Origin of the sequence: Pedobacter cryotolerans, from assembly GCF_005116475.1 — a bacterium.
Classification (GTDB): domain Bacteria; phylum Bacteroidota; class Bacteroidia; order Sphingobacteriales; family Sphingobacteriaceae; genus Pedobacter; species Pedobacter cryotolerans.
In genome coordinates this window covers 173,014-230,684 of record NZ_SWBO01000001.1, presented here as the reverse complement: position 1 = coordinate 230,684, position 57,671 = coordinate 173,014, and the positions used below count along the sequence as shown (strand labels likewise).

Here is a 57,671-nt window from a genome sequence, read left to right as displayed (position 1 = left end):
GATTAATTGCGTCATCGCAATAGTATACATAGTTAGAATTGTCGTAAACAATACCAAGCTCAGTTAATGTTTTCTGCACAGAAATACTCACACTCTCATGATCTTCTGCAATTAATACTTTTTTAAACATAATAAAAGGTAGTTAGGCAACAGGAAAAGAGATTGAAATTCGTAATCCTTTTTCTAATTGTGTATCAAAGGTAATTTCCCCATTCAAATGTTTTATACGGTTTCCCGTATTTGTAAGTCCATTTTGATATTTAGGCTCTCCTTGTATGCCTATTCCGTTATCTAAATAACTGATAGTTATAACATTATCCACACTTTTAAATGAAACATCAACTTGCGTTGCTTTACTATGCTTTTTCATATTTACCATTAACTCCTGTAAAATATGTTCTATTTCATACGTGGTTTTAGGAGAAATCATAGACCAAAAATCGGTTGAATTTCCTTTAATAATTATGCTTGTATGTTGGGTTATAAATGAATTTAATAAAGACTTTATATGCTCACTAAAATTTAATTTTTTAGGGATTAAATCTTCCACTTCGTAAGATATATCTCTTGATTTTTGATACATATCATCCAATCGATCTACAATAGCTTCTCTGTCTATTTGATCCTGATTATCTATTTCTGTCATTACCCGATATAATCCATTTGCTACTACATCGTGTACCTTTTTCGACGTTTTCAGTTGATTTTCTCGAATGGCATTTTTGGTTTCTAATGCTACTTTTTGTTGCCTTTTTTTATACCAAATTTTTGCGATTATGGCGCCAGCAACCAATATAAAAATTACAAAAATTAGCATGATTTCTCTTTTAACTATCTGATATTTTTTGTCTGTATTTTCTTTTTGGAGTAACAAATTTTCTGCTTTACTTTTTTCTGCCTCAAAGCGGATAATTGCAAATTGATATTTTGATGCATTATTAGCAATTTGCACACTATCCACTAAATCTTGATACCTTAAAAAGTATGCTTTTGCTTGAATAGCTGTACTTGATTTAATTAATTTTTGTAGTGCTTGGATCTGACTATATGGGTTTTGAGTACCTATAGCGATTTGATACATTTTTGAAGCAAAATATACTGATGAATCGGGGTTTTTATTAGCGTAATAATCTGAAAGGTGCGAATAACTGGCATTTAACCCTACTATGTCACTTTTATTTTTTCTAATTTTTAGGGCGTTTAATAAATCTGGCGTAGCCCGATAATTAGAATTTTGTAACCATTTTGTATAAGCGAGGTTTGATAAAACTCTTGCGTATTCAATGGTATCAATGTTTTGCTTTAAAATTTCATTATAAATTGATAGTGATTTATTGTAATCATTTTTCCTTCTATAAGCATTTGCTATACCATTTTTTAAGATGTATAGATTTTGACTATCCTTTACATATTTTTGTGCTTTTATGTAAAACGAAATCGCACCATCATAATTGGCCAAATGCTCTGAGGCAATACCAAGATTATAAAAATTGAAATGAAGATTTTTATGATGATCTATTTTTTTGCTATCTAAATATGTAATTGCTGTTAGAGACAGCTCTTGGGTTCCTAAATAATCGTTATTATTAAGTAGAATATATGCCATATTACCATATGATTTTCCTACTCCTAAACTATCATTTCCTTGCAAATAAAAATCTTTTGCTTTACTGAAATATGAAAAGGCACTATCGTATTGATTTGCATTGCGAAATTTGATCGCTTGATCAAATAGTACATTGTTTATTTTTACATCTTTAGTGTCTGTGGTAGTACAGGAAGCTAACCATAAAACGCAAGAGAGTAGTACAAAACTTAAATTTTTCACAATATGGGATTTGACCCAAAAATAGAAAAATAAAACAAACGAATTATTTGTTTAAAAAATGATACAAAATAAGGTTTAAGTTAAAATAGGTGATTGGATCACCTATTTTATACAATATATTATTATGGATTTGGAGGAGGAACATGTCCATTTTCTCCTGCTGTACTACCACCACCAACGCCACCACCAGTGCTTCCGCCACCTGTTCCGCCTCCAGTATCCCCTGTACCATCATCATCACCTGGAATAGTTTCGCCAGGGTCATTGTTGCTTGTACTAACCATTTCAGTATTAGTTTGATAATTTGAGGTTTCGCTTGGAGACACCAAGCCTAAAAAAAGTGCTATAAAATATGGTAAAAACATGATTCAAAAATTTTAGATAATGAAATACTGCGTAGCTCCACACGACCGCCGTGAGGTTCACTACATTTGTAAATCAGAAGGCCTTCTGAAATTTTTGGGAAGTTTTTTGAGCTTCAATCGTGGTAAGCAAATCACTGCTTCCCGTTCGGTAATCAGTTACCACGATATTCACTCTTAGCAATCAATTCCTGCATTTTAATTGAATGCATTTGCTGTTTGCTGATACAAAGGTGGGGGCTGAAAGAGCTTTAAAGTAAGGAATTCCGATGATTCCGATAGCGTTCTGATAATTCTGATAGAATTCTAAAAATGAACTAACAATCCAGAAATTTGGCTTAGTTTTGCAGCATTAATTCTCTCGAAATGTTTAAAAATTATAAAAAAGAGGTAATTCTTGATTACCAAAAAAAAGCAGTAGGCAGTGGTTTTTCGCCTAATTTATCAAATCCTAAACCCGCTAAGCTAAGAGACGAATGCTTGAAGGTTTATTTTGAAAGACCAATAAAAGAAGATGAAGCAATTTTAAGAGCTTTTTTTGATCTGCCAAGTAAGGGAGACGATTATAGTCAAAGTATCCGATCCGTTGACATAGATAAATTTAAACCTCTCATAAACTTTTTGCAAGAAAAAACGAATGATACTGACGATAGAAACATTGAGCTATTAGCTTGGCTAATTGATTTTGAATTACGTCCTTTTAGCGCATGGAAAAATATTAAAAGAGAAAATCCAAAAAGCTCAGATAAGTTAAATAAAACAGCCCAATTCTTCTCAACAAAGAAAACGAGAAATATTACTATTGCAACAATTTTAGTAGCGGGAGCTACGTTAGCAGGAATTACTACTCAACCTCCTAAACAATGTATGTATTGGACAGGCGAACGTTATCAAGCTATTTATTGCGATCAGAAAATTGGGAACACCCCAATTATTGCCTTAGACACTTTCAAAGTAACAAACCAAAAAAGAATAACTCGCCCAGATACACTTACAAAATTTTCACTTGGTAAAGTTTGGCACATAAAAATAGATAGAGATAGTGCAGAGTTTTATACCTCTGGCGGAAATTACCCTTTAAATTATAAAAGAGAATTGCAGTTATCTAGCTATTATATACTAAATAAGTATGCTTTATCTAAGTATAAAACAATTAAATAAATTGTTCAGCTAAAAAAAAGGTGATTTTCATATCGAAAATCACCTTTTTAGTTTAAACCGTGTATATTTCTTTTATGCTTTTAAAGAAGTAATTTTTAAAACATAAGCTTTACCCAAACTAAATTTAAAATGATTGTCTTGCAACAATTCTTTTATTTTCGGACTGGTTAATAATACATCGTATAAATCTCTGGCTACAGCAGATCCCGAAATATTATTTTTTACTTTACCATTTTCTAGCTCTAAGCTAAAGGAATAATCAGCCTTATTTCTATTACCTAAATTGTGCAAATCTGATTTTGTAAAATTAATTTCTTGCTCTTCAGTAATTGCTTTTTTCATTTGGATAGCCAATACAGGTAAGTATCTCTTCCAAAGTGGATAATATAGATTAATTTGTGTCATCATATTTTTTTGTTGTTGTAACAGTTTTTTTGTAGAGTTTAGTTTACATGCTTACATCGTTACAATCATGTTGCATAAAACATTTAAATAATTTTAATCCCTTTTTTATATGTTATCTAAAAACAATCACTTAATAGATAATCTATAAAGGTAAATTACAAATCCTGATAATTATTTGATTAAAACTGCAAGGTAGGTTTATCTTACCACACTTCCATTCTCAAATTTTATAGCAGGTTGTACAAAAGTTAATTTACCTTCCGAATCTTCTGCCATTAAAATCATGCCTTGCGAAACAATGCCCTTAATTTCTCTTGGTGCCAAATTAACCAATAAACTAACTTGCTGGCCAATAATATCTTCTGGTTTGTAAAATTCGGCAATGCCAGAAACCACCGTTCTTTCATCTAAACCTGTGTTTACGGTAAGCTTTAATAGTTTTTTAGTTTTTTCTACTTTTTCTGCTGCAATAATAGTAGCTACGCGAATATCCATTGCGCCAAAATCATCAAATTGAATATTTTCTTTGGCCGGAACAGCTTTTGCATTTGCCTGAATATTTTCAGCTTTGCTATTATTTAGTTTATCAATTTGTGCCTGTACTTGCTCATCTTCAATTTTTGCAAATAAAAGTGTTGGTTCATTTAATTGATGGCCACGAGCTAATAAATTTAATGTACCTGCATCTTCCCATTTATGACCACCATAATTTAGCATTCTCATTAATTTATCTGCCGTGAATGGTAAAAATGGCTCTATCAAAATCTCTAAATTGGCAGCAATTTGTAAGGAGATATGCAAAATAGTTCTTACCCTATCTTCATCAGTTTTAATTACTTTCCAAGGTTCGGTATCTGCTAAATATTTGTTACCTAAACGAGCAACATTCATCACTTCGCCTAATGCTTCTCTAAACCTGTAATTTTCTATCGAAGCGCTAATTTTAGCAGGGTAGCTCGCCAACTCATCAATTACGGCTTGGTCTTGCTCGGTAATTTCCATTAACATTGGCACTTTACCATCAAAATATTTGTGGGTAAGTACGGTTACGCGATTAATGAAATTACCAAAAACAGCTACCAACTCATTGTTATTACGTGCTTGAAAATCTTTCCAAGTAAAATCATTATCCTTAGTTTCTGGAGCTGTAGCGGTTAAAACATAACGCAACACATCCTGCTGATCAGGAAACTCTAACAAATATTCATTTAACCAAACTGCCCAATTTTTTGAGGTTGATATTTTTTGCCCTTCGAGGTTCAAAAATTCGTTTGCTGGCACATTATCGGCTAAAATATAATCGCCGTGCGCCATCAGCATTGCTGGAAAAATAATACAATGAAAAACAATATTGTCTTTACCAATAAAGTGAACTAGCTTGGTACTGTCGTCTTTCCAATATTCTTCAAAGCTACATTTGTCATCTTCTGCCGGATCGATATAGTATTCTTCTGCCTTAGGATTCCAAACATCTAAAGTTGCGTAATTGCAAAGTTCTTTGGTAGCAGAAATATAGCCAATTGGCGCATCAAACCAAACATACAAAACTTTTCCATCAGCACCTTTAATTGGCACTTTAACGCCCCAATCTAAATCTCTTGTCATCGCCCTTGGCTGCAAACCAGCATTTAACCAACTTTGGCATTGGCCGTAAACATTTGGTCGCCATTCTTTATGACCTTCGATGTATGCACGTAACTTATCTTCGTATTTATCTAATGGCAAAAACCAGTTTTTAGTTTCTTTTCTAATTGGCGGCTCGCCAGATAAGGTAGATTTCGGATTGATTAAATCTGTTGCATTTAACGTACTTCCGCAGCTTTCGCATTGGTCCCCATAAGCATTTTCATTTCCACATTTCGGACAAGTACCCGTTATGTACCTGTCTGCTAAAAAAGTTTGCGCTTTTTCATCGTAATATTGTTCAGTAATTTCTTCCGTAAAAACACCATTGTCATACAATTTTTTAAAAAAAGCTGATGCGGTTTGATGATGTGTTAACGATGAAGTGCGGTGGTAGATATCGAAAGAAACACCAAATTCTTTAAAAGAATCGCCAATAATTTTATGATATTTATCCACTACTTCTTGCGGAGTAATGCCTTCTTTTTTTGCTTTTAAGGTTATTGGAACACCGTTTTCATCAGATCCACAAATAAATTTAACATCTCTTTTATTAGAGCGAAGGTAACGCACATAGGTATCTGCAGGCAAATAAACCCCTGCCAAATGACCAATATGCACCGGACCATTGGTGTAAGGCAATGCTGCCGTTACGGTATATCTTTTTATTTTACTGTTATCCAAAACTATTTTTTTATTTTGGCAAAGATAAGTTTTTTAAAAATGATTAAACAGCCAGCGCATTTAAAAAAAGGCGACAAAATTGCAATTGTTTGTCCGGCCAAAAAATTACCAAAAAGCATTGATGTTGGAATTGCGATTTTACAAAGTTGGGGCTTAGAAGTGGTAATTGGGAAAACTGTTAAAGGTTCTTACCATCAATTTGCTGGTTTAGACAGAGAACGAGCGGATGATTTACAACAATTTTTGGACGATAAAAGCATTAAAGCCATTATTGCTGGCAGAGGTGGATATGGAACCATTAGAATTATAGATGAACTGGATTTTACTGCATTTAACAAAAATCCAAAATGGCTCATTGGATTTAGTGATATAACGATTTTATTATCGCACACCTTTGCAGCTTTACAAACCCAGAGTATCCATGGGCAAATGCCTTATACTTTTGATGAAAGTACGCCAGAAGCATTAGAAAGTTTGAGAAAAATTCTATTTGGCGAACAAGTTGAATATACTTACAAGAGCGAATTTACCAACCGTATTGGCAAAGCCGAAGGAATTTTAATTGGTGGAAATTTGAGCTTGTTAATTGCTGTAGAAGGTTCTAAATCGGAAATGGATTATACCGATAAAATCTTATTTTTAGAAGATGTTGGCGAGCATGAATATTCGATAGATCGGATGATTCGCTTGCTTAAAAGAGCTGGAAAATTAGCTAACTTAAAGGGATTGATTATTGGCGCTTTTAATGAAATATCAGAAGAAAAAATCCCATTTGGGCAAACGCCTGAAGAAATTATTTGGGATTTGGTAAAAGAATATGATTACCCAGTATGTTTTAACTTCCCAACAGGACATATTGATGATAACCGTGCTATGGTTTTAGGAAAAACCGTAAATTTAACTGTTGATACAAAAAAAGTTGATTTTAAATATTTATAACAATGGCAGTTTTTGAAAGTTTAGGCAAATACCGTAATACGGGATTATTAATTTTAAGAGTTGGTTTAGGTATCATGATGATGGTGCATGGTCTGCCTAAAATTATGGGTGGCCCAAGCGGATGGGAAGGATTAGGTGGCAGTATGAAAGTTGTGGGCATAGATTTTTTGCCAACGATTTGGGGGTTTTTAGCCGCCATAAGCGAAGGTTTAGGTGGCTTTTTACTGATCTTAGGTTTATTTTTTAGACCTGTTAACATGATGTTAGTTTGCACCATGATTATTGCTGCATTAGTTCACTTTGCCAAAGGCGATGGTATTAATGGCGCCTCTCATGCAATTGAATTAGGTATTGTGTTTTTAGGGTTGATTTTTATTGGGCCTGGTAAATATAGTGTGGATAGGAAGTAGGGCATCAGGTCAGCATTAAATAGTACAATAAGCTTTATTCTAATGACTTTATTAGATTGATATAATCATTCTCTTCAGTGCCTTGTGATATCGTATATTCATCAATCTGCGATTTATAGTTAGGCAAAAGCTTTGCGAGTGCTTTTTTATTCAATTTTACCTCAGATTGTTTATCGTTAACTAAAATAAAATATTTGATGTTTTCATCTATAACTTTTTCAACCGTAGCCGAATTATAGCCTTTACGCTCTAAAACAACTTTTTTTGTTTTCTTTAATAACTTAATGTCACCATCCGTTAAAAGTTCAAAATACTGATCGTTCTTATCATTTATTAAAAATGTTCTTGTTTGATTTGGAGCAAACAATTTAAATACAGCTACCCTGGGAAAGAACTCAAATATTTTACCATCTTGTTGAAACAATAATTTGTCTGTAACAGCATCATATTTAATTGCTTTTGGCTTAACTATACTTCCATTTGCCAACTTAACTTCTCCATTTAGCCAAGCATCAACTAAATAGGGAGTTCCGGTCACATTTTCATACCGTGCAGTGGTAAGAGGCTTGCCAGTAGTTTGATCAGGTATAAATTCATATTGAGCCTTACTTAAATTTATAGATATAGCGTTTATTGCTAAAAAAAGCAAGAAGCTGTTTAATAATTTGTTTTTCATAATCCTTTTAAAAGTAAATAGAGGAAGTGCATTACACACTTCCTCTATTAATTAATCTATTGTTACCAACCTGGATTTTGTTGGTCTTTTAATGTTGGGTTTGTATTTGTTTCAGTAACTGGAAAAGGCCAAACAAATTTAAAATCACTATAAGGCACTGCCGTTATCGCTCTTGGCCCTGTAAAAGGTACAGAGGCGTTCCACGCTGAAGCAGTAATTCCTGCCCAATCAATTTTAGCTGGCACACCACCCGTAGAGAAATTAACGTCATTCGCTAACCGATGAATATCACTCCATCTGTGTCCTTCTGCTAGAAACTCTATTCTTCTCTCGTTTAAAATTGCTAGTGTTAAACTATTAGCAGTAGTAAAATTTGTAATTGTATAACGATCTGCTACGTTAGTTACAGCTCTATTTCTAACCGCATTTAATAAGGCTAAAGCCTGTGGGCTTAACGCTGTTTGTCTAGCATTTGCCTCTGCAACATTTAGTAAAACTTCTGCATAGCGAATAATAGGGTTTGCATCAGTCCATGTTGTAAAGTCAGGATATTTAGTTGAAAAAACTCCTTTAGTTGAGTTAACTACTGTTAAAGAAGATCTACGTAAATCTGCAGGCAACCAAAAAGATGCATTATAAATAATTGGAGAAACTGCCATTAAAGCTCTACCTGGAGTATTAGTATACATAGTAGAGATAGCCCCATTGGTACCTGAATTTCTAGTTGTAGAATTCTCAATAGAAAAAATAGATTCTGTATTAGAGAAATTGCTTGCAGTAACAAAAGGACCTGCAGGAGTTGCAGTTAATGCATATCCACCTATCGGACTTGTATATGGAGCTGCTGCAGAAATGATTTTAGCACCTTCTGCAATTACAGCTGGCCAATCTCCTTTATGCAAGTTAATTCTTGTCTTTAAAGCTATGGCCGCACCTTTAGTAGCTCTTGATACTTTTAAGGTACTACCAGTGTAAGTAGCCGGAAGATTAGCCTCAGCAAAATTTAAATCTTCTAACATTTTATCATAACAATCCTTTACCGTATTTCTCGCTTGACTAAGATTTGCATCTACTCCAGCAGGAGAGCTTGCAGCTACTGTTCTATATGGAACTCCTAAGTGAGTTGCTCCAGCACTGTGCGAATATGGCCTAGCAAAATGAACCAACAATTCATGATGAGCCATGGCTCTTAAAAATCTAATCTCACCTTCATATTGCAAAGCCAATGGCCCTGGTATTGTTCCATCAGTAGCGGCTTTTTTCACTCCTTCAATTACTACATTGCCTCTATTAATCATGTTATAAAGTGTTTCCCACATACCTTGATTGTTTGCTGTGGTAATACCATAAGTGTTACCATAAGTGATCCCAAAAAATGATGGAACAGCAATCATGTCTTCACCTCTTGCATCCTGCTGTAGCGTGTTTGCAGCACCAAAAGGATACCCTCTATTTGATCCATCTGTATAGGGCCCAGCTTGTGCCGCACTATAAACACCCGTTATTGCCAAAGCTACCCTTGCTGGGGAACTAAATGCGCTTTCTTCAGAGAAACTGTTATTTGGCTGTAAATCAGTAACATCTTTACAAGACGAAGCTGTAAGCATAGCTCCTATAATTGCAGTGGTTACTGATAATTTACCTATATTTAATATTTTTTTCATTCTATTCTTTTTTTAATAATGAACACTAAAACCCTAAGTTAAGACCGAAAGTAAAAGTTCTTAACTGCGGATTACCATTAAAATCTACCCCAGCACCACTTGTATTTGTTTCTGGGTCTAATCCAGAATAACCAGTAACTACAAATACATTTTGAACTGAAGCATAAACTCTTAATTTACTAATTCCTACCTTAGATAATACATTAGAAGGCAATTTATAACCTAATGCCAAGTTATCTAATCTTAAGAAATCTCCCTTTTCTACAAATCTTGTTGACGCTTGATCTTGTAAATTAACAAAAGTCCCTCTTGCAGCCCATAGTTTTGGCGTTTGACCATCTCCTGGCTCTGAAGGGCTTTTCCATCTACCTAAAACTTCAGTAGAGTTGTTTACAAAGTTCATGTTCAACAAATCTTGTCTTGTGCGGTTCATTATATAGTTACCGCCTTGAAAGCGAAAGAACACATTTAAATCAAAATTATCATAGGTTAAAGTGTTGTTAAATCCACCGAACCATTTAGGCAAACTGTTACCCAAAATCTTTCTATCTGCTGCAGCTAATGTAGCTGCTGCACCTAAAACAGATGGATTAGCAGGATCGTAACCCACATAAGATTGAGTAGTAATATTACCTTGAATTAAAGCTCCATTAGCTTTTTGATAAATTGGATTACCATTAGCCATATTTACGCCCATATATTGATAACCATAAATTGCATTTATAGACTCGCCAACTCTAATGATATTAAATGCTCCAGCTATATCCTGATTATTTACAAGAGCTAAAACTTTATTATTTTGAGTAGAGAAATTTAATGACGTATTCCATTGCAATTTATTTGAAGAAAGCACATCAGCATTAATTGCAAACTCTAAACCATTATTGGTTATACTTCCAATATTTCTGCTAATTGAGTTACCCGGAATACCAACCGAAGGAGGTGTTGGCGCACTTAATATAGCATCTATATTATCTTTTTTCCAATAAGCAGCTACAACGTTAACTCTATTATTGAACATTGACATATCTATACCAATATCATACGATTTTTGCGATTCCCACTTCAAATCTGGATTACCCGTTTGGTTAAATCCAATACCACTTTGGTTACCATAAGCTGCTGCTGCATAAGTACCTAAATAAGGGAATGAACCAATACTTGTGTTACCAACTTCAGCAAATGATCCTCTTAGCTTTAATTCATTAATGAATTTTAATGAACTTGAATTTTTAAAGAAATCTTCTTCAGAAATTCTCCATGCTGCAGATACACCAGGGAAATAACCAATACGATTTGCTTCAGGTAATGCAGATAAAGCATCACGTCTAATTGACGCTCCTAAATAATATTTGCTTTTGTAGTTATAACTCGCTCTAGCTAAATACGATTCGATACCACCATAAGTTAAACCACCAGATACGTTAGGTGTAACAAATGTATTTGAAGTGATGTTCTGATTAAAGAAAATATCTGAAATATTTGATATTGACGCTTGATAAAATGAACTTTTATCTTTTTGAAATTCAGACACCAGAGTTACATCAATATTATGTGTAGAATTAAAAGACTTAGTATAAGTCAAAATATTTTGCCAGTTCCATCTCATAAACGGTGAATACGCTTGAGACATATTTCCATTTGCACTTAGACCATCACCAGCACGTGGATCTGTATAAGAGAAATCATCAACAAAAGAAGCGTCTAATCCCAATTGTGTTTTAAATTTAAGCCCAGAAATAATATTAGCCTCTAAGTATGTATTTCCTAAAACTCTATAAGTTTGAGATTTTCTAGGGTTTTGTTCTAGTACAAATAAAATATTTGGAATATTATCTGAAATCGTAATTAGATTTGAACCTGAACCTAATGACCTTCTATCTGGAGCAATATTATAACCTGTTGGATCTGCAGGGTTGTAAACAGGAACGTTTGGCAGCATTCTAGTTGCAGCAAAAATATTTCCTGATAGGGCATTTGAAGCAGACGTTGGCCCTAAGTTATTCTGATAAGTAAAACCTGATGTAATACCAAAAGTAAACGTTTTATTAATTTTTTGATCCAGATTTGCTCGAAGAGAATAACGCTCTAATGAGTTTGCAACAATTGCACCTTTTTGATCTGAGTAACCCAAAGAAAAATAATACTTAGTTTTGTCTGTACCTCCAGAAGCTGATAGTGCATGATTTTGTTGCAATGCCTGTCTAAATACTACATCTTGCCAGTCTGTATCTACAAAACCACCACTTCCATTTGGAGTTGGCACAGCATTAACTACAGTTACACCTGCATTACGATATCTCTCGTTAGCAATTTCTATAAATTGATCTGCATTTAACAAATCAAATCTTTTAGAAACATTTGCAACTGCTGCATAACCATCATAACTAAATTGAGCACCATTTTTACCTCTTTTGGTGGTAATTAAAACCACGCCATTTGCAGCTCTAGAGCCATAAACCGCTGTTGCAGCTCCGTCTTTTAAAATATCTATAGACTCGATGTCATTTGGGTTAATATCTGCTAGAGCATTAGCGCTTGTAAAACCTCCAACGTTTCCGCTTAATGAAGGAACACCATCAATAACAAATAAAGGAGATGTACCAGAGCTAATTGAATTGATACCACGAATTCTGATTTGAGGAGCTTGCCCTAATAAACCAGAGGGAGTAATTACCTGTACACCAGTAGCTTTACCAGCTAAAGCTCTATCAAAAGAAGGGATAGCGACATCCGTAACAGAACTGCCAGAAATCCGAGATACAGAAGCGGTATTGTCTTTTTTACTTACAGTACCATATCCTGTTACTACAATTTCACCTAATGCTTTTGAGTCAGATACCAATGCAGCATTAACTACATTACTGGATCCTACGGACACAGTTAACGAGATAAACCCAATAGAGCTAAATTCAATTGAATTTAAATTACCAGGCCCAATAAATGAGAACTTACCATTTGCACCTGTAGAAGTACCAATGTTTGTTCCTTTAACCCTTACACTAACTCCGGGTATTGGTAAGCCATCATCCTTTGATGTTACAGTACCAGTAATTGTTCTGTTTTGCGCCATTGCCGCAGAAGCCACAAATAGCAAAATGAACAAACTTTGTAGAAGTTTTTTCATAAATTTTAGAATTTTAGTTTAGTTTTTAGTTAATTAAATATTAAATATATGGTTATTGAAACACAACCGCAAATTATTTTAACATATAATTAACAAAAATATTACAAATATTGGCATTGCAATAGCAGTTTCTATTATTAGTTAAAAGTTTTAACTCTTGGTTTTAAATCTGCTTTATTTTTAAGATTATTTGTTTGTTATTGAAGATTATTTTGTCATAGAGTTATAACCATTAATAGATTGAAAGAACTTCTTATCTCTCTCTATAAGCTGAACCGCTTATTAACCAAAAAGGAACGAGTCATGTTATCAATTCTGATAACATAAGTATTAATTATTGCAAAAAACTTAAGTTTAGGCGTTTTAATTAAAAGTCTTCACTATTTCGATTAAAGTATCTTGATCTCTAAAATTGACTTTTTTATCATTTAGGATAGTCAAGGTAGCTTCTGTGATTTTTGGTCGTGACAAAAAGAATTTTTTATCGCGTTTTATAGCAATTAGTTGATTGTTTTCGTGTAGATAATAACTTACATCATCTATAATACTTTTAACTGTAGTTGCAGAATTGTAGGCTCTAGCCTCAGTTATTCGTTTACCTTGTTTTTTAAGTAGTTTTATCTTCCCATCTACCAACACTTCAAAAAAGGTTGAAGTTGTAAATTGATTATAGCTTGGAAAACCTGCTCTAAAAATCCTTTTCTTGGCCCCAACTTTATCTTCAATCACAAATTCTTTAATTGGAGATGAAAAAATCATCGTTACATCCCCTTTACCTAAGAAATAAGGCACATCTTCTAACAAATTATATTTAACCATAACATTTGTATATTCTTTACCATTTGAAGATTTTATTGTAGCAGGCAGCCAATTTTCATAAAGCAGTTCAGTTCCTTCAACATCAGTTTTTTTTATTAAAGTGGCAGGTGAGCCGTCTGCATAAGATTGAAAACCTTGTTGAGCATTTAAATAGAAGAAACATATTAGCAGCGTGAGTGTTAGGATTATCCTTTTCATAATAAAATTTTATACAATATAAAAAAAGGGGAGCAAACTTTGCTCCCCTTTAATTGATTATTTTAATTCCAACTTGGATTTTGTACCAAGTTAGAATTTGCATTCCTTAATGTTTCTGTAATTGGGAATGTCCATTCTCTAGCTGTTGGTGCTAATGAACATTTCGTAATTGGACTTTGAGATGCAATTCCACAAGTACTTCCTCTTGTTAAAGTTCTCGTAGTACGTTTCAAATCGAAAAAACGATGGCCTTCACCAACAAATTCTCTTCTTCTTTCATTCGCAATTGCATCAATTAAAGTAGCACCAGTTAAACTTTCGTTAACATAGCCTGCAATCCTAGCTGTTCTAACTGCATTTAAATCAGTCATTGCTAATCCTTCTTGAGCTGGAGATCCTTTAGCATAAGCTTCTGCACGAATTAAATATAGCTCTGCTGTTTTCATGGCAACAAAACTGGCATTACCATTAGAAACTCCACCTTTTCCTCTGTATTTTGTTAAAGCTAAGGCTTGTGGCACTTCGGTAGTAGGTGAAACGTTTGCAAAATAAGCACTATATCTAATATCTGTATTACGAATTAAACCAGCAGTACCAGAAACTGTAGCAATTTCTAAAGCCGGCCTGAAATAACTTCTATTATTTGTTGCAAAAAAGGCAAGAAAAGTTGGTCCACTTTGTCCAGCATCGAACTGTACATTCCAGATTATTTCTCCTGTAGCTGCCTCGGTATACATACCAGTAAAGGTAGCCTGATTAGTAACTAAAGCTGGTGCTAAAGCAATACCTGCTGTTGCTGCTGTTATTGCATCAGCATATAGGCCTGCATATAAAGAAACTCTAGCTTTTAATAAATGTACTGCCGATAAACCAATTTTTGGTTTTGTTAATGCAAACCCTTGATTAACGTTTCTATCTACATCCGCTAAAAGTGTCTGAGCCGCACTGATATCTGCAAACAATTCATCGTAATATACTTTGTTAGAAACTCTAGCTGGTTTAGCAGCGGTAGTAACTTCGAAAGATTTACTATAAAACAATGCTAATGCTGTAGTGCTATTTCTATCGTAACTTTCAGCAAAATATTTAAATAGATCGAAATGAGCAAGAGCTCTAATGGCATGAGCTTGACCTTTGATTCTATTTGCTCTTTTTTGATTTGCTGGCGTTGTAAACTTATCGATATCTCTTAAAACAATGTTTGCTACAGAAACCACTTTATACATTGCATTATAGATGTTAGTGATCTGCGCAGTATTTTGTTGAAACTGTAAGTTAGCCATGTCTCTCGAGTTAGCTAAAGTTTGAATTGTTTCGTATAGGTTGTCACTTAATACGTCTGGCATAATTGCCGCTCCGCCTCCAGTTCCACTATTTGAACCATAATAATCACCTGCTCTAAAATTTGCATAGGCTCCGTCAAGTACCTGCTCAACTTGTTCAATGCTTGATGGATTGTTAACTGCATCAAGGGCAAATTCTGGCTCAAGATTTACAAAGTCATCTTGACAACTTTGTAACGTAAATACAGCCACTAAAATTAACGCTGATGTACGTTTAAATATTTTATTTATCATAATTTTCTTCGTGTTAAATATTAAAACCCAATGTTTAAACCAAATGTAGCTTGCACTAAAGATGGATATTGTGCACCTGTTAAAGAAGTACCTGTTGCTTCTGGGTCAAACCCTCTGAAATCTGTTGATGTCCAAAGGTTCTGTCCTTGAACAAAAACTCTAGCAGATCTAATTTTTATACTTTTTAACAATGCTGGCCTAAAGTTATATCCCAAAGTAACGTTACGTAACCTCCAAAAACTAGCATCATCTATTAATCTTGATGTTTGTGGTTGATAAGCATTTCCAGGTCTTGGAACATCCGTATTTCTATTTGTAGTAGTCCATTCGTTTAACATAGAAATATGCATATTATCGAAATAATACGTTGGATTTAAAATGTTATTCAAATCATTATTATACATTTCTCTATTTAAGAAAAAGTTAACTTGAGCACTTAAATCAAATCCTTTATATTCAACTCTTGTTGATAATCCACCAAACCAAGGCGCATCAGAAGTACCATATTTAATTTTATCCGCAACACTAAAAGCCTGAGTTATTGTTCCGTCTAATTTTCTGTATTGTGCGTTTCCTGTTACAGGATCAACACCAGCATAAGGAACTAAGAAAAGCGTATTTACAGGACTTCCCTCAGAAAGAATTGTTACTCCACTAATCACATCGTTTTGTGGCAATGAAGTAATTTCATTTCTATTATAAGATATATTTGCTCCCAAATTCCAAGTTACTGAAGAAGATCTTACCAGATCACCATTTAAGGCAACTTCAACACCTCTGTTTCTAAGAGTACCAAAATTACTTTGGATAGATGTAAAACCACCTGCAGATGGATCTACTGGCAGGTTATAAAACTGATCTGAAGTATTTCTGTTATACCATTCGATTGTACCATTTAATCTGTTTTTAAGCACTGCGAAATCTAATCCAATATTTGTAGTGGTATTAACCTCCCAAGATAAAAGTGGATTTCCTGGAACATTTGGAGACCAAGCGCCAGCACCAGCATAAGCTGTACGAGCAAATTGTGGTATTGGATAAAGAGCAGCTCCGTTATTACCAGTAGAACCGTAACTAGCTCTAAACTTAAGGTTATTAATAAAAGTGAATTTTTTGATAAAATCCTCTTCGCTAGCTAACCAAACTAAACCTACTGAACCAAAGTTAGCCCACTTATTGTTCAATCCAAATCTTGATGAACCATCTCTTCTACCAACTAAGTTGATGAAATATTTACCATCATAACCGTAGTTAGCGGTTGCAAATAACGACAATAGGCCATATTGGTTACCATTACCAGTAACAGCTGGAATATAGTTTGGAGTGGTAGCAGTACCAGGTGTAATACCAGCTTCATTAGTAAAACCGTTAGTAAAACCATATCCAGTAAAGCCAAATGATCTAAAATCATTTTTAATTAACTCACCGAAAATACCACCGTTAACTTCATGTTTGCCGAAAACATTTCTATAATTAGCAGATGTTGTTCCAGTATAACGGAAGTTTCTATCCATCGCTCTATTTAAGATCCCTTGTCTAGCGATACCTGTTGATGTTTTAGGATCGGTAAATGTTGCATTTTCATTTTGAGTATAATCAATTCCCCAGTTAGTTCTTAAAAACAAACCTTTAACAGTTGGGAAGTGATACTCTAAATAAGTTGTTGCTATACCTTTTAATTGTTTGTTATAGTTATAATTTAAAAACAACTCCATTGCGCCATTTGGTTGTCCTGAACCCAATTGACCTGTACCTACACCACCCGACTCGTTAAAACTACCATCAGCTAAATAATCCACTTCGTAAGGGTTACTCCAACGTATTGCATTTAACGGAGAACTTAAAAATGTATTTGCTTCACCAGTATTTCTTCTGTCTGAGAAACCACCTTGTACACCTAAACCAAATCTAAAATTCTTAACTGTATTATCCACGTTAGCTCTAGCGATATAACGTTTTAAACCTGTAGTTTGAACAATACCTTCTTGATCCATATATGATAATGAAGCATAAAATCTACTTCCTTCACTACCACCATTGGCTGAAATTTGGTGCTGTTGAGTTTGCGCTGTTTGAAATAAAGCATCTTTCCAACTGAAGTTTATTCTCTTTAAAGAATCCTGTTGCGCAGGAGTCCATCCATAAGGATTTCCTCTTTGTACTTCATAATTGATTTTCTGCTCACTATTCATTACAATTAAACGGTCTTCTGGCATAGTGCTTTGTCCTACTTGCAAATCATAATTGATCTGAACTTGTCCAACTTTACCTCTTTTAGAAGTAATTACGAATACACCATTTGCACCCCTTGAGCCATAAATACCTGTAGAAACAGCATCTTTTAATACTTCAATGCTTTCAAAATCAGCTTGGTTCATTGTTTGGAAATCAGCTGCTGAAATTTCAATACCATCTAAGATGAACAATGGTGTGTTTACACCATTAATTGAGCCATTACCCCTAATTCTTACAACAGCTTGCTGACCTGGCTGACCACCATTTGCTACAACAGTTACACCAGTTGCAGCACCTTGTAGCGCTTGGTCAAATGATCCATAAGTTTGTTTTGCAACATCTCCTGTAGATATACTTGCTGTAGCACCAGCAAATGATCTCTTGCTTACAGCACCATAACCAGTTACTACAACCTCCCCCAATGATTGAGAGTCGGTTACTAAAGCAGTATTTATAACACTGTTTGAGCCAATTGAGATTGTTTGAGCAGCAAACCCTATTGAGCTGATTTCTAACTCTGTTGCACTCGCTGGAATTGAAATGGTATATTTACCATCCGCTCCTGTAGAGACACCTATTTTGGTGCCTTTAACTTTTACACTTACTCCAGGCATCGGAAGTCCGTCATCTTTAGAGGTAACTGTACCAGTAATTGTTCTTTCTTGTGCCATTGCAGAAGTTGCAACGAACAACAAGATGAACAAACTTCGTAGAAGTTTTTTCATAAAATTTAAAATTTAGGTTAGTTAATTAGTTTTGTAAAGTATAAATGTAGTTACAATAGATGTGTAACACAAATTTTATTTAACATTTTTTAACAATAACCTAACACAGCAAATTGAATAATTTTAAAATAAACGCTTAAAAACAAGAGAAATCAGCGTTTTCTAAATTAAATACCACCCTTTTTATGCAAGAAAATATTTTTTAAAGCCTAATCAGCCTTCATTGACAATGGAATCGGAAAATAAACCTAATATAAACTCAATAATCATGTAAAATAATTTAATTATTACTGCAATAATCAATTTAGTTTATAAAGCTTATCTTTTATTTCATAAAAATCGAAATAAAAACGCCTATTTTTATTAAACCCAATAAAATTTTGATTTTTACACTTCTAACTTAACACTATAAAATTTATAGCATTAATTATTCATGTTTGCAAAATAAAAATTTAATTATTATCTAACCAAAAACAATGCATTTGCAAACATTTGCTTTCCGTTTTCCCAAAATGAACGGAATAAAACATCAGTACCCAAGTAAATAATCGTACCCCTGCCCGATTGTTGTACACCAAACAATAAACCTGTACTCAATTTCTTTTTCACTTTTGTTCCAGCAACACCTGCAACATAACTATCGGCTTTTAAAGTTCCTACATTGTATCCATTTTCTAAGGGTTCGTAAATTTTGTCGTCTGTTTTTAAAGTATAATAGAATTTGCCTAAACCAGCCACTAGAGGATGAGTTTGATCTAATGACACTTTATAAATAGCACCAGGAATTGAATTTTGCAAATCATCCTTGTCTTTTTCTGAGTATTTACGCTCTTCTGTTTCTTTGTCTTCTCCTTTAGGATAGATTTTTTTCTTGATCTCAAATGGCTTTTTACCAATCATTGCACCAATAGCATCTTCTATTAATATTAGTTTTCCACCCAAATTAATCCAACTAACAAGTTGCTCTGCTACTTTATCATTGTATGATCCATCTGGTAAAATAAGCGTGTTGACTTTATTGATATCTAAATAAGCCAAATTTTGAGTAGTTAACATATTAACTGGGTAATTCAATTCTTGTTCAAAAAAGTGCCATATTTCACCTACACTTTGCGATGAAGTTTCTTGACCAGTGACTAAACCAATTTTAGGTGTACTCAATATAGTGTAAACAGAAGAGCCGAAATCCTTTCCTTTATCAACAAAACCGCTTGCAACAGGGTAAAATGTAGTATTGTAATCTTTAGCTATGCTTATTAAAAGTTGATTGAAATCTTTTACTAAACGTTCATTTTCAGCTCTATAAACTAACAATGATCCGGCAGGAAAAGCCTTTGCACCAATCGTGAAACCTTCTTCCGCTATGCGAACCTTAACCTTTTGATTTTGCAAAGCAACCAATGTTTTAGCATCAGCAACAGCATTCCATGGTAAAACCCAAGCATAAGGCTTATCAATTACTGGTACGGCTTCTTTTTTCTCTTCAAGGGCATTAAAACTACCATTAATAGTTTCCTTAACGGCATAAGCATTTAAACCATAAGCATAAGGTAATGCCCAAGCGGTAATATCATAGGTATTTGAATCGGTTACAACCGTTTGCGGCTCAAATAATACACTTGCCAAAACTGCTTTTGGTTGCTGTAAATTCAGCACCAAATCATTTCGTTCAATTTTAAAGCTTTCTGTTTTTTGTGTCTCAAAATTATATCCGCTTACAGTTTTATCAGCACCAAAACTAAAAGCGATGTTATTCTTCTTTAAAAGTTCTTCCAATTTGCGCAAACGAGAAATATTTTGTGCTTTTACCACATAAGTTTTATAATTACCTGGCGGATTACTCACGCTTTGTTCAAAATATTTTTTAAACTCTACTACCAATTTATCGGCGTGTGTGGCAACTGTTTCTATAGTTGCCATAGAAGTTGTAAAATGATGATCAATTCTATCCTTTAAAGTAAGTGTATCGCCATCATTGGTAACTACCGCTAAACCTGCACGTATACCACCTTGCTCATAAGTCATTCCAATTGCTCCGTTGTAAAGTGGATAAGTATCTCCATAAGAAGGATAAAGCAAATCAAAGCGCTCTTTTGTAAAATATTGCCATCCATTTTGATCAAAATATTTTGCATTATTTTTGCCTACAGTAACCTGAAATTCTCTTTGCCAAGCGGTAATGTCTTGATGTACAGGTTCTGCTGCAGGAGCAAAATAATAAGGCTCGTTATAACTTTGCTCATGAAAATCTACATGCACTTGTGGCATCCATTTGTGGTAAGCAATAATTCTCTGTTGTGTTTCTACTTGAGTTTGCCATGCCCAATCTCTGTTTAAATCGTAATAATAATGGTTTGGTCTACCACTTGGCCAAGGCTCAGTATGTTCGCGAGCGCTTGGATCTGGGTTTGGAACTTTTCCACTTACTTGATTGTAATTTACCACATATCTATCTCTTCCATCCGGATTTAAACACGGGTCGATGATAACAATTGTATTTTTTAACCAGGCTTTTGTATTGCTATCATCGGCCTTTGCTAAAGTATATAAAACCTTCATAGAGGTTTCGGTAGAATTTGCTTCGTTGCCATGCACATTATAACTTAACCACAATATAGCTGGCTGATTAGCCATCTTCGGAGCGCTTTTATCGGCTTTTGCTAAAGCTAAATTGCTATTTCTTATTTGCTCCAACTTATTCATGTTGGCCTCATCAGAAATTACAGCTAATAAAAGCTCTCTTCCCTCATAAGTTTTGCCATAAGTTTGTAGTTGAATATTTTTTGCGTTAGCGGTAACTTTTTTAAAATATTCTACCACTTTATAATGTGGCGTAAATTTACTGCCTAAAGAATATCCTAAAAACTCATCTGGAGACGGAATTTGTGCATAAACAGTAGTTGTTAAAAAGCCAACAATAAATAGGGAAAGTATGTATTTTTTCATTTCACTTGAATATTTTTCAATGATACTAAAAAGGATTTTGTATTTATCTTTGCATTCGTAATTTTACGATTCAATTTATCCGCTTTGCGCAATGGTAACCACCGAACAACTTTACGAAATATATAAAAAACAGCCTATAATTTGCACTGACACAAGAGCAATTACTACTGGTTGTTTGTTTTTTGCCCTAAAAGGAGAAAATTTTGATGCCAATACTTTTGCAGCGCAAGCTTTAGCAGATGGAGCAGCCTTTGCCATTGTAGATAATCCTAAAATTGCAAAAAGCGACCGCTATTTATTAGTTGATGATGTTTTAACCGCATTACAAAATTTAGCCAAGCATCATAGAAAGCAATTAAATATTCCTGTAATTGGCCTTACGGGAAGTAATGGAAAAACCACTACCAAAGAGTTGATTAGAGCAGTACTTGCTGAACAATTTAAAACTTTCGCTACTAAAGGAAATTTAAACAACCATATTGGCGTACCATTGTCTATTCTTTCTATGCAGAGCGATGTTGAAATTGCGGTAATAGAAATGGGGGCCAATCACCAAAAAGAGATTGAGCTTTTGTGCGAAATTGCACAACCCACGCATGGATTAATTACCAACGTAGGCATGGCGCATTTAGATGGCTTTGGCGGTTTTGAAGGGGTTAAAAAAGGCAAGGCCGAGTTGTTTGCCTACCTTAAAACGAATCATGGATTTGCTTTTATCAATAGAAATAATCCCTATTTGTTAGAAATGAGCAGCAAAGCTGATTTAAACAAAGTGATTTATTACGGTACAGAAAAAGAAAATACGATAAGTGGTAAACTTAAACACAGTGATCCATTAATAGAATTTGAATGGGCAAATCAATCGACAACTTACGAGGCTAAGGCCAACTTAACTGGAACATATAATTTTGAGAATATTTTAGCTGCCATTTGCATCGGCGATTTCTTTAAAATTAGTGCCGAAAAAATCAATAATGGTTTGGCAAACTATTTTCCAACTAACAATAGATCGCAACTCACAAAAACAGAAAACAATACCGTAATCTGCGATTTTTATAACGCCAATCCGAGTAGTATGGCTGCCGCTTTAAATAACTTAAAGGCTTTAAATTCAACTCATAAAACGGTAATTATTGGCGACATGTTTGAGTTAGGTCCAGAAGCTGCCGAACAACATTTGCTGGTTGCTCAATTAGCTCAACAAAATCAGATAGACCAAGTCATCTTTATCGGAAAAAACTTTTACGAGTTTAAAGATCAATTTAATGGTGATTTTTTTGCAACTCCCGAAGCTGCAAAAGAATATTTAATTAATAACCCAATTAAAAATAGTTTAGTATTGCTAAAAGGCAGCAGAGGCATGGCTTTAGAACAGCTTTTGCCTTTAATTTAAGCAAACAATAAATTGTTATTTGCCAACTCTTTCTAAAGCCATTTTTAAATCAGATTTAACATTATCAGGCACGTTTTTATCTGCAATCATTTGATTTGCTTTAGTTTTGAACTTATCAAAATCCTTGATTTTGATATAAATTATCGCTTTCACAAAATCTTTCATAAATGCTTTAGATTCGTCTTCGGCAGTTAATTTAACAGCATCTAGTTTTACTAATAAAGGTTCTAATTTGCCTTGTTCAGCAAACTTTGGACCCATATTCATAAAAGCATTACACAACTGGTCGAAACTTATTTTTGTGGGTGTACTTTCTATTAACACATTAAACTCTGCCAAAGCTTCCTCAGTTTTGGTATTATCTAGAGCAAATTGTGCTTTAAAATAGTGTGTAATAAAAAAAGCTTTTTCAGGAATGAATTCTTTTAAAACCACATTCATTTTATCATAATCAATTTGGTCTGCTTCTGGATCTTGAACTTCTTCTGATAATGCATAGGCCATTGTTAAATTCACCAAACGTTCTTCAAAGTCAGCTGCTGTAAATTTACCCGATTTAAGGATCAGCTCTTTATTCGCTTTAAAATACCTCACATCTCTTAGGTTTTGCAAACCAGAAACATGTACCATTACCAGTTCAATTAAATCATCATTGGCTAAAATATTTGTTTGTTTGGCTAAATAATCGCTAATGATTTGATCGGCCTCTTCATCTTCAAAATCGGCTGCCATTGCTGCAAATTTTAAAAACTGAGCGCTATTTAAACTTAATGCGTCTTTCTTTAAAGTATAGTATTGAGACGTTGCTTCTTTTGCAGTTTGCCCTAATTTGACAAAATCTGATACCGGTTTATAACCAATGCCTTTATGCAACAGTGCACCATCGGCATTAATAAAAAGCAAATATGGATAGGCAGTTACAGCATATTTTGCTGCTAACATTGGCCCTTCGCCTTTCTCCATATCGTATTTTACGTTGATGAAATTGGCATTGTAATAATCCGCTGATGCTTTATCGGTATAAACTTCGCTATCCATTTGTTTACACGGACCACACCAAGTAGCATACGCATCCAAAAAAATAATCTTATTTTCTTTTTTTGCTTTTGCTAATACGGTACTCCAAACCGGATTATCTAAAAAATTAATTTCGGCATTTGCTGTAAAACCTATAAAAAATAGGATGATGATGCAGGCAACTTTCTTCATATTGTAATTTTATAATCTTAGCTTTTCCTTCTAGGATTTAAAAACTAAGGTTTATTTTCTTCTGCTTTTTCTACTTTTATTCCTATATCGCTAATGCCAACCAATGGGTTATCTCGCATATTTTGCTCAATTTCAATTTCATATTTGCCTGGTTTAGCAAAGCGATAATTAGTTAATAACGAAAAATTGTTGGTGTAAATATCTCCTGAGCCTTTCCCTAACCATTCTCCATCAGCTTTTGCTAATTTAAACTGATAACGAGTGCTTTTTTTTAAGCCATTACCTTTAACATTTGCTAAAACAAACAAATTGGCATACCGATAATCTGCCGTATGGCGCAACTTGAAATAGATGTTATATGATTGATTTATGTCTTTAATTTCGACAACTGCTTTGGCGCTTTTGGCATAAGTCCAGTTGTTATCGGCTACAGCCACATTGGTGTCAACAAGGTTATTGCTTTCACAACTTGCCAACATCAATAGCATCGCCACAAATGGCAAAAAACACTTCAATTTATTCATTTGGTTTAGGCGCTGAAGAATCTGCGTTTTTATTTTTATTGCGATTTTTATTTCTGTTCCTATTGTTACGATTAGCTTGTTTTGGAGCTTCACCTGATGGTTTTTCTCCACCTTCTACCGCCGGGTTTTGAGCAATAGGATTTGGCTTTGGTTGCTGATTTGGGTTTGGCTTAGGTTTAGGCGTTGCAGCATTTGGCTGGTTAGGTTTTTGACCTTGTGGCCTTGGCGTATTTGGCTTGGCAGGATTATTCGGCTTAGCTTGTTGTGGCTGCTGATTTGGATTTGCAGACTTTGGACCGCGATTTTGGTTACGATCGTTCCTTTGGTTCGGATTAGCAGATTTATTATTCGGATTGTTACTTTTATTACGGTTATTGTTGTTGCGGTTTCTCGCTCTTTCATCTAACCTTGTTAAACTATCCTGACCAACAACGTTTTCGTAATCATGTACTTTTTCAACAATAGCTGTAGTTTTTAGCTCAACCGCTTCGTCTTTAAGATTTACAGGTTTTTCGCCTTTTTTATTCATCGCCATAATTTCTTTTACGCGATCAACCTTTAGCGGGATCCAATCTTCTTGATTGGCGTAGCTAAACCACATCAGTTTTTTAAAAATATCTGTTTTTTGATGACGAGCAACGCCAACTTCTGTTTGTAACGATTCAATTCGATCTGGAATATCTTTTAAAGCATCTAAATACGTATCCAGCTCATAATTTAAACAACATTTTAACTTGCCACACTGGCCGGCAAGTTTTAAAGTATTTAAAGAAAGGTTTTGGTAACGAGCCGCAGCCGTAGAAACCGTTTTAAAATTAGTTAACCATGTTGAACAACATAACTCGCGACCACAAGAGCCGATACCGCCTAAACGACCTGCTTCTTGGCGCATCCCGATTTGGCGCATCTCAATTCTGATACGGAAAGTTTCGGCCATTTTTTTAATGAGCTCTCTAAAATCTACCCTACCTTCTGCAGTATAAAAAAACGTTGCTTTTGTTTTGTCACCTTGGTAATCTACATCGCTAATTTTCATCGATAAACGTAAATCTAACGCCAAAGTACGGGCTTTATGCATGGTTTCCCATTCCATATCTTTGGCTAATTTCCATTTATCAACATCAGCTTCTGTAGCCTTGCGGTATATTTTACGCGTAACTTGATCTAGTGGAGTTTTGCGACGCTTCATTTGCATACGCACCAATTCGCCAGTTAAAGAAACGTGGCCAATATCATAACCACCCGTAGCGCCTTCAACAGCAACCAATTCACCTATTTCGAGGTAAATGTTATCGTTATTTAAAAAGAATTCTTTTCTAGCTCCTTTAAATTTAACTTCAACAACCTGAAAAGGTATATAATTAGATGGCATATCTAAATTCGATAGCCAATCGTGAACTTCCATTTTTTGGCATCCGCCAGTAAGACATGAGCCATTACTTTTGCAGCCAGAGGGGGCACAACCGCCTCCTGTTGAACAACTTCCACATCCCATATTAATTGTATATATATTGAGTCCCCTTAGGGAGCGTTTTAAACTTAATTATTTTAACTAATTGTAAAGATACATCTAAAAACAGAATTTTCGGATTCGCATTCCTTTCAATATGATAATGCGCTTGTTCTAATTCGTTAATTAATGCTTCAACCATGGCTAAATTTAACACATGAGTGGATAATTTTTTAGCAACATCTAAGGTTTGATGTGGCAATTTTACCAAATCATCAGCTCCGCTTAACAGCAAACTGCACTCACGTAAAAAGTTGATGCCGTATTTGATAAAATTTTTCTGATTTTCTCTGCCCCATTTGGCAACATCGTCTGTAAAATCAATCATTGCAGGCACTTTATTACCGAAACCCATCCGCAGCCATTCTGCAAAATGAGCGGCATTATTGTTTGGTATATCTTGTAAAAGTGCTTTGGCTGTAATCAAATTTCCATCGGCCAAAAAGCTGTATTCTGTTGCTTGATTTTGTGATAATTGCGATTTATCAATTAAATAATTTACAATATCAGCATCAGTTAACTTTGGTATTTTAACAATTTGCGTACGCGATAAAATGGTATTTAAAATCTGTTCTTGATTTTGAGCCACTAAAATAAAAAGCGTATTTGCAGGTGGTTCTTCAATAATTTTTAGCAAAGCATTTCCTTCTTTATCTAAAAATTCTGGCAGCCACATAATCAACACCTTTGTTTCGGCTTCGAAAGCTTTATAACTTAATTTTTTAATAATGTCATGCGCTTCTGCAATTGGAATATTTGCCTGCTTATTTTCTGCACTCAATTTCGATCGCCAAATATCCAAATCAAAATAAGGATCTTCTAACAACAAACTTCGCCATTCTTCTAAAACATCAACCGCAATTTTAGCGTCTTTTGAAGCAAAAAATGGGTAAGAGAAGTGCAAATCTGGGTGAATATATCTTTCATATTTACGGCACGATGAACACTCGCCACAACTATCTATGGTGGTTTTATTTTGGCAATTGATGTATTGGGCGTAAGCAATAGCTAAAGATAAAGCACCGCTGCCTTCTGCAGATAAAAACAATTGTGCATGACTAACCCTGTTTTCTACAACGGTTTGTATCAAGTGTTTTTTTAAATTCTCCTGTCCGATAATCTCTTTAAACTGCATTGGTGCAAAATAAGAAATAGATGCGAGATGTTAGATAGGAGTTCCAATATTTATCAGCATGAGAAAATAGATCTTGTTTAAACGAAAAAGCTACACCAATTAAATAGTGTAGCTTTTTACAAATTTTATCTAAACCTAAAATCTATATCCGATACCAATATTTGCACGAATACCAGCCCAAGGACCATTAACCTTTACAGTTGCACCATTTGCTGTAACTGTTGATTCTATTTTTCCTACTGGTAAATCAATGCCTTCTAATTCGTCTCTTAAACTTTGCTGTTCATCAGCATTTAAGGTTTTTACCCCAACTAATTCTCCTGAAGAGAAGCCATACTGAGGGCCAAAAATAGACCAATCGAAGTATACCTTGTTAGCAATACGCCATTGAGCACCTAATAAAACACCACCTGTAAATGTGTTTAACTTACCATTCAAAGGAATGGTTTCTGTCATATTATTCGATTCAAATTCATAGTTGATAGATGCATTATAGTTAGCATATCTTAAAAATGGCGCTACATAAAAGCCTTTAAATACACCTTTACCCATGTAAAATCTAATTTCGGGTGTAATTGCTACGTTTCCTAATTCTAAACTTCCCAATTGCTCATCAATGCTATCAAAAGATGAACTAAAAGGCAAAGATCCTTTTGGCATTACTCTAAAACCCATACCCACACTAATTTTTTTGTGGATGGCTCTTTCATACTGAACCGAAAATGTTTTTAATGCTAGCGAAGCTAAATTTAATTTGATTAAGTTTTTACCCTCATCTGGACTTTCAGTTTTTTGGGTTTGTGAGAAAGCCTGGATTGAACAAAGTCCAATCACAATGGCTAATGTAAGCGTTTTTTTCATGATGAATTTTTATTTATTTAGTTAAAAAGTAATTCCAAATTTTATTCCAAAAACAAAAATATCCTCAATGATATAAAAACCGATTTCTTGAGCAGAAATCGAGTAATATTTTCTCGTTTTGAGGTTATTTCACCTAAACTAAATTTAAATATACATCCAATTATGCTTATTTCAAAAACCTTATATTTGACAATTATTTTTAATATGGCTCGTATCCTTGCTTTTGATTATGGCACCAAACGTATCGGCATTGCCGTAACCGATCCTTTGCAGATTATTGCAACCGGTTTAGATACTATTCACCCAAAAGATGCCTTAGACTTTTTGAAAAAATACTTGGCTGCCGAACAAGTGGAGGCCTTTGTTATAGGCGATCCAATACAAATGGATGGTACGCCATCAGAATCAAAACAACATGCGAAAGGTTTTGCTACAACTTTGAAAAAGAGTTTTCCGGGTATTCCTATTTATTGGATTGACGAAAGATACACTTCGAAACTAGCCGAAAGAACCATAATGCAAAGCGGATTAAAAAAAAGCGATAGGAGAGATAAAGAAAGAGTTGACACCATTGCAGCCACTATAATTTTGCAATATTTTATGGAACAACACCGTTTATAAGCACAATGATTAGCGAAGAATTACAAGAATTACTATTACAATACTGCGAACCAGAAGATGATTTGCTAAAACATATTGATAGAGAAACTAACCTTAAAGTATTATTGCCGCGTATGCTAAGTGGCCATTACCAAGGTAGAGTTTTAAGTATGCTTAGTAAAATGAATAATCCTAAAAGGATATTAGAAATTGGCACTTTTACAGGTTATGCAACCTTATGTTTAGCCGAAGGTTTAACGGCAGATGGCATAATTTATACTTTGGATATTAATGTAGAACTACAAGAGATGGTTCGCAGAAATTTTGCTAAATCTCAATTAAATCATAAAATACAATATCTTATCGGCGATGCTCAACAAAGTATCAGATCATTAAAAAATGAAGTTTTTGATCTGGTTTTTATTGATGCTGATAAAAAGAACAATGGCACCTATTTCGATTTAATTTTTGATCAAGTTAAACCAGGAGGAATAATTATTGTAGATAATGTATTGTGGAGTGGGAAAATTTTAAATAAAGCGCAAGACAAAGACACGAAAAACATAAGTTCTTTTAATGATCAAATTGCTGCAGATAACAGGGTTGAAAAATTGATTTTGCCTGTTAGAGATGGACTGTTTGTGATTAGGAAAAAATAACTCAGTTGGCAATTGTCGGTTGACAGTTTTATCTGGCTTATGGTTAACAATTGGACAATAAAACAATTTAACAATGAAAAAAATATTTACTTTTTGTTTATTGATATTAGCCCTCTCGAAAGTTAAAGCACAAAGTACAGCAGATTATATTGCTGAACATGCCGAACATGCTCAAAAATTAATGCGTGAACATGAGTTGCCTGCAAGCATCATTTTAGCAGTTGCCATACACGAATCTGCTGCTGGTAAAAGTAAAATTGCACAACATTTAAATAATCATTTTGGCATTAAAGGGCCAAACAGCAATACCGAAATTCGTTCTGCCTATCGGGATTACCCTGATGCAGATTCTTCTTACAATCATTTTGTTGCCTTTTTACACAGTAGAACTTATTTTGATGTTTTGTTCGATAAATTTGATCAGTACGATTATAAAAACTGGGCAAGGGGAATTCAGCGTGGTGGCTATGCCGCTAGCAGAACTTGGGCAGCACAAGTAATTGCCTTAATTAATAAGTACGAACTTTACGAATACGACGAAAGGCCTGATGATTATTTGGAAGAAGTACTTCCTGCAGTTGAGGTTGTAACTAAAAGTAGCCCATCGGTAAAGAAAAAATCATCCGCCAGTAAAAAAACTTATTTTGTAAAAAAGGGCGATAACTTAAATAGAATTGCCGAAAGAAACGGAACTACATCAGCATTGCTAATGAAAAAGAATAACTTAAAATCAGCTTTGCTACAACCCGGACAAAAATTGAACTTGTGAAATCATCAATACAATTGATAAGCAATATAATCGGATTGATAATTGAAACTATAATGAAGAAAACGATATTTATTACTGCCATAGCTTTACTTTTTTTAAACGCTTGTAAATCGAGGCAATACACTCGTAACAATAAACAAATTGAGAAAACAGCTACCAAAGAAAATCCCAATTTCAATACGTATACAACTTTAAGCTACATTGATGCTTTTAAAGCTGTTGCAATTGAAGAAATGAATAAATACGGCATCCCAGCCAGCATAACTTTAGCCCAAGGAATTTTAGAATCTGACAAGGGAAATAGTAGTTTAGCTAAATACGCCAACAATCATTTTGGTATAAAATGCACATCAGATTGGAAAGGGAAAGCTTATTATAAAGATGATGACAAGAACAATGATTGCTTTAGGGTTTACAAAGACGCTAGGGAATCATACAAAGATCATTCGGAATTTTTGAAACGTAAGCGATACAGTTTCTTATTTGAACTAGATAAAAACGATTACAAAAACTGGGCAATTGGCTTAAAAACGGCGGGTTATGCAACCAATCCAAAATATCCTGATTTACTAATTGGGATAATAGAAAGATATCAACTTAATCAGTATGATATGCCAGAATCTGAAAATGAAAAAATAGCGAGAGAAGACCGTGTTTTTACAGAAATTAATGCCAATATACCAGTAGAAAAAAAGAAGTTTACACCTGTTGCCGTTGCTCCAAAAGATCCGCCAGGAAATGTGGCTACGGCGATACCAACAGACAAATATTACACCGTTAGGCAAGGTGATACACTATTTAAAATCTCACAATTGTACAAAATTACGGTTGATGAACTGAAAGAACTCAATAAGATGACCGACAATAACATCAAAATTGGTCAAAAACTATTGGTAGTTAAATAATGTTAAGATAGCTAACGTTTAATTTCTTAAATTGTAGTTTTGCTTCTCAAATGAAATTTTTGTTGACCTTACTTTTATCCACTTGTTGTGTTGCGCCGCTTTTTGCACAAAATAAAGCCGTGCAAGGTTTTGTTATTGATAAGGATAGTAAGTTAAGGTTGGCTAAAGTTTATATCTATAACCCATCAATCGATGAAGGTTTATACAACAATACCAAAGGTGAGTTTACCACAAATGCCAAAGTTGGCGATACTTTATTTGCTGCATTAAGCGGTTACGGCATGGATACCGTGGTTTATAAAGGGCAAAGCGCTCTTATTTTTCAGTTAAAATCGATAGCAATAAAACTTAAAGAAGTTAAGATTTTTGGCAAGCAACCAACCCCAGCAGAACAATATTCACAAAAATTGCAAGAGTATAAATATGCGCTTGATAAAGGCAGTTCTAAAAACTTATTGTCTTTAGGGCCAACTGGTGCCGGCTTAGGGATTGATGCAATCTATAACTTGTTAAGTAGATCGGGCAAAAATGCTCGCCACTTACAAGCAATTTTAGAAAAAGATTACCGCGAAGATATTATTGATTTTCGGTTTAGACCAGATTATGTAAAAGGTATTATTGGCGCAGAAGAGCCAGAATTGAATGATTTTATGTTGCAATATCGTCCAACCTATCAGTTTGTTCTTACCGCTTCAGACTATGCTTTTGTACAGTTTGTAAGAAATAGTTATGCAACCTACAAAAGAAATCCATCCATGTTTAGATTGCCTAAATTACCTAAGGTTAATGTGCCTAATTTAAGCTACGAGAATTGATGCGTTTTTGGATAATCATACATCCTAAATTATCGCCTAATGCAATGGCAATTTTTCCGTTTATTTTACTGAGAAATAAAGCTCAAAAAAGAGACTTTGTGCTAATAAACCACGAAAAAATACACCTTAGGCAACAACTCGAATTGCTCCTAATTCCTTTTTATTTTTTATACGGAATTAACTATTTATTAAACCTTTTAAAATATAAAAATCATTACCAAGCCTACCTAAATATTGTGTTTGAAAAAGAGGCTTATAAATTTGAAAAAGACCCCAATTATTTATCTAAACGCAAATGGTATAATTGGATAAATTTTTATTCCGCCTAATTTTTGTTTTTATTTGTAATACAAATGAAAAACCTACTGTTCCCTTTTTTAGTGTCAATTATTTTTTCGGCAAATCTTTTTGCGCAAGAAGTTGATACCATCCCCATACCAACCAAAGATTTAGATATTAAATTAAAACGTAGCCCACTACCATCTAGAATGGGTGTTTTACAATTTAAACCTGTGCCTTTACAACCAGCTTTAGTAGATGCCAAAATTAATTATTGGAAAACAAAAACATCTGTTGGTATTAACGTAAACCAAGCTGCATTTAGTGATAATTGGAATGGTGGAGGTGTAAACTCATTAGCTATTGGAGGTTTGGTAAACTACAAAACAGAGTATAGTAAAGAGAGTTATAGCTATGCAAGTGAGGTTATTTTGCAATATGGAAAAGTTAAAAATAAAAGTCAGTTGCAAAAGAAAACTACCGACCGTATTTATTGGGATAATAAAGCAGCTATACAACTCTCAAAAAATTGGTACTTCTTTGGATCGATTAACTTTGAATCGCAATTTGACAATGGATTTTCTTACAGTAGAGATGCGCAAGGAAATGAGAAAGAAAACTTATTATCAAAATTTATGTCTCCAGGATATTTAACAGAATCATTTGGTTTTGAATATAAGCCTTCTAAATTCTTTTCTACTCGTATTGGTACGGGTACCGCTCGCCAAACATTTGTTTTAGATACCGCATTATACAGAACTAATCCGAAGAATTTTGGGGTTGAAGTTGGTAAAAAAGTTAGAAACGAGCTGGCTTTTCAGATTGTTACAAATTTTGAAAAGGAAATTTTTAAAAATGTTACTTTAAAAACCAAATACAATATGTTTATTCCTTATGATAATTTTGGGCATATTGATCATAGATTAGATGTGGGTGTGATTGCAAAAATTAACCGTTACATGAACGTTTCGGCAACTGGCGTAGGCTTATATGATAGAGATACTGATTTAAAAATACAAGGTTCGCAAACGCTGGCTTTAGGGTTGGTATTTGCATTTCCGAGGTAGTTTGGTTCATGGGTTCAATAGTTCATTAGGGTAATATTGATGAGTAGAACTTTAGGATGTTCGTTTTTGGAAATGAACTTCAGTAATTTTATGGCGGCCAGCAGTCCCGTTGTTCGCTATATCCCCGATAATTCGGGGGATGCCGCTGCCACCGGGTTTATAAACAATGTTTGGTAGTCCGATAGCAAATTGCCCCATGAGCAGTGCCTTAAATTTTAGCCCCGTATTGCAGCGTTTACCCTGCAGCAAGGAGGCACGACGAAGCGAAGCGTAATAGCGAAAAGCGGGAAGACATTTTGTTTCTTACTCTGCAAATGCGCTTCACATTTTAGCTTATCTTTTTATAAATTATTCATTTACAAAATCATTATCTGCTTTCGCTCAAATTTGATAACTTTGTAGCCTACAAAAAATTACGTAAAAAGCAGTAAAGAGATGTTTGAAAATTTACAGGATAAGCTAGACAGGGCATTTAAAGTTTTAAAAGGACAAGGAAGTATTTCTGAAATTAACGTGGCTGAGACCATGAAAGAGATTAGAAAAGCTTTGTTAGATGCCGACGTAAATTACAAAACAGCTAAAACTTTTACAGATGATGTAAAAGAAAAGGCAATTGGTTTAAATGTATTAACTGCGGTTTCGCCAGGCCAGTTATTAACCAAAGTAATGAACGATGAGCTTGCTGCTTTAATGGGCGGTGAGGTTACAGAGTTAGACTTAAAAAATAATCCGACTATTATATTAATTGCTGGTTTAAACGGAGCTGGTAAAACAACCTTTACGGGTAAACTTGCTTTGCACTTAAAAAACAAAGGCAAAAAACCAATTATGGTTGCTGGTGATGTTTATCGCCCTGCGGCTGTAGATCAGTTACAGATTTTAGGCGAGCAAATTGGCGTGCCAGTTTATGCCAATACGGTTTCTAAAGATCCGGTTGCTATTGCTTTAGAAGGTATTGCCGAAGGTAAAAAGAACAACAACAACGTAATTATTATTGATACGGCTGGTCGTTTATCTATTGATGAAAGCCTGATGAACGAGATTTCTGAAGTTAAGGCACAAACCAAGCCACACGAAATTTTATTTGTGGTTGATGCAATGACTGGTCAGGATGCGGTAAATACGGCTAAAGTTTTTAACGACCGTTTAGATTTTACTGGTGTTGTTTTAACCAAATTAGATGGTGATACACGTGGTGGAGCTGCTTTATCTATTAAATCTGTAGTTAATAAACCGATTAAATTTATTGGTACTGGCGAGAAAATGGAAGCATTAGATGTTTTCTATCCAGACCGTATGGCATCTCGTATTTTAGGGATGGGTGATGTGGTTTCGTTGGTTGAACGTGCTCAAATGCAGTTTGATGAAAAAGAAGCGGCAGAATTACAGAAGAAAATACGCAAGAATAAATTCGATTTTAACGATTTCTATAGCCAAATTCAGCAGATCAAAAAAATGGGTAACATGAAAGATTTGATGGGCATGATACCTGGTGTTGGTAAGATGATGAAAAATGTTGACATTGAGGATGATGCATTTAAAAACGTGGAAGCGATTATCCAATCGATGACTCCTTTTGAAAAAGAAAACCCAGACAGCATACAGCAAAGCCGCCGTATTAGAATTGCAAAGGGGTCTGGTAACAAGGTTGAAGAGGTTACCAAACTGATTAAACAATTTGAGGATATGCGTAAGGTGATGAAACAATTCTCAAATCCTGCGGCAGCAGCAAAAATGATGAAAAACATGCCGAAAATGCCTCAAGGTAGAATGTAACCTTTCGCTGAAAGACTAAAATTTTTGAAAGATATAAATCCCGTTGCAAAAAGCTTCGGGATTTTTTTACGCCATTTTTTAACCACCTAAGGCACCTGAGAAAACTTAAGGCATAATGCTGATTACTTTTTAAACCTAAGGTGAACTTTGGTTTCTTTGGTGGTGAATTATTTGCTTCTCTCCCCTAACACACCTGAGAAAACCTAAAATGAACTCATATCTTTAGCTAGTGATAACACAAAATATGTTTCTAAATTGGAAATAAAATTCCCTATAAATTAAAGAATTTATCTGCCAGTTTGTATTTTAAAATGGATGCTTCAAATCTATTTTGCTTTGCATACATTTAAGATTATGCTAGTAAAAACCTATGGAAGTGCCGTTTATGGTGTAGATGCTTTAACTATTACTATTGAAGTGAGTATTGTTAGCGGAACTAAATATTATGTAGTTGGCTTGCCCGACAATGCGGTTAAAGAAAGTATGTTTAGGGTAGAGAGTGCCATTACTACATCTGGTTATCGTATGCCACGACAAAGGATAGTAGTTAATCTAGCTCCTGCTGATATTAGAAAAGAAGGTTCGGCCTACGACTTGCCAATTGCCATTGGAATTTTAGCAGCATCTGGTCAAATTGAGGTTGATGAATTGGATAAATACTTTATCATGGGAGAGTTATCCATGGATGGAGGTCTACAAAGTATTAAGGGAGCATTACCTACTTCTATACAAGCAAGAAATGATCATTTTAAAGGTTTTATTTTGCCTAAAGTAAACTCTAGGGAAGCAGGAATAGTGAACAATGTTTTGGTTTATGGCATGGAAAATTTAAAAGAGGTAATCGACTTTTTTAATGGAAAAAATAAACCAGAACCTGTTATTGTTGATACACGAGCAGAATTTGCCAATCAAATTAATAATTATGAACAAGATTTTTCTGATGTAAAGGGGCAAGAAAATATAAAAAGAGCTTTAGAAATTGCCGCAGCTGGTGGGCACAATGTGATACTGATTGGTCCACCAGGAGCGGGAAAAACGATGCTAGCCAAACGTTTGCCCACAATTTTACCTCCATTAAATTTACACGAAGCCCTAGAAAGCACCAAAATATATTCTGTTGCTGGTAAGCTGCCAACTGCAAATGCATTAATGACAGAGCGTCCTTTTCGTTCGCCGCACCATACCATTTCTGATGTGGCTTTGGTGGGTGGGGGCATGAATCCGCAACCTGGAGAAATTTCTTTGGCGCATAATGGGGTTTTATTTTTGGATGAATTACCTGAATTTAAACGCACAGTTTTAGAGGTAATGAGACAACCTTTGGAAGATAGAAAAGTAAGTATTTCTAGGGCTCGGTTTTCGGTAGAATATCCAGCTAGTTTTATGCTTATTGCCTCAATGAATCCATGCCCTTGTGGGTTTTTTAATCACCCTGAAAAAGAATGTTTATGCGGCCCTGGTATTGTACAAAAGTATTTAAGTAAAATATCAGGCCCATTGTTAGATCGTATCGATTTACATGTAGAAGTTACTCCTGTAAATTTTACAGAATTGGCATCATCACGCGAAGCGGAAAAAAGCAGCTTGATTAGAGAGCGTGTAATGAAAGCTAGAGCGGTACAAGATAAACGGTTTGAAAATAATGATGTGCTGCATTTTAATGCGCAAATGAGCCCTAATATGGTTAGACAAATTTGTGTAATAGATGAAACTGGACAAAATCTAATTAAACGAGCGATGGAGAAATTAGGGCTTTCGGCTAGAGCTTATGATAGAATTTTAAAAGTTGCCAGAACCATTGCAGATTTGGCTGAAAGTGAAAATATTGAGCCAGAACATTTAGCAGAGGCTATTCATTATAGAAGTTTGGATAGAGAAAGTTGGGGAGGGTAAATGTAGTAACCGGTTTACTTTTGAGATTTTGCTGTTCGAGATGTTAAGCGCAGCGCATCTCGAACATAACGATAAATAGGGATTTGTAATCCCGCAACATAAATACAATGGGATTAACATATACTATAAAAAACCAAGAAGGACAATATTTTATTACCTGCACAGTGCATCAATGGATTGATGTTTTTACTAAAGAAGTATACAAAGAAATTTTATTGGACAGCATCAGGCATTGCCAAGAAAACAAAGGGCTTCAAGTGTATGGTTGGGTGTTAATGATTTTTGCTGTTCGAGATGTTAAGCGCAGCGCATCTCGAACATAACGATAAATGGGGATTTGTAATCCCGCAACATAAATACAATGGGATTAACATATACTATAAAAAACCAAGAAGGACAATATTTTATTACCTGCACAGTGCATCAATGGATTGATGTTTTTACTAAAGAAGTATACAAAGAAATTTTATTGGACAGCATCAGGCATTGCCAAGAAAACAAAGGGCTTCAAGTGTATGGTTGGGTGTTAATGACTAATCACATTCACATGATAATTAGCAGCAATAAGAATAAATTGACCGACATCATTAGAGATTTTAAAAAATACACGGCTACAAAAATCGTAGATGCAATAGCTAATAACGCTACCGAAAGTCGAAAAAATTGGCTTTTATGGTTATTGAAAAATGATAATGAGATTAATTTCTGGCAAGAAGGTTATCATGGAGAAGAAATATTTACTTTAGAATTTTTTGAAACAAAATTAAATTACATGCATCAAAATCCTGTTAAAGCAGGCATAGTTGAAAAAGAAGAAGAATATTTATATAGCAGTTGTGGAGATTACTATGGCATTAGAAAAGGAAAACTAGATTTGATTATAGAATACGGAATTTGATTTATTGCTTCTTTTGCGTGTGATTTGTGAAGGGAGAAATAGTAGAAAGAAGATTATTATTGGGATTGCAAATCCCTGTTATCTGTCATTCGAGATGCGCTGCGCTTAACATCTCGAATAGCACGGTAGCTACGGTTTTAATTCTATTTAAATTTTTGCTTATAATTAAGCCTATAAGCAATAGTTTATGAGACACATATCATAAAAAAACCACTCTTAGATTGGCAGAAAGTTTATCAGCGTAAATTTTCGTAACTTTAAATAAAAAATCATGGAAAAATTTTTTTCTGCTCAAGAGTTAATAAGCTTATCCGCCCAATCGATCAATGATACACACATTCCTGATCTAAAATTAGGCAGTCATTCATTTTGTTTCAAAAACAATCTTTATTATTATTGGGTTAATTCAATTGAGGGTAACAAGGTTCAAATATCAATAAAATGCAATGAAGACTCAAGGCATTCAACTATTGTTTCTCTCAACCACTTCAATTCTTTTGCATTTAAACGTGATTTAAGTGTAAATCTTTAGTTGTCTTAACTAATAGCGAGTTACGAAGATTTAATAAATAATGATTGTACGAGCTAAAAGCTTGCACTAGCGAACGGATAAGTTAAAATTTGCTGGTGCGAATTTCTAACTCTTACCAAAAACCTCTATTCCCTCCCAAAATAACGATCAATCAATCTACCCACATCTTCAACTTCCTTATTCTCCTCTAAAATTGGCTCGTCGGTTTTGTAATCTATGCGCATCCATTTTTTGTTTCGGTTGCGTAAAATCTGCATGTATTCAGCATCAAATTTAAAGATGGTAAAAGTACCCTCTTCCTCAGGTATAACTTCGTAAATAATTCCGTTTACTTTTATAAAAAATGATTCCTCCATAATTAAACTTTGTGTTGTAAGTTAGCTAAATCTGTTTCTTCTAATACTATTCTTTGCGAAGATTTATCATCGCGGTAGCCCCATTTAATTAGCCTTATTTTGCCTTCAGTAATTTCTAATCCTGTGATATCTCCATCACTAAAACAACAACACCCCGTATTAAAATAATTTGGTTTAGTTGCGGTAAAAGCTGGTATTTCGGCACCCATTATTTTTTCCTTTTTTAGCTGCGCCAATAATTTTTCTTCTTCAACAATATCATTTGCTTTTCTTGCAGCATCAAGCTTGATGTAAATCCTTTCTAAATGCGTAAAGGAATTAAAAACAGGTTGATGTGTGTGCCCTGTAATTAAAACCGATTGCTGTGCCGCCGCCCATTCGTACATCAACTGGTTGTGTACCGTTTTAAGCTGATTACTAAATGCCGGTGTATTTGGGTTGATACGCAGATAAGATTGTAAAGGAGCCCAAACTCTTGATACAAACCACTTGCTAAACCAATTCCCATCGCTGGCTACATCGCCTTGATGGCCGTGGGTTAAAAATATAGAAAGCGGCTGATCTGTAATTGTGGTTGTTAAAATTATGCCTTCAAATACTTTTAGCTTTTCTCCGTAAATTTTTTCTAATTGATAAGCTGCTAAAGGATCATTATCCCAATATAAATCATGATTGCCGAAGATTTTTACAAAGGCTTTACGCTTTAAAAATTCAGTTTCAATAGCAAAAGACGACTTATTATGCTTTTTTACGTCATCCAGAGTGTTTTCCCAAAGCTCTTCACTATCTCCTAAACTAATGAAAGTGAATTGTTGTTGGTTATAATAATTTAGCGCTGCTTGATAATTATTTGCTGCATAACCAAAATCATCGGCAAAATTTCTTGCCCCTTTGTGCTGATCAGAAAAAACAATGAAACTATCCCTTTCAGTAAAATCAAGCTTTAATCCTCGCTTGCCAGGATTGTTTTGAATTTCGTTATACAGTTTTGATAAAGCATCATGTACCCTTTTTTTTTGAGGGCGAGATGAATACTTATTAGCCATCCTAACCACAAAGCCACTTAGTAATTTCTGTAAAATTTTGCGCATTTATTCTGCTAAACTAAGTGATTGTACAAATTATTCCTCTTCTTCTTCATCCTCATCAATCGGAGGATTTTCAAGGTATTCGGTAATCAATTTTCCAATTTGGTTAATTTCCTCGTCAAAATCAAATTTAGGCAAATCTGTTACGCTATCTAGTTTTAACCATTGTTCTGCGGTATCTTTTTGTATATGAGCGTATTCGCTTCCATCCTTAAAAACCACATAAGTATCATTCCCTTCTGGAAAAATCGCGTAATTTATTGGTCCAATTTCTAAATCAAATGGTTGTTGCATAGTGTTGTTTAGTCTTTTAAATCTTTAAGTTTTTTAATAAATGTTAGAAATTCTTTACTAGCATAATTTGCTGCTCCAACACCATTCATAGCAATTCTGCCCTTTTTATCAAACACAATGGTTGTTGGTAAAGAGCCTGAAAATATGTTTTTAGGGATATTACTGGCAAAAGTATACACCTTAAATTTATAACTTTTTCTGTTCAAATAAGCCTGAGCTTTTGGAAAATCACTGTCAGCATCAATCATTAAAAAAACAACTTCTTCGTCATTTTTATACTGCTCGTAAAATTTGTTAATGGAAGGCATTTCGGCCAAACAAGGTGGACACCAGGTAGCCCAAAAATTTAGAAAGACAATTTTACCTTTTAAATCTGCAAGGCTTAAAATATTTCCTTTGGCATCTTTAAATTTAATGGCTGATAGATCTGCATTGATAACCTTTTTATCCTCCGCCAGATCTGGTTTAAACAAACCGATCTCCATTAAACCTTGTATCAGCTTTGCTTTTGCTGCCGGAACAAACAAAATAACCAATACAAACGCTACAAATATGATGGTACTGGTGTGTTTTTTCCAATCTCTTTTCATCCGATCTCTTTTTTACAAAGATAATTAATCGAACAACAGAAATTTACTTTAAAAGTCAAACTTAAGCTTTACGCCTGTACCAATTAACCTAAGGTTTTCGGTTTTTACTTCCCGCATAGGCAATTTTAAAAACGGCTCTATGGCAAATGAGTTGTTTTTAGAGATTTTCTTTTTATATCCAAAAGATAGATTATAAAAACCTAAATAAGAATAATCTTGTGTTTCAGTAACTGTTTGATTTTCTGTTACACGCTGCGTTACCAATACGCTACTAAAAGAGTTTGCGCTAGAAAGTCCGGCCGATTGCTGTACAATTCTCTCTTCTAAAAAGGTATTGTTTCTTTTTTGGTTGATAACTGCAAAGGCGGAAACACCCACATTGGCATACAAATTTTTGCTTACGTTGTATTTAATTTCCAACGGGATATCAATTCCTGTAACCCGTTCTTCAATAGATTCTAAACTTTTTGTGCTGCTACTTTTTGCAATTGCAGAAACGCTTGCCATATCTGATTGCCCATTGTTTATTACACCTTTAGCTGCTGCCATTTGGTTGTAAGCTAAGCCAGAGTTTAAGGCAAATTTATCAGATAGCTGATAATCTACACTTACACCATAACCCATATTTAATCGTTTTACATTACCAAAAGATGGCGCTACAACTAAACCAAGTGTAAAACGATTATTATTTTTATCGGTTTTTTCCTTCTCTTTTTTTGCGATATTATTTTTAGTTTCACTTTCTAAAAAATCAATAATATTTGTCTTTTGAGTTTCTACCTTAGTAACAGTTACACTTTCTTGGGTTGGATTAGAGAGTACATTTTCCACATGTTTTTCAACAGGTTTGTAGGGCTCAATAATTTCAACTTTGTTTGTGTTTACAGCTTGCTTTTGCACAGGCAAATTAGTTGCAGCAACAGTTTCTTGAGTACCTAAAACAGTTTGGTTTTGTGCAATTGTTAAAGATTGGTTTGATGATGAAATTCTTGAATTTTGATTCTTTAAAGTTTGTTCTTTAGGGTCGTCATTAGAGGTGATAGTAGATTTACTAATTATTGGCTTTTGTTCAATTTTAATCACATTTTCTAAAGGATTTTGCTCAATTTCAGTTTGCTCAGTTTTGATATTTGAAGTTACTGTATCTAATGAATTTGATTTTTTATTAACGATTAAAAATGTAATTAAGCCGATAATTAAAATTGCAGCAGCACCTTGTAAAAAAGGCACAAAAAATGGTCTGCGCTTTTTTTCTGGTGCATTAAATTTCTCCCAAGCCCCTAATTGGTATGATTCCTCATGCTCAACAAGGCTTTCTCTAATATGAGCGATGAGCTCCCTTTCGAGTGGCGTTTTATGTTCAGTTGGTTTCATAGTTACTAATTAGTGTTTTAGCATACAGTTCTCTTAATTTTTGTTTGGCTCGTACCAAATAAACTCTGCTAGAACTTTCTGGTATATTGATGAGTTTGCTAATTTCTTGATGTGAAAATCCTTCAATTTCATAGAGGTTAAATATCAGCCGATGAAGCTCGGGCAAGTCATCAAGTAATTTTAAAATGTCTTTAACATTTAAGTCGGTAATTACATTGATGTGGGTAATTGGCTGGCTGTGCTCATCTATGTCATCTATTGATAGAAAGCTGCGTCTAGATCTTAAAAAATCAATTGCTGTACGCGATGCTATTTTGGCTGTCCATGCTTTAAATGATCGCTCAATAGTAACCATTTCTTTAGGTGGCACAAATTGATGGATGGATTTAAATATCTTAATGAAAGTATCGTTTACTAGTTCTTCTGCTTCTGTTTTGTTATTAGTATAGCGCAAAATAACGGCAATAAGGTAACCATAAAATGATTTATACACCATTTCCTTACTCTTGTTGTCATTTTTAGCACACCCACTAATTACATCCTCAAACTTGAGCATTTTATTTACTACAATTAAGGACTATAAATATTTTACCATAAGCATTATTCAAAAATTTAAAAAGCAGCCATCAACATAACGTTAATGGCTGTGGTTTTGCTATTTGTGTGTAAAAATAGCGGCCCCAAATTTTGTATCATCGGCATTGGCTTTTAAGCCTTTTGCATAAATCGTATAGATTTTTCCATCTTCAATTTTTGCATCAGTAATTGTTGCTTCAACAACTCCAGTTGCTTTGTTTTTCACATTAAATGTTACTTTTTCTGCTGCATCAATTGGCAAGAAAGCACTGTTTTCTTTAAAAGCTTTATTGTCTACCAAATCAGTAGCTACGCCATTAATTGCTAGGTTTAAAGGCCCGCCATCTGGACTCAAATTTACGAAACGGATTTTAGCCTTTCCTGCTGCAGGCTTTGTTAAATCATCTTTTAAAGTTAATATGTCTATTGTTTCAAACTTATCAACCATAAATACAGTATAAGCTGAGTCTGGTACTAACTTCACAACATCAGATGTTAACCTTGTTGTTAATCCTTTTTTTGTAACAGTAATTGTTCTATCGCCAGAGTATGCTCTTAAATAATCCATTTTGTTGCCAAAAACAAAATCATCAATACTTGCTCTGGTGTTGTCTATGTAAATATCTAATTTTTCAGCTGTTGGCGAAGCATGTACCAAACTTAAACCAGAAATGGAGATAGGTGTATTTTCAAAATCATCTTTCATACATGATGATAATCCTAACGTAAGGGCGAGAGCTGTTAATAGAGTTTTAGTTCTTAAAGAAATTTTCATGATTAAATTTTAAATTAAAAATTGTTAACGGCCATTAACTTGTTTCTTTAAGAACGAGATTAGCTCATCAAACGCTACAAAAATTTAACTTAATTTTTAACTGATTGATTTTAAACGTCATAATCTGCTTCTGTTAAAAATTTTTACCACCAAATTTTGATGAACTATAACTCAAGCAAAAAGTAAAAACCCGTGTAATAATTAATGGATTGCTATTTTGTAAAGCATATCAATTATCCTTATAAATTTATTTAACCCTATTCGATAACTTTTTAGTGCTTACGGCAAGCTAAATGCGCTCAAAAGCATTAAGCATAAAAGTAAAATAGCGTAACTTTTTAAAGAAATAAGAGATTAACTTTTAAATATTTATCTTTTTTGAAAAGCAAATCCAGAAGCTCGATTATTATTAGTCGGGCTTTTTTGCTTTATCTTTTTTAATTATCCTTCGACTACGCTCAGGATGACAATTAAAAAAGTATATCGCAACAATCCCGTTTAGTTAACGCTGTTTTATTCTGCTATGAGGGGTTGCAAACTGCCCAAGAACCAGCAACTTTGTAGTATAAACCTGAGTACAGTGGAAAGCTTTTTTTAAGTGCACTAAACCAATATGTAAAGCAGTCAGGAGCTATGAAAATCCTTCGACAAGCTCATGATGACATCTCTTTAAAGTTAAAAAGCCGTGTTCATCCTTTAGATTTGTGGTTCTATTAACCCTTCTTTAATTCTATCACCGTAATTTCTGGCCAAATACCAACTCTGCCCGAAAAACCAATAAAGCCAAAACCACGGTTTACGTTCAATACTTTTTCATTTATCCGTTTAATGCCTGCCCAATGTTTATATCGCAATTTAACCGGGCTCCATTTGATGCCGAAAAGCTCAACACCGAACTGCATACCATGCGTATGACCCGCCAAAGTTAAATGAATGTGCGAAAGATTGTTTTTTACCTGAGCCTCCCAATGCGAAGGATCATGAGATAATAAAACTTTAAAGTCATCAATTTTGGTTCCTTGTAAAGCTTTTTGTAAATCGCCTCTTTCACCAAAACCTACACCCCAATTTTCTACCCCCGCCAAAATAATTTTCTCGCCATCTTTTTGCAGTTCTACATGTTCATCTAGCAATAAACGAAAGCCTAATTCTGCATGATATTTTTTAAGTTGCTGCATGTTGCCACGTTTAACCAAATCATTTTCCCATTTTACATAATCGCCATAATCGTGATTACCTAAAATAGAAAACTGCCCATACTTCGCTTTAATTTGAGAAAAATGGCCAATGTAAAGTTTAATTTCTTCGGCTTTGTTGTTTACCAAATCGCCTGTAAATACAAACAAATCTGATTGTTGCTTATTGATTAAATCAATCCCTTTTTGAACAGCTTTAGGGTTAGTAAAACTCCCTGCATGTACATCAGAAATTTGGGTTATGGTAAAGCCATCAAACGCTTGGGGCAAATCTTTAAAAGTTAAAGTATGTTTAATTACTCTATAAGCATATTTGCCTTTTAGTATGCCGTAAATAAATAATAAAACAGAGAGTATAAAAAGACAAACTCCAAACTCAATTAAAAATGGGTGTCGATTTGCAATTACAAAACTACCTTCAGAAATGAGATGAAAAACACCATAAATTAATCTAAAAATATCTGCTAGCAATAAATTGATTGCAAAAATAAGTTCGCTTACAAAAAGTGTTAAAAATACGTGTGTTGCAATTTTAAAAAACTTACCCATGCCTCTGCTTTGTATACCTTGCAAAGCGTATAAAACAGCAATCGAGCTCGAAGCAACCACCATCCAAAATATGATTGAAACATAATTTTTGGGGGCCACAACTTGTAAGCCGCCCAAAATGTACCAATTCATTAAAAAAAAGAATAGGCAAAAAATGGCGATGGGTAATAATTGTAATCTTCTCATTTTAGTTTTAAAAATAATAAACCACATAAGCATATAGAAATATAGCCAGTGTTGTAAAAACTATGTTTCCTATGTGTCTATGTGGTTAAAAACCTCGTAGATTTTGAAACCTACCAGGTTTAAATTTTGTTTCGGTTGGTGAGACACCAACCGATAGAACTTTGACAATCTGAAGCCCCTTTAGGGGTTTGGGGTTATATCAACTCTACACTTCTGCTTACAAAAGCAGTTAATTCTGCTCCTGTTAACATGCCTTGAGAAAGTAAAGCCAAATCAACCGCTTGTTTGGCAAATTTGCTTTGCTCTGTTTCATCAGCCGATGCTAAAATTTTGCTTACCAATTTGTGGTTTCCGTTGATGGCAACTTTATAACTATCTGGCATGTTTCCGTAAAAACTCATTCCGCCACCCATTTTAGCCATGTCTTTCATTCTACGCATAAATTCATCCATGGTAACGGTTACAGGAGAATCATCTGGACTTAAGCCAACAACTTCTACACTAAAATTAGGTTTAGCAATTGCTTTTTCGAAAATTGCTTTAACACTTGTAGATTGCTCTTCGCTTAAAACAGATTCTAAAACTTCGTCTTTTTCTATTAATTGATTGGCAACACTAGCATCAACACGTTTCAATTGTGTTTTCTCTAATTTTTGTTCTAAACTACTCACAAAGTGACTGTCAATTGGCGTGTTCATTACCAATACATCATAACCTTTTTTCTCTGCCGATTGGATAAAACCATCTTGTTTTTCGGTATCTGTAGTATATAAATAAACTACGGTTCCGTTTTTATCAGTTTGAACTGGTGCAACTTTTTCCTTGTACTCTTCGAAAGTAAAGTTCTCGCCTTTGGTATTGGTTAACAAAGCGAAATCTTTTCCTTTATCGTAGAATTTCTCTTCGCTAATCATTCCGTATTTAACGAATAAACCAATATTGCTCCATTTTTCTTCGTAAGCTTTACGGTCTTTGTTAAATAATTCGGCTAATTTATCCGCTACTTTTTTAGTGATATAACTGTTTATTTTTTTAACATTGCTATCTGCTTGTAAGAAGCTTCTAGATACATTTAATGGAATATCTGGAGAATCAATTACACCATGTAATAACATTAAAAATTCTGGAACAATGTCTTTTACTTCATCAGTAATAAATACTTGGCGACTATATAATTTGATTTTGTTGCGTTGCATATCAAAATCATCTTTTACTTTAGGGAAGTATAAAACGCCTGTTAAATTGAAAGGATAATCAACGTTTAGGTGTATCCAAAATAAAGGATCTTCACCAAATGGATATAATTGTTTGTAGAAATCTAAATAATCTGCATCTGACAAATCTGCAGGCGCTTTAGTCCAAATCGGATTGGTTGTATTAACGATGTTATCAACCTCAACTGATTTATATTTTGGTTTTTCTTCTTCATCAACACCATCTTCTTCTTGTGTAGTTTTTGTACCAAACTTAATCGGTACGGGTAAAAATTTAGCGTATTTATCTAAGATTTCTTGCAATTTACCTTCGCTTAAAAACTCTTCAGATTCTGCATTAACATGTAAAATAATGCTTGTACCACGAGTAGTTCTACTACCTTCGCTAATTTCGAAAGATGTGCTACCATCGCAAGTCCATTTTGCTGGTTCAGCACCATCCTGATAAGATAAAGTTTGAATTTCTACTAAATCTGAAACCATAAACGCAGAATAGAACCCTAAACCGAATTTACCAATAATTTCGTTGGCATCTTTAGCGTCTTTAAACTTTTCTACAAACTCGCTTGCGCCAGAAAAAGCTACTTGATTGATGTATTTTTTAATTTCTTCGGCAGTCATACCTAAACCGTTATCGCTAATGGTAATGGTTTTTGCTGCTGCATCTAAACTTACTTCTACTAAGGGTTCGCCAACTTCGCCATTGAATTGACCAAGCGACCCTAAACGTTTTATTTTTTGAACCGCATCAACTGCGTTAGAAACTAGTTCCCTTAAAAAGATTTCATTATCCGAATACAGGAATTTCTTGATGATTGGGAAAATGTTTTCAGTGTGTATGGAAATACTTCCTTTTTCTGTTGTCATAATTAATGTATAATTTTTTGATTATACTTTAGGTTATCAATGCTTGTTCCAAAAGATTTTATAAGTCAAAATGACAGGGTTATGAAAGCTCCGTCATTCCCGTGCAAACGGGAATCGTAAGGCGATAGAAGTTAATAATTACAAACCTACTAAAGCATTACGATGCCCAGTCTAGCTGAGCATGAAGAATTTGAAATTAGAGTTCGCGTCATTCCCGTGAAAGCGGGAATCTTAATGCGATAGAAAGGAACACTTACAAAAACCTAGCAGCGCATTACGATGCCCAGTCGAGCTGAGCATGACGAATCTTTAATCAAATCCCTTATCTTTGCTAACCAATGGAATATAACGTTCATACCCTAAGCAACGGCATTAGACTTTTGCATGTCCCTTTTTCTTCGCCAATTTCACATGCTTGCATTATTATCAATAGCGGTAGTCGCGATGAAGAAGAGCAACAAATGGGTTTGGCTCATTTTATTGAACATTTGATTTTTAAACGCACAGAAAAGCGAAATACCAATCAGATTTTGAATAGGCTAGAGAGTGTTGGGGCTGATTTAAATGCATACACCACCAAAGAATATACCTGTATTCATGCTTCTTTTTTAAACCCTTATTTAGATAGAACATTAGAGCTGTTTAACGATATTGTCTTCCATTCAGTTTTCCCGGAAGATGAAATGGAAAAAGAGAAAAGCGTGATTTTGGATGAAATTACCTCTTATTTAGATCAGCCAGAAGAAGCGATAAATGATGATTTTGAAGATCAACTATTCGCTGGACATCCCTTTGGGAGAAATATTTTAGGGACGCCAAAAACGGTAAATGCTTTAACCCGAAAAGACATCTTAAATTTTATTGCAGCCAATTATAAAACTGATGAGATAGTTGTTGCCGTTATTGGAAACTACAGTTTAAATAAATTTGTAAAAATTGGCGCCAAACATTTTGAGCCTGTTCCCGCAAATTTATCTCCCAAAATCCGCATTGCTCCAAAACCAAGTATTACACAAAATGTAGTAGTCGAAAAGCAAATTTCGCAAGCGCATGTAATGATGGGCACACAAGCTTATTCGTTGCATCATCCATACAAAGCCGGTTTATTATTGCTAAATAATATGCTCGGCGGAACAGGAATGAGTTCTATTTTAAACCTGCAGATTAGAGAAAAATACGGCATTGCTTATACCATTGAATCCAATTATAGTCCGCTGAGCGATACAGGAATTTTTGCTTTATACTTTGGCACAGACCAAGAAAAATTGGACAAGGCTTTTAGCTTGATCTCTAAAGAATTTAAAAAGATAAAAGCAAATCCGTTAACAGAAATACAGCTTCAAAAAGCAAAAAACAAGTTTATTGGTCAAATTGCTTTAGGCGAAGAAAACAGAATGGGATTAATAATCTCGATGGCCAAAAGCTTAATCGATTATAATAAAATTGATGATTTGGCAACGGTTTTTAATAAAATTAGGGCAGTTAGTAGCACTGATATGGCGAATATTGCCAATGAGATTTTGGATGAAGATAAGCTGAGTTCGTTAACTTTTTATCCTACTGGAGATTAAAGGTTACGTTTATTCTTTTTTAAACTTTGTCTATTGTCAATAAAAGTTACAATCTCTAGCGTATTGCTCTTCTGCTTTATTCTATAAATAACAGAAATTTGTGGAACAATTACACCAATGTAAGTATGCTTAGTTTTGAAAGTTTTACGGGCTATAAAAGGTGCCGAGCTAATTGTTTCGATATATTCAAAAACTCTTTTTAAAAATTTCTTAGATTCTACTTCGGGCCAATTTTCCAGTAGATAGTCAACATTTTTTTGAAGTGTTTCTACTGCTTTATTAGACCATATAATGTTCATGGGTATAGATTAAATTTCATTTTAACATCTTCATGAGTTAAAACCTCTCCCTTATCAAGTTGAGCAATTCCTTCTTCCACATCATTTCTTTGTACTTTGCTAAGTCCATCAAACCAATCAACCTGTTTACTATTTAACAGTTGCTTAATATCCCTTATTAAATCCAAATCATTTGTATTAATAATCTGTTGCAACACACTAAGTTTTTCTGCCTCTATGTTCATAATCAAATTTACTTAAAATTTTAATCCATAACAATAAGGAAATTAATTATAGACAATAATCAAGTTACTACATTTTATTTAACTGAAGATTAAGCCTAACTTGATGGAAGGTAGTTGATATGCGCTCACGCCTATGAACCACTAGCTTTGTAATATAAACCTTATTGAAGTGGATCCCGATTTTTCTTCGGGAGAAACGAAAAGAAGGACTGTTAGTGCGAAGAATTACCTACAATGTTTTTCGTGAAAAAGAGCAAAAATAAACGCATAAGCTGTCATTTGCATGTAGTGAACCTAATTCTAATTTCCTTTTAAACCAATAATTCGTACTTTTGCTGCAATTAAAAAGAAATAAATTCTGATGAAATTACCAATAGTAGCTTACGGAGATCCAGTTTTAAAGAAGGTTTGTGTTGATATTGATGAAACCTATCCTGATTTACAAGAACTGATCAAAAACATGTTCGATACCATGTACCATGCCAGTGGGGTGGGTTTAGCTGCTCCGCAAGTTGGTTTGCCTATCCGTTTATTTATTGTTGACACCAAAGGCGATGAAGATGAGGAAGCCTACGTTAAGGTTTTTATTAATGCTCAAATTTTAGAAGAAACTGGTGAACCATGGGCATTTAACGAAGGCTGTTTAAGTATACCAGAAGTGCGTGAAGATGTAATGCGTAAACCAAACATCCTGATAAGTTATTACGATGAAAATTGGGTAAAACACGAAGAAAAAGTGAGTGGTTTTTCAGCAAGAGTGATTCAACATGAATATGATCATATTGAAGGCAAACTTTTTACAGATAAATTAAGTTTACTTCGCAGGCAGCTGCTGAAAAGCAAATTAGATAACATTTCTAAAGGCAATGTTAGAACAGATTATAAAATGCGTTTCCCTAAGCAAAGCAAGAAAAGATAATTAAAGTTATCCTGAACAATTGTCTGCCGTGGCTGATAGTCGAAGGATTTTTAATAGATGCATTCATCAAAGTATGTCTTCGACTACGCTCAGACACTGACAATGATGTTTTAATTATCTCTCCTCTGCACGGCTTTTATCGCCGTTAGAAATCATTTGAATTAATTTACCCCAAGCAAATGGGTTTAAGAATGGGTTGGTTTGGCGCATATTAACGTTTACCATCCGATCGAAATTATACCGATAATTGCTATTACTAATCTCTTGTGCATCTCTAGGCAAAGTTAGTATTGCTCCTCTAAGTGCTTTAGGCGATAAGTTTTTCTTGGCAATTGCCATATCATCATCAGCAACTTTCATGGTTAAAAAATCTTTAGTGAACTCTTCAACAGTTGCCCAAGGATATACGCGAACGGTTTGTAAATACACAATCTCCGACTTTAGCTTAACCATTGCGGTATATTTATGCTCGGCAATTTCTGTAGGCAAAACCAATGTTTTACTTGTAAAACCAACAGCAGAATATAAAATTGTATCGCCTGGGTTTACAATAAAAGAATAATATCCTTGATAATTTGCTGCGTACTTTTGATTTTTGTTACTCAAGTTTGTGATGGTAACATAAGGCACAACAATATTACTGTCAGCATCGGTTATAATACCCGAAAGCTGCACCAGTTTGTTGCTTTTGCTTTCGCTTTGCGCAAAAACACCCGTAACAAAAAAGATCAATAATATGGTTAAACAATATTTCATCACACAAAAATACTTGTAAAAGGTATTATGGCTAGTTAAAATGTGTTAAATGACTTAAACTTGCTCGGCCAAATCTACAGCAACTACGCCTGTAATTTCTGGTACAGCTTTCATAATGGCTTGTTCAATACCAGCCTTCATGGTCATAAAACTCATTTTACAGCTGCTACAATTGCCTAACAATCTTAACTTTACAACATAATCTGGCGTTATCTCTTCTATAGCAACATTTCCACCATCAGCAATTAAATATGGCCTGATAGTTTCTAAAGCTTGCTCCACTTGTTCCTTTAAACTCATCTTATATTTTTTAAAGTATAAAAATAGTAATTTTTTAACAATTAGCTGGTTGTACGTTATTAATAGAAATCTGTTGCGCCATTTTACCTGCTATTTCTTTAAACGCTTGAGCTAGCGGACTTGTTTCATCCATTGCAATTGGTTCTCCATTATCGCCAGCCGCAGTAATACTTTGTACCAATGGTATTTCGCCTAAAAATGGCACATTATATTTAGTTGCTAACTCTTTGCCACCATCTTTACCAAAAATATAATATTTATTTTCTGGTAGTTCTGCTGGTGTAAAGTAGCTCATGTTTTCAACCACTCCTAATACCGGAATATTAATGCTTGGCATTTGAAACATCGCTAAACCTTTTCTCGTATCTGCCAATGCTACTTGTTGCGGCGTGGTTACAATTACCGCTCCAGCTATCGGAAAACTCTGCGTAATGGTAATATGAATATCGCCAGTACCAGGAGGAAGATCTACAAAAAGATAATCCAATTCTCCCCAATCTGCATCATTAAACAACTGTTTGATAGCGTTAGATGCCATTGGGCCACGCCAAGGCACAGGTTGATCTGGATCTGCAAAGAAACCTAGCGACAATAATTTAATGCCGTATTTTTCAATTGGCAAAATCAAAGTTTTTCCATCTTCAGTTTCTCTTGCGCTTGGTTTAGCGCCTACTAAACCAAACATAATTGGCACGGATGGGCCGTAAATATCGGCGTCAATTAAGCCAACTTTTGCTCCTTGTGCTGCCAATGTTACTGCCAAATTGCTCGCAACAGTAGATTTACCTACACCACCCTTGCCAGAAGAAACCAATATGATATTTTTGATTGCATTCAATTGTGTGGTATCTACAGGTTTTGTAACCCTTGATGTAATATTGATATTTACTTCAGCGTCTGCCGCAACAAAATGTTTAACCGCGTTGGTACAAGCATTCTTCAACATTTCCTTCATTGGGCATGCTGGCGTTGTTAATTCTAAAGTAAAGGCAACTTTATTATCTTCAATTTTAACATCCTTGATCATGTTAAGTGTTACCAAATCTTTTTTCAAATCTGGGTCTTCAACATTACGCAAAGCGGATAAAACTTGTTCAGTAGTAATCATATGCTTCAAAATTAACAAAACATAGCCACAAAAAATTTGCTATCCCTATTTTTGTTGTAATTTTAACGCGAACGAGACAAACTGTGACAGATGAAAAACAATTGATAACCTCGCACGAACTGAGATGAGACACATAATTATTTTTAACCCCTCATCGAACTCCGTGTGACAGTTAAAAAAACAATTAATAACTTCACGCGAACTGAGATGAGACCCATAATTATTTTTAAACCCTCATCGAACTCCGTGTGACAGATAAAAAACAATTGATATCTTCACACGAAATAAACATTTGCGCTAAGCGTTTGTTAAACAATAATTTCTACTCTACTTATGCAGCTACCAAAAATAAAAATTCCTAAAAAGTATATAAAGATTGGCGCTTGGGTTTTAGGTGTTTTTTTAATCATTTTTCTCTCTGTTGGCACCTACGCTTATAGCAAGCGTGAAGCTTTATTAAACAAGATTGTGGCTAAAGCCATCGCAAAAGCAGATAAAGATTATGGGCTAGCTGTTAAAATAGGTTCTTATGGTTTTAATGGTCTAAGTTCTGTGAACTTGAAAAATGTTTCTGTAGTTCCAAAAGATAGAGATACATTAACTACGATAGATGATCTTACTGTTGGCGTAAAACTTTTCCCTTTGATATTCGGTAATGTAAAACTTTCAGAGATTAACCTCGATAAAGGATCATTTAATGTAGTATTAAAAGATACGCTTACCAATTTAGATTTTATACTTAAGCAAAAAAAGAAAGATAGCACGACTACAAAAAGCAAAGTAAACCTGGCCGATTTAGCGCATGATTTATTGAATGAAATGTTATACAAAATACCTGATGACATGCAGGTAAAAGATTTTGTAATAAAGTTAAACGATAACGATACTGCATCCTTAAAATTTCATACACAAACTGCTACCATAGATGGCGGCGATTTAAAATCTACCATCATTGTAAATGATACCGCCGCAACTTGGCATATTAACGGAGAAGTAAATCCTGGAGGCAGAAATTTTGATGTAATGCTTTTTGCTGATAACAACAAAAAAGTAGAATTACCTTATCTAGAAAATAAATTGAGCACAAAAGTTAGTTTTGACACTGTTAGAACTAAAATGGAAGATGCGGACTACAGCGGTGATGATTTCAAAATTTCAGGATCTTGGTCTATCAAAAATTTAGTGGTAAACCAAAAGAGAATTTCTAATGCAGATGTTATCGTTCCAGATGCAAAAGTTGATGCTATAATGTTAATTGGCGAAAATTTTATTGCATTAGATAGTGCATCAACCGTGTTTTTAAATAAAGCTACTGTTCATCCTTATTTAAAATATACTTTATCTCCTAATAAAATTTATGAGATGAAAATTAGTGCTGAGGAACAAGATGCACAAGCTATTTTCGAATCTTTTCCTGTCGGATTATTCGAATCATTAGAAGGCATAAAAGTTCAAGGCAAATTAAAATACAGTTTAAATTTTCATTTAGATACTTCTATTCCCGATAGCGTAAAATTTGAATCTACCCTTACACCAACTGATTTTAAAATTGTAAAATGGGGCAAAACCGACTTGCAAAAAATTAATTCAGATTTTGTTTATACACCTTACGAGTATGGTAAACCGATGAGAGATATTACCATTGGCCCATCAAACCCAAACTTTACCAGACTTAATGATATTTCTTCGAACTTTAAAAATGCACTTTTAACTTCTGAGGATCCATCTTTTTTCAGACATCAAGGTTTTGTAGAAGAGTCGATCAGAAAATCAATTGCGGTTAATTTTAAGGAAAAAAAATTTAAGCGTGGCGGAAGTACGATTTCTATGCAATTGGTTAAAAACGTTTTCTTAAGTCGCCAAAAAACATTAGCACGCAAAGCGGAAGAAATTTTGATTGTTTGGCTAATCGAAAACAACAAATTGATTAGCAAACAACGTATGCTCGAGGTGTATTTTAACATTATAGAGATGGGACCAAACGTTTATGGAATTGGCGAAGCTGCTCGTCATTATTTTGGCAAAATGCCAGCAGATTTAACACTTGGCGAAGGTTTATTTTTAGCCAATATTGTTCCTAAACCAAAGGTAGCCATGTACAAATTTATGAGCGATGGCAGTTTGAAACCATACCTTTTGCCTTGGTTTAGGTACATTGGCAACACTATGGCTCGAAGAGGTTTAACGCCATCAGATTCTAGCGGATACGGCTATTACAACGTTAGGTTAAGAGAAGGTTTACGCCAATATTTATTGCCAGATTCGGTAGTAATTGACACAAATAAACTAGAAATGGAAGATGATGAGATGCCTCCAGGCGGAATGCAGGACCAGTCTAAAGGTTTATTTGACAGATTATTTGGCGCCAAAAAAGACACGGTAATAAAAACCCCTGTAAAACCAGACAGTACAAAAACAAGGAAAGAAATTAGGCAAGAGAAGAGAGAAGAGCGAAGAAAAGAAAAAGAAAACGGCGGTTAAATCGTTAAAATGAACAAAATAGAAATTCACGATAAAGGTTTTGAGATTTTTTTAGAAAATGAAACCATTGGTAAAAGAACACGATTAATCGGCATTCAACTTAATGTGGATTATGAAGAGAAGTGTCCAATTTTTATTGGTGTACTAAATGGCAGTTTTTTATTTATGGCAGACTTGCTAAAAGAAATTGACATTGCTTGCGAAGTTGGTTTTATTAGGGTTGCTTCTTACAAAGGCACCGAAAGCAGCGGACAAATTAAGGAAGCTTTTGGTTTGCCCGAAGATTTGGAAGGTAGAGACGTGATTATTGTAGAAGATATTGTTGATACTGGCCTAACCCTTAAATATATTTTAGAAAAAGTAAACGCACAAAAACCAGCATCGGTTAGGGTTTGCAGCCTCCTTTTTAAACCTGCTGCTCTTTTACAACCAATTGAAGAACTAACTTATGTTGGTTTCGAAATACCTAACGAATTTGTTGTTGGCTATGGCTTAGATTACGATGGCCTAGGCAGAAACTTAAAAGATATCTATAGAGCTATATAGTTTTTAGATTTTAGATTGGTAAGGTTTCTTGTATTCATCAATTGACTAATTGATATTACTGCAATAATCTAATTTATTTTTCCGATTTTTGCGGCAGTAAAACAAAAACCAATGACAATACATAAAGAAGGATATACCTCAATTGCACTTACCATACTATTTGCACTGATACTAAATGCACTTATAGAATATTATTTTGCTGATTTAGCTTGGTTACGTTGGAGTGTTTATGTGCTATCATTAGCTTTATTTCTTATTGTTTTACAATTTTTTAGAAACCCAAAAAGAACATTTACCAATGGCCATAATTTGGTGATTTGCCCTGCAGATGGTAAAGTTGTGGTAATTGAAGAAACCGAAGAAGGTGAGTATTTTAAAGACAAACGTTTACAGGTTTCTATTTTTATGTCGCCAGTAAATGTACACATTAACCGAAATCCAATTTCTGGTGTGGTTAAGTTTTTTAAATATCACCCAGGTAAATATTTAGCCGCTTGGAACCCAAAATCGAGCACCGAAAATGAGCGTACTACCACCGTTGTAGAACATGCAAATGGCACTCCTGTTTTATTCAGACAAATTGCTGGCGCTTTGGCTCGTAGAATTGTTTGGTACATAAAAGAAGGTGATCATGTTACACAAGCAGAACAGTTTGGCTTCATCAAATTCGGTTCTAGGGTAGATATTTTCTTGCCAGTTGGCACCAAGGTTAATCTACAATTAGATCAGGTTGTAAAAGGCGGCATTACCGTTTTAGCAGAGTTAAGCTAAAAAAAATCGTCATTGCGACCCTCTGTTTTCACAAGGCGAAGCAATCATTCATGCATTTTAGCTACTAAATGTTTCCTTTTTATAAAAGTTTGCCTCGTCGCTGCGCTTCCCTCGCAATGACGAATGCTTGAGAACTTTCGACTAAAGCTAATTTTTCAACTGCCTTAAATCAATATTTTTTTGAAAAACATTGTCAGTAGTTTTTGGGCAAATCCAGCCCTGCTTTTTGTTACAACCAAATGAAGAATTTGGTTTCCACTGCAATCAGGTTTATATCACAAAGTTGCTGGTTCTTAGGTAGTTTGCAACCCCTCATAGCAGAATAAAACAGCGTTAACTAAACGGGATTGTTGCGATATACTTTTTTAATTGTCATCCTGAGCGTAGTCGAAGGATAATTAAAAAAGATAAAGCAAAAAAGCCCGACTAACAATAATCGAGCTTCTGGATTTGCTTTTCTAATTAAGACTTTAGAAGTTTTCAGTTACTTTTTTGGTGCTGTAGGATTTTCGCCAATTGTTCTCTGCGTTGGATAAGCAAAATCAGAACCATATTGTTTTACAATCTCAATAATCTTAAAATTAACGCTTTCCTTAACCTTCAAGTAGGCATTAAAATCTGGGTTCTGTACCAAATATAGTATTTGAATATTTATGGCAGAATCTCCAAAACTATCAAAAGTTACTACGTTATCAGATGTTTCAATGTTATCAACTAAATAATTATTTAAGTCTTCAATAATTTTGGCTATCGTTTCTGAGCTAGTTTCGTAAGTAATACCGATGTTAAACTTCACTCTACGAAAGTTTCTTCGAGTTAAATTTTCTAAAACGCCATCTATCATCGCTCTGTTAGGGATAATAATGGTGGTTTTATCAATGCTTCGTAAAACAGTGCTTCTAAAGCCTACCTTCTCAATGGTGCCTTCTACGCCATCAACTTTAACTAAATCGCCAACGGTAAAAGGTTTGTCTATAAATATGGTAAACGATCCGATTAAGTTTTCTAAGCTTTCTTTGGCAGCCAAAGCAATTGCTATACCTCCAATACCTAAACCAGTAATTAAGCTTAAGGCATTAACTTCAAAAACGTAGCCTAAAAGCACAAAAAACCCAATAAAATAAATAATAAACTTAAAAAGCTCTTTTAAAAATGGTACTAACTGGTCATCTGCCTTATTCTCAGATTTAAACGCTTTATAGGTAAATACGTGTGCAACAAAATCTATAATTCTTAATATAATCCAGAAAAAAGATAGAATAATTAAGAAAAGGAATATTTTATCGAACAGCTCACCTAGTGTAAAAACATCTTTAATTTTAACTTTATCTACCAACCTGGTATAATTAAACACCCCTAACTCGAAGGGGTGTTTAAGTTGGTTTATGGCCAAGTATAACGATGCGATGCTAATAAAAAATTCAAAT

Annotated in this window: 52 protein-coding genes (2 of these 52 only partly in view); 20 read left to right on the top strand and 32 right to left on the bottom strand. The window is 34.3% G+C overall.

Annotation, left to right across the window (positions count from 1 at the left end; all coding sequences use genetic code 11):
• The 3 genes from FA045_RS01060 to FA045_RS01050 form a co-directional block, all read right to left on the bottom strand.
• Window positions 1-130: the 5' portion of a response regulator gene (locus FA045_RS01060; protein WP_136873555.1), read on the bottom strand. 539 nt of this gene lie to the left of the window's left edge; 130 of the gene's 669 nt are visible here — the first part of the coding sequence; the start codon lies at window positions 128-130; the stop codon falls past the left edge of the window.
• Between the two features lie 12 nt (window positions 131-142).
• Window positions 143-1,828 carry a tetratricopeptide repeat-containing sensor histidine kinase gene (locus FA045_RS01055; protein WP_136873553.1) on the bottom strand — a complete coding sequence of 562 codons (1,686 nt, stop codon included), beginning with the start codon at window positions 1,826-1,828 and terminating at the stop codon, window positions 143-145.
• A 122-nt stretch (window positions 1,829-1,950) separates the two neighbouring features.
• On the bottom strand, window positions 1,951-2,193 hold the full coding sequence (locus tag FA045_RS01050; protein WP_136873551.1) for a hypothetical protein: 243 nt from the start codon (window positions 2,191-2,193) through the stop codon (window positions 1,951-1,953).
• Between the two features lie 363 nt (window positions 2,194-2,556).
• On the opposite strand from FA045_RS01050, the gene FA045_RS01045 reads away from it, so the two are divergent.
• The gene (locus FA045_RS01045; RefSeq protein WP_136873549.1) at window positions 2,557-3,351 is read left to right on the top strand and encodes a hypothetical protein; all 795 of its coding nucleotides are present in this window, start codon (window positions 2,557-2,559) and stop codon (window positions 3,349-3,351) included.
• Window positions 3,352-3,423: 72 nt separating this feature from the next.
• On the opposite strand, the gene FA045_RS01040 is transcribed toward FA045_RS01045, so the two are convergent.
• Complete coding sequence (locus tag FA045_RS01040; RefSeq protein ID WP_136873547.1) at window positions 3,424-3,759, bottom strand: hypothetical protein; 336 nt, start codon at window positions 3,757-3,759, stop codon at window positions 3,424-3,426.
• Window positions 3,760-3,954: 195 nt separating this feature from the next.
• Window positions 3,955-6,063, bottom strand: coding sequence for a methionine--tRNA ligase (metG, locus tag FA045_RS01035; protein ID WP_136873545.1), 2,109 nt, complete (start codon window positions 6,061-6,063; stop codon window positions 3,955-3,957).
• A 39-nt stretch (window positions 6,064-6,102) separates the two neighbouring features.
• Between metG and FA045_RS01030 the strand changes: the two genes are divergently transcribed.
• Together FA045_RS01030 and FA045_RS01025 are read left to right on the top strand one after the other, a co-directional pair.
• Complete coding sequence (locus tag FA045_RS01030; RefSeq protein WP_136873543.1) at window positions 6,103-7,002, top strand: S66 peptidase family protein; 900 nt, start codon at window positions 6,103-6,105, stop codon at window positions 7,000-7,002.
• Window positions 7,003-7,004: 2 nt separating this feature from the next.
• Complete coding sequence (locus FA045_RS01025) at window positions 7,005-7,412, top strand: DoxX family protein (RefSeq protein ID WP_136873541.1); 408 nt, start codon at window positions 7,005-7,007, stop codon at window positions 7,410-7,412.
• A 34-nt stretch (window positions 7,413-7,446) separates the two neighbouring features.
• On the opposite strand, the gene FA045_RS01020 is transcribed toward FA045_RS01025, so the two are convergent.
• The 7 genes from FA045_RS01020 to FA045_RS00990 form a co-directional block, all read right to left on the bottom strand.
• Window positions 7,447-8,088, bottom strand: coding sequence for a hypothetical protein (locus FA045_RS01020; protein WP_136873539.1), 642 nt, complete (start codon window positions 8,086-8,088; stop codon window positions 7,447-7,449).
• A gap of 62 nt (window positions 8,089-8,150) precedes the next feature.
• The gene (locus FA045_RS01015; RefSeq protein WP_205943073.1) at window positions 8,151-9,752 is read right to left on the bottom strand and encodes a RagB/SusD family nutrient uptake outer membrane protein; all 1,602 of its coding nucleotides are present in this window, start codon (window positions 9,750-9,752) and stop codon (window positions 8,151-8,153) included.
• A gap of 25 nt (window positions 9,753-9,777) precedes the next feature.
• Window positions 9,778-12,879, bottom strand: coding sequence for a SusC/RagA family TonB-linked outer membrane protein (locus FA045_RS01010; RefSeq protein ID WP_136873537.1), 3,102 nt, complete (start codon window positions 12,877-12,879; stop codon window positions 9,778-9,780).
• A gap of 363 nt (window positions 12,880-13,242) precedes the next feature.
• The gene (locus FA045_RS01005; RefSeq protein ID WP_136873535.1) at window positions 13,243-13,896 is read right to left on the bottom strand and encodes a hypothetical protein; all 654 of its coding nucleotides are present in this window, start codon (window positions 13,894-13,896) and stop codon (window positions 13,243-13,245) included.
• Window positions 13,897-13,958: 62 nt separating this feature from the next.
• Entirely contained in the window at window positions 13,959-15,473 is a 1,515-nt protein-coding gene (locus tag FA045_RS01000; protein ID WP_136873533.1) for a RagB/SusD family nutrient uptake outer membrane protein, read from the bottom strand.
• Between the two features lie 20 nt (window positions 15,474-15,493).
• Window positions 15,494-18,433: a SusC/RagA family TonB-linked outer membrane protein gene (locus FA045_RS00995; protein ID WP_136873531.1), complete on the bottom strand. Its 2,940-nt coding sequence runs from the start codon at window positions 18,431-18,433 to the stop codon at window positions 15,494-15,496.
• A gap of 459 nt (window positions 18,434-18,892) precedes the next feature.
• Window positions 18,893-21,379, bottom strand: coding sequence for a M14 family metallopeptidase (locus FA045_RS00990; RefSeq protein ID WP_136873529.1), 2,487 nt, complete (start codon window positions 21,377-21,379; stop codon window positions 18,893-18,895).
• 91 nt (window positions 21,380-21,470) lie between these two features.
• Here FA045_RS00990 and FA045_RS00985 point away from each other — a divergent pair, with 91 nt between their 5' ends.
• Complete coding sequence (locus FA045_RS00985) at window positions 21,471-22,772, top strand: UDP-N-acetylmuramoyl-tripeptide--D-alanyl-D-alanine ligase (RefSeq protein ID WP_136873527.1); 1,302 nt, start codon at window positions 21,471-21,473, stop codon at window positions 22,770-22,772.
• Window positions 22,773-22,787: 15 nt separating this feature from the next.
• Here the strand turns inward: FA045_RS00985 and FA045_RS00980 are convergent, their stop codons facing one another.
• From FA045_RS00980 to FA045_RS00960, 5 genes are all read right to left on the bottom strand, one after another.
• Window positions 22,788-23,981, bottom strand: coding sequence for a thioredoxin family protein (locus tag FA045_RS00980; RefSeq protein ID WP_136873525.1), 1,194 nt, complete (start codon window positions 23,979-23,981; stop codon window positions 22,788-22,790).
• 44 nt (window positions 23,982-24,025) lie between these two features.
• A complete protein-coding gene (locus FA045_RS00975; protein ID WP_136873523.1) occupies window positions 24,026-24,505 on the bottom strand; it encodes a gliding motility lipoprotein GldH in 480 nt (159 codons plus the stop codon).
• A complete protein-coding gene (gene ricT, locus FA045_RS00970) occupies window positions 24,498-26,000 on the bottom strand; it encodes a PSP1 domain-containing protein (protein WP_225871232.1) in 1,503 nt (500 codons plus the stop codon). Before ricT ends, FA045_RS00975 begins: the two co-directional genes overlap by 8 nt.
• A 1-nt stretch (window position 26,001) precedes the next feature.
• Entirely contained in the window at window positions 26,002-27,150 is a 1,149-nt protein-coding gene (locus FA045_RS00965; protein WP_136873519.1) for a DNA polymerase III subunit, read from the bottom strand.
• 135 nt (window positions 27,151-27,285) lie between these two features.
• On the bottom strand, window positions 27,286-28,011 hold the full coding sequence (locus FA045_RS00960) for a DUF3575 domain-containing protein (protein WP_136873517.1): 726 nt from the start codon (window positions 28,009-28,011) through the stop codon (window positions 27,286-27,288).
• Between the two features lie 204 nt (window positions 28,012-28,215).
• On the opposite strand from FA045_RS00960, the gene ruvX reads away from it, so the two are divergent.
• From ruvX to FA045_RS00905, 11 genes are all read left to right on the top strand, one after another.
• Window positions 28,216-28,632, top strand: a complete 417-nt coding sequence (gene ruvX, locus FA045_RS00955) for a Holliday junction resolvase RuvX (RefSeq protein ID WP_136873515.1) — start codon at window positions 28,216-28,218, stop codon at window positions 28,630-28,632.
• Between the two features lie 5 nt (window positions 28,633-28,637).
• Entirely contained in the window at window positions 28,638-29,270 is a 633-nt protein-coding gene (locus FA045_RS00950; RefSeq protein ID WP_136873513.1) for an O-methyltransferase, read from the top strand.
• 73 nt (window positions 29,271-29,343) lie between these two features.
• Window positions 29,344-30,039, top strand: coding sequence for a glucosaminidase domain and LysM peptidoglycan-binding domain-containing protein (locus tag FA045_RS00945; RefSeq protein WP_136873511.1), 696 nt, complete (start codon window positions 29,344-29,346; stop codon window positions 30,037-30,039).
• 53 nt (window positions 30,040-30,092) lie between these two features.
• Window positions 30,093-30,944, top strand: coding sequence for a glucosaminidase domain-containing protein (locus tag FA045_RS00940; protein WP_136873509.1), 852 nt, complete (start codon window positions 30,093-30,095; stop codon window positions 30,942-30,944).
• Window positions 30,945-30,994: 50 nt separating this feature from the next.
• A complete protein-coding gene (locus FA045_RS00935) occupies window positions 30,995-31,759 on the top strand; it encodes a hypothetical protein (protein WP_136873507.1) in 765 nt (254 codons plus the stop codon).
• Entirely contained in the window at window positions 31,759-32,088 is a 330-nt protein-coding gene (locus FA045_RS00930; RefSeq protein ID WP_136873505.1) for a hypothetical protein, read from the top strand. Before FA045_RS00935 ends, FA045_RS00930 begins: the two co-directional genes overlap by 1 nt.
• A 24-nt stretch (window positions 32,089-32,112) precedes the next feature.
• Window positions 32,113-33,105 (top strand): DUF3078 domain-containing protein, encoded by a 993-nt coding sequence (locus tag FA045_RS00925; RefSeq protein ID WP_136873503.1) that lies wholly within the window; start codon window positions 32,113-32,115, stop codon window positions 33,103-33,105.
• Window positions 33,106-33,540: 435 nt separating this feature from the next.
• Entirely contained in the window at window positions 33,541-34,881 is a 1,341-nt protein-coding gene (ffh, locus tag FA045_RS00920) for a signal recognition particle protein (protein ID WP_136873501.1), read from the top strand.
• A gap of 354 nt (window positions 34,882-35,235) precedes the next feature.
• Window positions 35,236-36,774: a YifB family Mg chelatase-like AAA ATPase gene (locus FA045_RS00915; protein ID WP_136873498.1), complete on the top strand. Its 1,539-nt coding sequence runs from the start codon at window positions 35,236-35,238 to the stop codon at window positions 36,772-36,774.
• A gap of 107 nt (window positions 36,775-36,881) precedes the next feature.
• Window positions 36,882-37,097, top strand: a complete 216-nt coding sequence (locus tag FA045_RS00910) for a hypothetical protein (RefSeq protein ID WP_136873495.1) — start codon at window positions 36,882-36,884, stop codon at window positions 37,095-37,097.
• A 38-nt stretch (window positions 37,098-37,135) separates the two neighbouring features.
• Entirely contained in the window at window positions 37,136-37,672 is a 537-nt protein-coding gene (locus tag FA045_RS00905) for an REP-associated tyrosine transposase (RefSeq protein ID WP_136873494.1), read from the top strand.
• Window positions 37,673-38,329: 657 nt separating this feature from the next.
• Here FA045_RS00905 and FA045_RS00900 read toward each other — a convergent pair.
• From FA045_RS00900 to htpG, 9 genes are all read right to left on the bottom strand, one after another.
• Window positions 38,330-38,560 carry a hypothetical protein gene (locus FA045_RS00900; protein WP_136873492.1) on the bottom strand — a complete coding sequence of 77 codons (231 nt, stop codon included), beginning with the start codon at window positions 38,558-38,560 and terminating at the stop codon, window positions 38,330-38,332.
• 2 nt (window positions 38,561-38,562) lie between these two features.
• Window positions 38,563-39,651 (bottom strand): metallophosphoesterase, encoded by a 1,089-nt coding sequence (locus FA045_RS00895; RefSeq protein ID WP_136873490.1) that lies wholly within the window; start codon window positions 39,649-39,651, stop codon window positions 38,563-38,565.
• 30 nt (window positions 39,652-39,681) lie between these two features.
• Window positions 39,682-39,942 (bottom strand): hypothetical protein, encoded by a 261-nt coding sequence (locus tag FA045_RS00890; RefSeq protein WP_136873488.1) that lies wholly within the window; start codon window positions 39,940-39,942, stop codon window positions 39,682-39,684.
• A gap of 8 nt (window positions 39,943-39,950) precedes the next feature.
• On the bottom strand, window positions 39,951-40,532 hold the full coding sequence (locus FA045_RS00885) for a TlpA family protein disulfide reductase (RefSeq protein ID WP_136873486.1): 582 nt from the start codon (window positions 40,530-40,532) through the stop codon (window positions 39,951-39,953).
• A 48-nt stretch (window positions 40,533-40,580) separates the two neighbouring features.
• The gene (locus FA045_RS00880) at window positions 40,581-41,906 is read right to left on the bottom strand and encodes a porin family protein (protein ID WP_136873484.1); all 1,326 of its coding nucleotides are present in this window, start codon (window positions 41,904-41,906) and stop codon (window positions 40,581-40,583) included.
• Window positions 41,893-42,462, bottom strand: a complete 570-nt coding sequence (locus FA045_RS00875; RefSeq protein ID WP_136873482.1) for an RNA polymerase sigma factor — start codon at window positions 42,460-42,462, stop codon at window positions 41,893-41,895. The genes FA045_RS00880 and FA045_RS00875 overlap by 14 nt, the downstream gene beginning before the upstream one ends.
• Window positions 42,463-42,561: 99 nt before the next feature.
• Window positions 42,562-43,257 carry a DUF4397 domain-containing protein gene (locus FA045_RS00870; RefSeq protein ID WP_136873480.1) on the bottom strand — a complete coding sequence of 232 codons (696 nt, stop codon included), beginning with the start codon at window positions 43,255-43,257 and terminating at the stop codon, window positions 42,562-42,564.
• Window positions 43,258-43,970: 713 nt separating this feature from the next.
• Window positions 43,971-45,188, bottom strand: a complete 1,218-nt coding sequence (locus FA045_RS00865) for a metallophosphoesterase (protein ID WP_136873478.1) — start codon at window positions 45,186-45,188, stop codon at window positions 43,971-43,973.
• A gap of 194 nt (window positions 45,189-45,382) precedes the next feature.
• Window positions 45,383-47,269, bottom strand: coding sequence for a molecular chaperone HtpG (htpG, locus tag FA045_RS00860; RefSeq protein ID WP_136873476.1), 1,887 nt, complete (start codon window positions 47,267-47,269; stop codon window positions 45,383-45,385).
• Between the two features lie 338 nt (window positions 47,270-47,607).
• Here htpG and FA045_RS00855 point away from each other — a divergent pair, with 338 nt between their 5' ends.
• A complete protein-coding gene (locus FA045_RS00855) occupies window positions 47,608-48,840 on the top strand; it encodes a M16 family metallopeptidase (RefSeq protein ID WP_136873474.1) in 1,233 nt (410 codons plus the stop codon).
• Here the strand turns inward: FA045_RS00855 and FA045_RS00850 are convergent.
• The gene (locus FA045_RS00850) at window positions 48,837-49,139 is read right to left on the bottom strand and encodes a type II toxin-antitoxin system RelE/ParE family toxin (protein ID WP_136873472.1); all 303 of its coding nucleotides are present in this window, start codon (window positions 49,137-49,139) and stop codon (window positions 48,837-48,839) included. The two genes, FA045_RS00855 and FA045_RS00850, sit on opposite strands and share 4 nt — an antisense overlap.
• Window positions 49,136-49,363 carry a hypothetical protein gene (locus FA045_RS00845; RefSeq protein WP_136873470.1) on the bottom strand — a complete coding sequence of 76 codons (228 nt, stop codon included), beginning with the start codon at window positions 49,361-49,363 and terminating at the stop codon, window positions 49,136-49,138. The genes FA045_RS00850 and FA045_RS00845 overlap by 4 nt, the downstream gene beginning before the upstream one ends.
• 361 nt (window positions 49,364-49,724) lie before the next feature.
• On the opposite strand from FA045_RS00845, the gene def reads away from it, so the two are divergent.
• Window positions 49,725-50,282 (top strand): peptide deformylase, encoded by a 558-nt coding sequence (gene def / locus FA045_RS00840; protein WP_136873468.1) that lies wholly within the window; start codon window positions 49,725-49,727, stop codon window positions 50,280-50,282.
• Window positions 50,283-50,396: 114 nt separating this feature from the next.
• On the opposite strand, the gene FA045_RS00835 is transcribed toward def, so the two are convergent.
• Genes FA045_RS00835 through FA045_RS00825 form a run of 3 tightly spaced genes read right to left on the bottom strand, consistent with a single transcriptional unit; the run spans window position 50,397 to window position 52,446 of the window.
• Window positions 50,397-51,038, bottom strand: coding sequence for a peptidase associated/transthyretin-like domain-containing protein (locus tag FA045_RS00835; RefSeq protein WP_136873466.1), 642 nt, complete (start codon window positions 51,036-51,038; stop codon window positions 50,397-50,399).
• 54 nt (window positions 51,039-51,092) lie between these two features.
• Window positions 51,093-51,338, bottom strand: a complete 246-nt coding sequence (locus FA045_RS00830; protein ID WP_136873464.1) for a NifU family protein — start codon at window positions 51,336-51,338, stop codon at window positions 51,093-51,095.
• 34 nt (window positions 51,339-51,372) lie between these two features.
• Window positions 51,373-52,446: an Mrp/NBP35 family ATP-binding protein gene (locus FA045_RS00825; protein ID WP_136873462.1), complete on the bottom strand. Its 1,074-nt coding sequence runs from the start codon at window positions 52,444-52,446 to the stop codon at window positions 51,373-51,375.
• 333 nt (window positions 52,447-52,779) lie between these two features.
• Between FA045_RS00825 and FA045_RS00820 the strand changes: the two genes are divergently transcribed.
• The 3 genes from FA045_RS00820 to FA045_RS00810 all read left to right on the top strand — a co-directional run bounded on the left by FA045_RS00820 (window position 52,780) and on the right by FA045_RS00810 (window position 56,244).
• Window positions 52,780-54,927 (top strand): transglycosylase domain-containing protein, encoded by a 2,148-nt coding sequence (locus FA045_RS00820; RefSeq protein WP_136873460.1) that lies wholly within the window; start codon window positions 52,780-52,782, stop codon window positions 54,925-54,927.
• A 9-nt stretch (window positions 54,928-54,936) separates the two neighbouring features.
• Window positions 54,937-55,473: a hypoxanthine phosphoribosyltransferase gene (gene hpt, locus FA045_RS00815; protein ID WP_136873458.1), complete on the top strand. Its 537-nt coding sequence runs from the start codon at window positions 54,937-54,939 to the stop codon at window positions 55,471-55,473.
• A gap of 111 nt (window positions 55,474-55,584) precedes the next feature.
• Window positions 55,585-56,244: a phosphatidylserine decarboxylase family protein gene (locus FA045_RS00810; protein ID WP_136873456.1), complete on the top strand. Its 660-nt coding sequence runs from the start codon at window positions 55,585-55,587 to the stop codon at window positions 56,242-56,244.
• 484 nt (window positions 56,245-56,728) lie between these two features.
• Here FA045_RS00810 and FA045_RS00805 read toward each other — a convergent pair whose 3' ends face one another.
• Window positions 56,729-57,671, bottom strand: the 3' portion of a protein-coding gene (locus FA045_RS00805; protein WP_136873454.1) for a mechanosensitive ion channel family protein. The gene runs 197 nt beyond the window's last position; only the last 943 of its 1,140 coding nucleotides appear in the window; the start codon falls outside the window, past its right edge; the stop codon is at window positions 56,729-56,731.

Bases quoted from the DNA above. Each gene is read 5' to 3' on its own strand.
- hpt (WP_136873458.1), top strand. From the start codon at position 54,937: ATGAACAAAATAGAAATTCACGATAAAGGTTTTGAGATTTTTTTAGAA.
- FA045_RS00950 (WP_136873513.1), top strand. From the start codon at position 28,638: ATGATTAGCGAAGAATTACAAGAATTACTATTACAATACTGCGAACCA.
- FA045_RS00965 (WP_136873519.1), bottom strand. From the start codon at position 27,150: ATGCAGTTTAAAGAGATTATCGGACAGGAGAATTTAAAAAAACACTTG.
- FA045_RS01020 (WP_136873539.1), bottom strand. From the start codon at position 8,088: ATGAAAAACAAATTATTAAACAGCTTCTTGCTTTTTTTAGCAATAAAC.
- FA045_RS00945 (WP_136873511.1), top strand. From the start codon at position 29,344: ATGAAAAAAATATTTACTTTTTGTTTATTGATATTAGCCCTCTCGAAA.
- ffh (WP_136873501.1), top strand. From the start codon at position 33,541: ATGTTTGAAAATTTACAGGATAAGCTAGACAGGGCATTTAAAGTTTTA.
- FA045_RS00930 (WP_136873505.1), top strand. From the start codon at position 31,759: ATGCGTTTTTGGATAATCATACATCCTAAATTATCGCCTAATGCAATG.
- FA045_RS00825 (WP_136873462.1), bottom strand. From the start codon at position 52,446: ATGATTACTACTGAACAAGTTTTATCCGCTTTGCGTAATGTTGAAGAC.
- FA045_RS00810 (WP_136873456.1), top strand. From the start codon at position 55,585: ATGACAATACATAAAGAAGGATATACCTCAATTGCACTTACCATACTA.
- FA045_RS00870 (WP_136873480.1), bottom strand. From the start codon at position 43,257: ATGAAAATTTCTTTAAGAACTAAAACTCTATTAACAGCTCTCGCCCTT.
- FA045_RS00960 (WP_136873517.1), bottom strand. From the start codon at position 28,011: ATGAAAAAAACGCTTACATTAGCCATTGTGATTGGACTTTGTTCAATC.
- FA045_RS00865 (WP_136873478.1), bottom strand. From the start codon at position 45,188: ATGAGAAGATTACAATTATTACCCATCGCCATTTTTTGCCTATTCTTT.
- FA045_RS01050 (WP_136873551.1), bottom strand. From the start codon at position 2,193: ATGTTTTTACCATATTTTATAGCACTTTTTTTAGGCTTGGTGTCTCCA.
- FA045_RS00895 (WP_136873490.1), bottom strand. From the start codon at position 39,651: ATGCGCAAAATTTTACAGAAATTACTAAGTGGCTTTGTGGTTAGGATG.
- FA045_RS01045 (WP_136873549.1), top strand. From the start codon at position 2,557: ATGTTTAAAAATTATAAAAAAGAGGTAATTCTTGATTACCAAAAAAAA.
- FA045_RS00850 (WP_136873472.1), bottom strand. From the start codon at position 49,139: ATGAACATTATATGGTCTAATAAAGCAGTAGAAACACTTCAAAAAAAT.
- FA045_RS00935 (WP_136873507.1), top strand. From the start codon at position 30,995: ATGAAATTTTTGTTGACCTTACTTTTATCCACTTGTTGTGTTGCGCCG.
- FA045_RS00830 (WP_136873464.1), bottom strand. From the start codon at position 51,338: ATGAGTTTAAAGGAACAAGTGGAGCAAGCTTTAGAAACTATCAGGCCA.
- FA045_RS00845 (WP_136873470.1), bottom strand. From the start codon at position 49,363: ATGAACATAGAGGCAGAAAAACTTAGTGTGTTGCAACAGATTATTAAT.
- FA045_RS00885 (WP_136873486.1), bottom strand. From the start codon at position 40,532: ATGAAAAGAGATTGGAAAAAACACACCAGTACCATCATATTTGTAGCG.
- FA045_RS00975 (WP_136873523.1), bottom strand. From the start codon at position 24,505: ATGAATAAATTGAAGTGTTTTTTGCCATTTGTGGCGATGCTATTGATG.
- FA045_RS00990 (WP_136873529.1), bottom strand. From the start codon at position 21,379: ATGAAAAAATACATACTTTCCCTATTTATTGTTGGCTTTTTAACAACT.
- FA045_RS00890 (WP_136873488.1), bottom strand. From the start codon at position 39,942: ATGCAACAACCATTTGATTTAGAAATTGGACCAATAAATTACGCGATT.
- FA045_RS00880 (WP_136873484.1), bottom strand. From the start codon at position 41,906: ATGAAACCAACTGAACATAAAACGCCACTCGAAAGGGAGCTCATCGCT.
- FA045_RS00900 (WP_136873492.1), bottom strand. From the start codon at position 38,560: ATGGAGGAATCATTTTTTATAAAAGTAAACGGAATTATTTACGAAGTT.
- def (WP_136873468.1), top strand. From the start codon at position 49,725: ATGAAATTACCAATAGTAGCTTACGGAGATCCAGTTTTAAAGAAGGTT.
- FA045_RS01025 (WP_136873541.1), top strand. From the start codon at position 7,005: ATGGCAGTTTTTGAAAGTTTAGGCAAATACCGTAATACGGGATTATTA.
- ricT (WP_225871232.1), bottom strand. From the start codon at position 26,000: ATGGGATGTGGAAGTTGTTCAACAGGAGGCGGTTGTGCCCCCTCTGGC.
- FA045_RS01010 (WP_136873537.1), bottom strand. From the start codon at position 12,879: ATGAAAAAACTTCTACAAAGTTTGTTCATTTTGCTATTTGTGGCTTCT.
- FA045_RS01040 (WP_136873547.1), bottom strand. From the start codon at position 3,759: ATGATGACACAAATTAATCTATATTATCCACTTTGGAAGAGATACTTA.
- FA045_RS00855 (WP_136873474.1), top strand. From the start codon at position 47,608: ATGGAATATAACGTTCATACCCTAAGCAACGGCATTAGACTTTTGCAT.
- FA045_RS00980 (WP_136873525.1), bottom strand. From the start codon at position 23,981: ATGAAGAAAGTTGCCTGCATCATCATCCTATTTTTTATAGGTTTTACA.
- FA045_RS00915 (WP_136873498.1), top strand. From the start codon at position 35,236: ATGCTAGTAAAAACCTATGGAAGTGCCGTTTATGGTGTAGATGCTTTA.
- FA045_RS01005 (WP_136873535.1), bottom strand. From the start codon at position 13,896: ATGAAAAGGATAATCCTAACACTCACGCTGCTAATATGTTTCTTCTAT.
- FA045_RS00875 (WP_136873482.1), bottom strand. From the start codon at position 42,462: ATGCTCAAGTTTGAGGATGTAATTAGTGGGTGTGCTAAAAATGACAAC.
- FA045_RS00910 (WP_136873495.1), top strand. From the start codon at position 36,882: ATGGGATTAACATATACTATAAAAAACCAAGAAGGACAATATTTTATT.
- FA045_RS00835 (WP_136873466.1), bottom strand. From the start codon at position 51,038: ATGAAATATTGTTTAACCATATTATTGATCTTTTTTGTTACGGGTGTT.
- ruvX (WP_136873515.1), top strand. From the start codon at position 28,216: ATGGCTCGTATCCTTGCTTTTGATTATGGCACCAAACGTATCGGCATT.
- FA045_RS00820 (WP_136873460.1), top strand. From the start codon at position 52,780: ATGCAGCTACCAAAAATAAAAATTCCTAAAAAGTATATAAAGATTGGC.
- FA045_RS01000 (WP_136873533.1), bottom strand. From the start codon at position 15,473: ATGATAAATAAAATATTTAAACGTACATCAGCGTTAATTTTAGTGGCT.
- FA045_RS01015 (WP_205943073.1), bottom strand. From the start codon at position 9,752: ATGAAAAAAATATTAAATATAGGTAAATTATCAGTAACCACTGCAATT.
- FA045_RS00985 (WP_136873527.1), top strand. From the start codon at position 21,471: ATGGTAACCACCGAACAACTTTACGAAATATATAAAAAACAGCCTATA.
- FA045_RS00905 (WP_136873494.1), top strand. From the start codon at position 37,136: ATGGGATTAACATATACTATAAAAAACCAAGAAGGACAATATTTTATT.
- FA045_RS01030 (WP_136873543.1), top strand. From the start codon at position 6,103: ATGATTAAACAGCCAGCGCATTTAAAAAAAGGCGACAAAATTGCAATT.
- FA045_RS00925 (WP_136873503.1), top strand. From the start codon at position 32,113: ATGAAAAACCTACTGTTCCCTTTTTTAGTGTCAATTATTTTTTCGGCA.
- FA045_RS00995 (WP_136873531.1), bottom strand. From the start codon at position 18,433: ATGAAAAAACTTCTACGAAGTTTGTTCATCTTGTTGTTCGTTGCAACT.
- htpG (WP_136873476.1), bottom strand. From the start codon at position 47,269: ATGACAACAGAAAAAGGAAGTATTTCCATACACACTGAAAACATTTTC.
- FA045_RS00940 (WP_136873509.1), top strand. From the start codon at position 30,093: ATGAAGAAAACGATATTTATTACTGCCATAGCTTTACTTTTTTTAAAC.